Annotated in this window: 55 protein-coding genes (1 of these 55 only partly in view); 39 read left to right on the top strand and 16 right to left on the bottom strand. The window is 64.6% G+C overall.

Annotated features, from left to right (window positions below; all coding sequences use genetic code 11):
• The 6 genes from soxB to AAG813_RS07255 all read left to right on the top strand — a co-directional run.
• Positions 1-885 carry the 3' portion of a thiosulfohydrolase SoxB gene (gene soxB / locus AAG813_RS07280; RefSeq protein ID WP_341913378.1) on the top strand. The gene continues 831 nt to the left of window position 1, outside the view, so 885 of the gene's 1716 nt are visible here — the last part of the coding sequence; the start codon falls outside the window, past its left edge; the stop codon is at positions 883-885.
• Between the two features lie 263 nt (positions 886-1148).
• Positions 1149-4019 carry a 2-oxoglutarate dehydrogenase E1 component gene (locus AAG813_RS07275; protein ID WP_341913558.1) on the top strand — a complete coding sequence of 957 codons (2871 nt, stop codon included), beginning with the start codon at positions 1149-1151 and terminating at the stop codon, positions 4017-4019.
• A 54-nt stretch (positions 4020-4073) separates the two neighbouring features.
• Positions 4074-5357, top strand: a complete 1284-nt coding sequence (gene odhB / locus AAG813_RS07270) for a 2-oxoglutarate dehydrogenase complex dihydrolipoyllysine-residue succinyltransferase (protein WP_341913376.1) — start codon at positions 4074-4076, stop codon at positions 5355-5357.
• A 10-nt stretch (positions 5358-5367) separates the two neighbouring features.
• Entirely contained in the window at positions 5368-6795 is a 1428-nt protein-coding gene (gene lpdA, locus AAG813_RS07265; protein ID WP_341913373.1) for a dihydrolipoyl dehydrogenase, read from the top strand.
• A 23-nt stretch (positions 6796-6818) separates the two neighbouring features.
• Positions 6819-7916, top strand: a complete 1098-nt coding sequence (gene zapE / locus AAG813_RS07260) for a cell division protein ZapE (protein WP_341913371.1) — start codon at positions 6819-6821, stop codon at positions 7914-7916.
• Positions 7913-8557: a hypothetical protein gene (locus tag AAG813_RS07255; RefSeq protein ID WP_341913369.1), complete on the top strand. Its 645-nt coding sequence runs from the start codon at positions 7913-7915 to the stop codon at positions 8555-8557. Before zapE ends, AAG813_RS07255 begins: the two co-directional genes overlap by 4 nt.
• A 13-nt stretch (positions 8558-8570) precedes the next feature.
• Here AAG813_RS07255 and AAG813_RS07250 read toward each other — a convergent pair whose 3' ends face one another.
• Entirely contained in the window at positions 8571-9329 is a 759-nt protein-coding gene (locus AAG813_RS07250; protein WP_341913367.1) for a protein phosphatase 2C domain-containing protein, read from the bottom strand.
• Between the two features lie 84 nt (positions 9330-9413).
• On the opposite strand from AAG813_RS07250, the gene AAG813_RS07245 reads away from it, so the two are divergent.
• Together AAG813_RS07245 and AAG813_RS07240 are read left to right on the top strand one after the other, a co-directional pair.
• The gene (locus AAG813_RS07245; protein WP_341913365.1) at positions 9414-9617 is read left to right on the top strand and encodes a DUF465 domain-containing protein; all 204 of its coding nucleotides are present in this window, start codon (positions 9414-9416) and stop codon (positions 9615-9617) included.
• On the top strand, positions 9617-11623 hold the full coding sequence (locus AAG813_RS07240) for an ATP-dependent DNA helicase (RefSeq protein ID WP_341913362.1): 2007 nt from the start codon (positions 9617-9619) through the stop codon (positions 11621-11623). The genes AAG813_RS07245 and AAG813_RS07240 overlap by 1 nt, the downstream gene beginning before the upstream one ends.
• On the opposite strand, the gene AAG813_RS07235 is transcribed toward AAG813_RS07240, so the two are convergent.
• On the bottom strand, positions 11586-12407 hold the full coding sequence (locus AAG813_RS07235; RefSeq protein WP_341913360.1) for an outer membrane protein assembly factor BamD: 822 nt from the start codon (positions 12405-12407) through the stop codon (positions 11586-11588). The two genes, AAG813_RS07240 and AAG813_RS07235, sit on opposite strands and share 38 nt — an antisense overlap.
• A gap of 17 nt (positions 12408-12424) precedes the next feature.
• On the opposite strand from AAG813_RS07235, the gene AAG813_RS07230 reads away from it, so the two are divergent.
• From AAG813_RS07230 to AAG813_RS07135, 20 genes are all read left to right on the top strand, one after another.
• Entirely contained in the window at positions 12425-13459 is a 1035-nt protein-coding gene (locus AAG813_RS07230; RefSeq protein ID WP_341913358.1) for an RluA family pseudouridine synthase, read from the top strand.
• Positions 13460-13563: 104 nt separating this feature from the next.
• Positions 13564-14277 (top strand): SMC-Scp complex subunit ScpB, encoded by a 714-nt coding sequence (gene scpB, locus AAG813_RS07225; protein WP_341913356.1) that lies wholly within the window; start codon positions 13564-13566, stop codon positions 14275-14277.
• A gap of 10 nt (positions 14278-14287) precedes the next feature.
• The gene (locus AAG813_RS07220) at positions 14288-15988 is read left to right on the top strand and encodes a pseudouridine synthase (protein ID WP_341913354.1); all 1701 of its coding nucleotides are present in this window, start codon (positions 14288-14290) and stop codon (positions 15986-15988) included.
• A 112-nt stretch (positions 15989-16100) separates the two neighbouring features.
• The gene (gene ndk / locus AAG813_RS07215; RefSeq protein WP_096662563.1) at positions 16101-16526 is read left to right on the top strand and encodes a nucleoside-diphosphate kinase; all 426 of its coding nucleotides are present in this window, start codon (positions 16101-16103) and stop codon (positions 16524-16526) included.
• An 18-nt stretch (positions 16527-16544) separates the two neighbouring features.
• A complete protein-coding gene (rlmN, locus tag AAG813_RS07210; RefSeq protein ID WP_341913350.1) occupies positions 16545-17690 on the top strand; it encodes a 23S rRNA (adenine(2503)-C(2))-methyltransferase RlmN in 1146 nt (381 codons plus the stop codon).
• Positions 17687-18499 carry a type IV pilus biogenesis/stability protein PilW gene (pilW, locus tag AAG813_RS07205; RefSeq protein WP_341913348.1) on the top strand — a complete coding sequence of 271 codons (813 nt, stop codon included), beginning with the start codon at positions 17687-17689 and terminating at the stop codon, positions 18497-18499. Before rlmN ends, pilW begins: the two co-directional genes overlap by 4 nt.
• Positions 18492-19517 (top strand): RodZ domain-containing protein, encoded by a 1026-nt coding sequence (locus AAG813_RS07200; RefSeq protein ID WP_341913345.1) that lies wholly within the window; start codon positions 18492-18494, stop codon positions 19515-19517. Before pilW ends, AAG813_RS07200 begins: the two co-directional genes overlap by 8 nt.
• The gene (gene ispG, locus AAG813_RS07195; protein WP_341913342.1) at positions 19517-20791 is read left to right on the top strand and encodes a flavodoxin-dependent (E)-4-hydroxy-3-methylbut-2-enyl-diphosphate synthase; all 1275 of its coding nucleotides are present in this window, start codon (positions 19517-19519) and stop codon (positions 20789-20791) included. Before AAG813_RS07200 ends, ispG begins: the two co-directional genes overlap by 1 nt.
• A gap of 11 nt (positions 20792-20802) precedes the next feature.
• A complete protein-coding gene (hisS, locus tag AAG813_RS07190; protein ID WP_341913339.1) occupies positions 20803-22113 on the top strand; it encodes a histidine--tRNA ligase in 1311 nt (436 codons plus the stop codon).
• A 51-nt stretch (positions 22114-22164) separates the two neighbouring features.
• Positions 22165-22875, top strand: a complete 711-nt coding sequence (locus tag AAG813_RS07185; RefSeq protein ID WP_341913337.1) for a tetratricopeptide repeat protein — start codon at positions 22165-22167, stop codon at positions 22873-22875.
• Complete coding sequence (gene bamB, locus AAG813_RS07180; RefSeq protein ID WP_341913335.1) at positions 22872-24038, top strand: outer membrane protein assembly factor BamB; 1167 nt, start codon at positions 22872-22874, stop codon at positions 24036-24038. The genes AAG813_RS07185 and bamB overlap by 4 nt, the downstream gene beginning before the upstream one ends.
• A gap of 152 nt (positions 24039-24190) precedes the next feature.
• On the top strand, positions 24191-25534 hold the full coding sequence (gene der, locus AAG813_RS07175; protein WP_341913333.1) for a ribosome biogenesis GTPase Der: 1344 nt from the start codon (positions 24191-24193) through the stop codon (positions 25532-25534).
• Positions 25535-25584: 50 nt separating this feature from the next.
• Positions 25585-25854: an RNA chaperone Hfq gene (gene hfq / locus AAG813_RS07170; protein ID WP_300539994.1), complete on the top strand. Its 270-nt coding sequence runs from the start codon at positions 25585-25587 to the stop codon at positions 25852-25854.
• A 38-nt stretch (positions 25855-25892) separates the two neighbouring features.
• Positions 25893-27032 (top strand): GTPase HflX, encoded by a 1140-nt coding sequence (gene hflX / locus AAG813_RS07165; RefSeq protein ID WP_341913556.1) that lies wholly within the window; start codon positions 25893-25895, stop codon positions 27030-27032.
• Positions 27033-27075: 43 nt separating this feature from the next.
• Positions 27076-28506: an FtsH protease activity modulator HflK gene (hflK, locus tag AAG813_RS07160; protein WP_341913329.1), complete on the top strand. Its 1431-nt coding sequence runs from the start codon at positions 27076-27078 to the stop codon at positions 28504-28506.
• A 9-nt stretch (positions 28507-28515) separates the two neighbouring features.
• On the top strand, positions 28516-29418 hold the full coding sequence (gene hflC, locus AAG813_RS07155; protein WP_341913327.1) for a protease modulator HflC: 903 nt from the start codon (positions 28516-28518) through the stop codon (positions 29416-29418).
• 9 nt (positions 29419-29427) lie between these two features.
• Positions 29428-29616: a DUF2065 family protein gene (locus AAG813_RS07150; RefSeq protein WP_341913325.1), complete on the top strand. Its 189-nt coding sequence runs from the start codon at positions 29428-29430 to the stop codon at positions 29614-29616.
• 128 nt (positions 29617-29744) lie between these two features.
• Positions 29745-30959 (top strand): ATP phosphoribosyltransferase regulatory subunit, encoded by a 1215-nt coding sequence (locus AAG813_RS07145; protein WP_341913323.1) that lies wholly within the window; start codon positions 29745-29747, stop codon positions 30957-30959.
• Between the two features lie 58 nt (positions 30960-31017).
• Positions 31018-32346, top strand: coding sequence for an adenylosuccinate synthase (locus AAG813_RS07140; RefSeq protein ID WP_341913554.1), 1329 nt, complete (start codon positions 31018-31020; stop codon positions 32344-32346).
• Positions 32347-32431: 85 nt separating this feature from the next.
• A complete protein-coding gene (locus tag AAG813_RS07135) occupies positions 32432-32956 on the top strand; it encodes a phosphoribosyltransferase (RefSeq protein WP_096662533.1) in 525 nt (174 codons plus the stop codon).
• An 86-nt stretch (positions 32957-33042) separates the two neighbouring features.
• Here the strand turns inward: AAG813_RS07135 and AAG813_RS07130 are convergent, their stop codons facing one another.
• A complete protein-coding gene (locus AAG813_RS07130; RefSeq protein ID WP_341913318.1) occupies positions 33043-33942 on the bottom strand; it encodes a LysR family transcriptional regulator in 900 nt (299 codons plus the stop codon).
• A 132-nt stretch (positions 33943-34074) separates the two neighbouring features.
• Here AAG813_RS07130 and AAG813_RS07125 point away from each other — a divergent pair, with 132 nt between their 5' ends.
• The 3 genes from AAG813_RS07125 to AAG813_RS07115 all read left to right on the top strand — a co-directional run bounded on the left by AAG813_RS07125 (position 34075) and on the right by AAG813_RS07115 (position 35959).
• Complete coding sequence (locus AAG813_RS07125) at positions 34075-34482, top strand: nuclear transport factor 2 family protein (RefSeq protein WP_341913315.1); 408 nt, start codon at positions 34075-34077, stop codon at positions 34480-34482.
• Between the two features lie 90 nt (positions 34483-34572).
• Positions 34573-35760 (top strand): PLP-dependent transferase, encoded by a 1188-nt coding sequence (locus AAG813_RS07120; protein WP_341913313.1) that lies wholly within the window; start codon positions 34573-34575, stop codon positions 35758-35760.
• A gap of 25 nt (positions 35761-35785) precedes the next feature.
• Positions 35786-35959, top strand: coding sequence for a hypothetical protein (locus AAG813_RS07115; RefSeq protein ID WP_341913311.1), 174 nt, complete (start codon positions 35786-35788; stop codon positions 35957-35959).
• Between the two features lie 153 nt (positions 35960-36112).
• Here the strand turns inward: AAG813_RS07115 and mnmH are convergent, their stop codons facing one another.
• Together mnmH and AAG813_RS07105 are read right to left on the bottom strand one after the other, a co-directional pair.
• On the bottom strand, positions 36113-37168 hold the full coding sequence (gene mnmH / locus AAG813_RS07110) for a tRNA 2-selenouridine(34) synthase MnmH (RefSeq protein WP_341913309.1): 1056 nt from the start codon (positions 37166-37168) through the stop codon (positions 36113-36115).
• Positions 37165-37797, bottom strand: coding sequence for an arylesterase (locus AAG813_RS07105; RefSeq protein ID WP_341913551.1), 633 nt, complete (start codon positions 37795-37797; stop codon positions 37165-37167). The genes mnmH and AAG813_RS07105 overlap by 4 nt, the downstream gene beginning before the upstream one ends.
• 79 nt (positions 37798-37876) lie before the next feature.
• Here AAG813_RS07105 and AAG813_RS07100 point away from each other — a divergent pair, with 79 nt between their 5' ends.
• Positions 37877-38614, top strand: a complete 738-nt coding sequence (locus AAG813_RS07100) for an ABC transporter ATP-binding protein (RefSeq protein ID WP_341913307.1) — start codon at positions 37877-37879, stop codon at positions 38612-38614.
• A gap of 75 nt (positions 38615-38689) precedes the next feature.
• Here AAG813_RS07100 and AAG813_RS07095 read toward each other — a convergent pair whose 3' ends face one another.
• Together AAG813_RS07095 and AAG813_RS07090 are read right to left on the bottom strand one after the other, a co-directional pair.
• Positions 38690-40795: a protein kinase gene (locus tag AAG813_RS07095; protein WP_341913305.1), complete on the bottom strand. Its 2106-nt coding sequence runs from the start codon at positions 40793-40795 to the stop codon at positions 38690-38692.
• Positions 40796-40797: 2 nt separating this feature from the next.
• A complete protein-coding gene (locus AAG813_RS07090; RefSeq protein WP_341913303.1) occupies positions 40798-41676 on the bottom strand; it encodes a DUF3365 domain-containing protein in 879 nt (292 codons plus the stop codon).
• Between the two features lie 122 nt (positions 41677-41798).
• Between AAG813_RS07090 and rlmB the strand changes: the two genes are divergently transcribed.
• Complete coding sequence (rlmB, locus tag AAG813_RS07085; protein ID WP_341913300.1) at positions 41799-42551, top strand: 23S rRNA (guanosine(2251)-2'-O)-methyltransferase RlmB; 753 nt, start codon at positions 41799-41801, stop codon at positions 42549-42551.
• Between the two features lie 40 nt (positions 42552-42591).
• On the opposite strand, the gene AAG813_RS07080 is transcribed toward rlmB, so the two are convergent.
• The gene (locus AAG813_RS07080; RefSeq protein ID WP_341913298.1) at positions 42592-43590 is read right to left on the bottom strand and encodes a tripartite tricarboxylate transporter substrate binding protein; all 999 of its coding nucleotides are present in this window, start codon (positions 43588-43590) and stop codon (positions 42592-42594) included.
• 46 nt (positions 43591-43636) lie between these two features.
• Positions 43637-44116, bottom strand: a complete 480-nt coding sequence (locus AAG813_RS07075) for a DUF3237 domain-containing protein (protein WP_341913296.1) — start codon at positions 44114-44116, stop codon at positions 43637-43639.
• A 90-nt stretch (positions 44117-44206) separates the two neighbouring features.
• Here AAG813_RS07075 and AAG813_RS07070 point away from each other — a divergent pair, with 90 nt between their 5' ends.
• On the top strand, positions 44207-45019 hold the full coding sequence (locus tag AAG813_RS07070; protein WP_341913293.1) for a helix-turn-helix transcriptional regulator: 813 nt from the start codon (positions 44207-44209) through the stop codon (positions 45017-45019).
• 19 nt (positions 45020-45038) lie between these two features.
• On the opposite strand, the gene AAG813_RS07065 is transcribed toward AAG813_RS07070, so the two are convergent.
• From AAG813_RS07065 to AAG813_RS07045, 5 genes are all read right to left on the bottom strand, one after another.
• Complete coding sequence (locus AAG813_RS07065) at positions 45039-45611, bottom strand: chromate transporter (RefSeq protein WP_341913291.1); 573 nt, start codon at positions 45609-45611, stop codon at positions 45039-45041.
• The gene (locus AAG813_RS07060; RefSeq protein WP_341913289.1) at positions 45608-46192 is read right to left on the bottom strand and encodes a chromate transporter; all 585 of its coding nucleotides are present in this window, start codon (positions 46190-46192) and stop codon (positions 45608-45610) included. Before AAG813_RS07060 ends, AAG813_RS07065 begins: the two co-directional genes overlap by 4 nt.
• A gap of 7 nt (positions 46193-46199) precedes the next feature.
• A complete protein-coding gene (locus AAG813_RS07055; protein ID WP_341913287.1) occupies positions 46200-47117 on the bottom strand; it encodes a DMT family transporter in 918 nt (305 codons plus the stop codon).
• A gap of 16 nt (positions 47118-47133) precedes the next feature.
• On the bottom strand, positions 47134-48084 hold the full coding sequence (locus AAG813_RS07050) for a bifunctional helix-turn-helix transcriptional regulator/GNAT family N-acetyltransferase (protein WP_341913549.1): 951 nt from the start codon (positions 48082-48084) through the stop codon (positions 47134-47136).
• A gap of 63 nt (positions 48085-48147) precedes the next feature.
• A complete protein-coding gene (locus AAG813_RS07045) occupies positions 48148-48618 on the bottom strand; it encodes a MarR family transcriptional regulator (RefSeq protein WP_341913285.1) in 471 nt (156 codons plus the stop codon).
• A 74-nt stretch (positions 48619-48692) separates the two neighbouring features.
• Here AAG813_RS07045 and AAG813_RS07040 point away from each other — a divergent pair, with 74 nt between their 5' ends.
• The 5 genes from AAG813_RS07040 to AAG813_RS07020 are packed head-to-tail and all read left to right on the top strand — an operon-like array spanning position 48693 to position 53880.
• Complete coding sequence (locus tag AAG813_RS07040; RefSeq protein WP_341913283.1) at positions 48693-49226, top strand: flavin reductase family protein; 534 nt, start codon at positions 48693-48695, stop codon at positions 49224-49226.
• Positions 49227-49245: 19 nt separating this feature from the next.
• Positions 49246-50292: a peptidase M29 gene (locus tag AAG813_RS07035; RefSeq protein WP_341913281.1), complete on the top strand. Its 1047-nt coding sequence runs from the start codon at positions 49246-49248 to the stop codon at positions 50290-50292.
• A gap of 3 nt (positions 50293-50295) precedes the next feature.
• On the top strand, positions 50296-51078 hold the full coding sequence (locus tag AAG813_RS07030) for an alpha/beta fold hydrolase (protein ID WP_341913279.1): 783 nt from the start codon (positions 50296-50298) through the stop codon (positions 51076-51078).
• 21 nt (positions 51079-51099) lie between these two features.
• Positions 51100-52386, top strand: coding sequence for an acyl-CoA dehydrogenase family protein (locus tag AAG813_RS07025; RefSeq protein ID WP_341913276.1), 1287 nt, complete (start codon positions 51100-51102; stop codon positions 52384-52386).
• Positions 52387-52401: 15 nt separating this feature from the next.
• Positions 52402-53880, top strand: a complete 1479-nt coding sequence (locus tag AAG813_RS07020) for an AMP-binding protein (RefSeq protein WP_341913274.1) — start codon at positions 52402-52404, stop codon at positions 53878-53880.
• Positions 53881-53883: 3 nt separating this feature from the next.
• On the opposite strand, the gene AAG813_RS07015 is transcribed toward AAG813_RS07020, so the two are convergent.
• Positions 53884-56043 (bottom strand): 3-hydroxyacyl-CoA dehydrogenase NAD-binding domain-containing protein, encoded by a 2160-nt coding sequence (locus tag AAG813_RS07015; protein WP_341913272.1) that lies wholly within the window; start codon positions 56041-56043, stop codon positions 53884-53886.
• Positions 56043-56766, bottom strand: a 724-nt coding sequence (locus tag AAG813_RS07010; RefSeq protein ID WP_341913270.1) for an acetyl-CoA C-acyltransferase, incomplete at its 5' end; no start/stop codon positions are given. The genes AAG813_RS07010 and AAG813_RS07015, both read right to left, overlap by 1 nt.

Genomic DNA, 56766 nt, shown 5'->3' with positions numbered 1-56766 from the left:
GGCATGGACGTGGACCTGAAGCTGGCCTCGCGCGTGACCGGCATCGACGCGATCCTGGGCGGCCACACCCACGACGGCGTGCCGGTGCCCGTGATCGTCAAAAACCCGGGCGGCCAGACCATCGTCACCAACGCCGGCAGCAATGGCAAGTTCCTCGGCGTGCTCGACCTCGATGTCAGGGACAAAAAAGTCGTCGGCTTCAATTACCGCCTGTTGCCTGTGTTTTCAAACCTGTTGCCGGCGGATGAGGCCATGAGTGCACTGGTTTCAAAAGTTCGTGCACCTTATGAGACCAAGCTGTCCGAAAAGCTGGCGGTCACCGAAGGCACCTTGTACCGGCGCGGCAACTTCAACGGCACGTTTGACCAGCTGATCCTGGATGCCCTGATGGAGGTGCGTGGCGCCGAAATCGCCTTTTCGCCCGGTTTCCGCTGGGGCACCTCGCTGTTGCCGGGTCAGGCCATCACGCGGGAGCACCTGATGGACCAGACGGCCATCACCTACCCCTGGACCACGCTGACCGACATGCGCGGAGAAACCATCAAGACCATCCTGGAAGATGTCGGCGACAACCTCTTCAACCCCGACCCGTATTACCAGCAGGGCGGCGACATGGTGCGGGTGGGCGGCCTGAGCTACCGTTGTGAGCCGGGCGCCAAAATGGGCCAACGCATCCAGGACATGCGCCTGAACGGCAAGCCGGTCGAAGCCGGGAAAAACTACAAGGTGGCGGGCTGGGCGCCGGTCCAGGAGGCCAGCAAGAACGCCGGGCCGCCCGTCTGGGAGGTTGTCGAGACTTACCTCAAAGCGCACAAGGTTCTCAAACCGCCCAAACTCAATGTACCGAGCCTGGTCGGCATGGCGGGCAACCCCGGTCTGGCCTGAGGCGGCTGGCGCCGGGTCCAGCCGGTAGCGGCTGACGCTTCCTGACACTTCCTGACAAAACCCGGGCGCCTTGGTGGCGGCCCGGGTTTCGTCATTTCGGCATTCGGTGGCACAATTGACGCTGTTTCTGAAGGCCCTTCCTTGCCACAGTCGCATCCGCTAATCGGTCCAGCCGTGTTGCGGAAGGTTAATCAACCAGCCACATCCTGTTGTGGTCAGCTAATGTTTCCTCAAGGGAAACGGAGGTCAGCGTAATGAGTTCCATCCCGGCGGCATCGTCCGTCTATTCGGCCTATCAAGGCAACACCTATCTCTTCGGCGGCAACGCGCCCTATGTCGAAGAGATGTACGAAAACTACCTTGCCAACCCCGGCAGCGTGCCCGACAACTGGCGCGAGTATTTCGACGCCTTGCAAAATGTCCCCGCCGTTGACGGCAGCAACGCCAAAGACGTGCCGCACCTGCCGGTCGTCAACGCTTTTGCCGAACGTGCCAAGCAGGGTGTGACCCGTGTGGTGGGTGCATCCACCGCTGACTCCGAATGGGGGCGCAAACGCACCGCCGTCCAGCAGCTGATTGCGGCCTACCGCAACGTCGGCGCCCGCTGGGCCGACCTGGACCCCCTCAAACGCACCGAGCGCGACAACATTCCCGAGCTCGACCCGTCTTTCTACGGGTTCACCGATGCCGACCAGGAAGCGGTGTTCAACACCAGCAACACCTTCTTCGGCAAGGAAACCATGAGCCTGCGCGAGCTGCTCAATGCGCTGCGCGAGACCTACTGCGGCACCATCGGTGCCGAGTACATGTACATGACGGACCAGAACCAGAAGCGCTGGTGGCAGCAGAAACTCGAAACCATCCGCAGCAAGCCCCATTTCACGCCCGAGAAAAAACGCCACATCCTGGACCGCCTCTCGGCGGCGGAAGGCCTGGAGCGTTTCCTCCACACCAAATATGTCGGGCAGAAACGCTTCTCGCTCGAAGGTGGCGAGAGCTTCATCGCCAGCATGGACGAGCTGATCCAGCGCGGCGGCAGCATCGGCGTGCAGGAAATCGTGATCGGCATGGCCCACCGCGGCCGCCTGAACGTGCTGGTCAACTCGCTGGGCAAGGTGCCGGCCGACCTGTTTGCCGAGTTCGAGCACACCGCCCCCGAAGACCTACCCAGCGGCGACGTCAAATACCACCAGGGTTTCAGTTCCGACGTCACCACCCCCGGTGGGCCGGTGCACCTGAGCCTGGCGTTCAATCCCTCGCACCTCGAGATCGTCAACCCGGTGGTTGAAGGCTCGGTGCGCGCCCGCATGGACCGCCGCGCCGACCCCAAGGGCCTGCAGGTGTTGCCGGTGCTGGTGCACGGCGATGCGGCGTTCGCCGGGCAGGGCGTGGTCATGGAAACCCTGGCACTGGCCGAAACCCGCGGGTATTCCACCGGCGGCACGGTGCACATCGTGATCAACAACCAGATCGGTTTCACCACCAGCGACCCGCGCGACAGCCGTTCCACGCTGTACTGCACCGACGTCGTCAAGATGATCGAGGCGCCTGTGCTGCACGTCAACGGCGACGACCCGGAGGCGGTGGTGCTGGCAACCCAGCTCGCGCTCGAGTTCCGCATGGAGTTCCAGAAGGACGTCGTGGTGGACATCATCTGTTTCCGCAAGCTCGGCCACAACGAGCAGGACACGCCGGCACTCACGCAGCCGCTGATGTACAAGAAAATTGCGCAGCATCCCGGTACGCGCAAGCTGTACGCCGACAAGCTGGCGGCGCAGGGCATGGGCGACACGCTGGGTGACGACATGGTCAAGGCCGTGCGCGCCGCGCTGGACGCCGGCAAAAGCACCTTCGACCCGGTCATCACCAACTTCAAGAGCAAGTACGCGGTGGACTGGAGCCCTTACCTGGGCAAAAAATGGACCGACGCCGGCGACACCGCCATTCCGATGGCCGAGTGGAAACGCCTGTCCGAAAAAATCAGCACCATCCCGCCCACGGTCACAGCCCACCAGCTCGTCAAGAAGGTCTACGACGACCGTGCAGCCATGGGCCGCGGCGACATCCCGGTGGACTGGGGCATGGGCGAACACATGGCGCTGGCCTCGCTGGTAGCCAGCGGCTACCCGGTGCGCCTGTCCGGTGAGGACTGCGGACGCGGCACTTTCACCCACCGCCATTCGGTGATCCACGACCAGAGCCGCGAGAAGTGGGACACCGGCACCTACGTGCCGCTGCAGAACGTGGCCGACAACCAGGCCCCGTTTGTGGTCATCGACTCTATCCTGTCGGAAGAGGCGGTGCTGGCGTTCGAATACGGCTATGCCTCCAACGATCCCAACACGCTGGTGATCTGGGAAGCCCAGTTCGGCGACTTTGCCAATGGCGCGCAGGTCGTGATCGACCAGTTCATCGCTTCCGGCGAAGTCAAGTGGGGCCGCGTCAACGGCATCACGCTGATGCTGCCGCACGGTTACGAAGGCCAGGGGCCGGAGCACAGCTCGGCGCGCCTGGAGCGTTTCATGCAGCTGTCGGCCGACACCAACATGCAGGTGGTCCAGCCGACCACGGCCAGCCAGATCTTCCACGTGTTGCGCCGCCAGATGGTGCGCAACCTGCGCAAGCCGCTGGTCATCATGACGCCCAAGTCGCTGCTGCGCAACAAGGACGCCACCTCGCCGCTGTCCGAGTTCACCAAGGGCGGTTTCCAGACGGTGATTCCCGACAGCGGTGGGCTCAAGGCCGACAAGGTCAAGCGTGTGGTCGCCTGTTCGGGCAAGGTCTACTACGACCTGGCCAAGAAGCGCGAGGAAAAGGGCGTCGATGACGTCGCCATCCTGCGCGTGGAGCAGCTCTATCCCTTCCCGCACAAGGCCTTTGCGGCCGAGTTGAAGAAGTACCCGAATGCCACCGACATCGTCTGGTGTCAGGACGAGCCGCAAAACCAGGGCGCCTGGTTCTTCGTGCAGCACTACATCCATGAAAACATGGCCGAAGGCCAGAAGCTGGGTTACTCGGGCCGTGCGGCCTCGGCGTCCCCCGCCGTGGGGTATTCGCACCTGCACCAGGAACAGCAAAAAGCGCTGGTCGACGGCGCTTTCGGCAAGCTCAAGGGCTTTGTCCTGACCAAATAAGAGGGCTGCGCGGCCGGCGCACCCCATCGAACCCATAACCCGAAAGAAATTCACATGGCTATCGTAGAAGTCAAGGTCCCGCAGTTGTCCGAATCCGTGGCGGAAGCCACCATGCTGCAGTGGAAGAAAAAAGTCGGCGACGCCATCGCCATCGACGAGATCCTGATCGAGATCGAAACCGACAAGGTGGTGCTGGAAGTGCCCGCGCCTGCCGCCGGTGTCCTGTCCGAAATCCTGGTCGCCGACGGCGGCACGGTCACGGCCGAGCAACTGATTGCCCGAATTGACACCGAAGGCAAGGCAGCAGCCGTGGCGCCGGCCGCGGCAGCGGCAGCTGCATCACCTGCGGCCGCCGTTGCAGCGAGCCCGGCAGCCGCACCGGCCGCAGCCGCTGGCAGCATGGCGGGTGTGCCCATGCCCGCCGCTGCCAAACTGATGGCCGACAACCAGCTGGCTTCCGGCTCGGTGCCCGGTACCGGCAAGGACGGCCGTGTCACCAAGGGCGACGTGCTCGGTGCAGTGGCCGGTGGTGCGCCATCTGCTCCTAAATCAGTAGCTTCCAGTGCAATACCTACGGGCGTTCCGGCCACTTCCTTGCCTCAAGTGGCGGCGCCGGCCAGGGCCAGCGACCTGCGCGACCGTCCCGAGCAGCGCGTGCCCATGAGCCGCCTGCGCGCACGTATTGCCGAGCGTCTGTTGCAGTCGCAATCGACCAACGCGATCCTGACCACCTTCAACGAGGTCAACATGGCGCCCGTCATGGAGATGCGCAAGAAGTTCCAGGACCAGTTCACCAAGGAGCACGGCGTGAAGATCGGCTTCATGAGTTTCTTTGTGAAAGCCGCGGTGCATGCGCTGAAGAAATTCCCGGTGATCAATGCGTCGGTCGACGGCAATGACATCGTCTACCACGGCTATTTCGACATCGGCATCGCCGTCGGTTCGCCGCGCGGCCTGGTGGTGCCCATCCTGCGCAATGCCGACCAGATGAGTTTTGCCGACATCGAAAAGAAGATTGCCGAGTTTGGAAAAAAGGCACAGGACGGCAAGCTGGGCATTGAAGAAATGACCGGCGGCACATTCTCGATTTCCAACGGTGGCACGTTCGGCTCCATGTTGTCGACCCCCATCATCAATCCGCCCCAGTCGGCCATCCTGGGCGTGCATGCCACCAAGGACCGCGCCGTCGTCGAGAACGGCCAGATCGTGATCCGCCCGATGAACTACCTCGCGATGAGCTACGACCACCGCATCATCGACGGCCGCGAAGCCGTGCTCGGCCTGGTGGCGATGAAGGAAGCGCTGGAAGATCCGGCCCGCCTGTTGTTTGACATCTGAGGAGCCATACATGTCCAAACAATTCGACGTGATCGTCATCGGTGGCGGACCCGGCGGCTACATCGCCGCCATCCGCGCCGCCCAGCTGGGCTTCAACGTCGCCTGTATCGACGAGTGGAAAAACGCCAAGGGCGGACCGGCCCTGGGTGGCACCTGCACCAACATCGGCTGCATTCCGTCCAAGGCCTTGCTGCAATCGTCGGAACACTACGACCATGCCGCTCACCACTTTGCTGACCATGGCATCGAGGTCAAGGGTCTGGCCCTGGACGTTGCGAAGATGCTGGCGCGCAAGGACACGGTCGTCAAGCAGAACAACGACGGCATCGTCTACCTGTTCAAGAAGAACAAGGTCACCTTCTTCCATGGCCGGGGCTCTTTCGTCGCGGCGAAGGACGGTCTTTATGACATCAAGGTGGCGGGAGCCGCCGAGGAAGCCCTCTCCGGCAAACACGTCATCGTGGCCACGGGTTCGAATGCACGCGCCTTGCCCGGTGCGCCTTTTGATGAAGAAAACATCCTGTCCAACGACGGTGCGCTGCGTATCGGTGCGGTGCCGAAAAAGCTGGGCCTGATCGGTTCCGGCGTGATCGGCCTGGAAATGGGCTCGGTCTGGCGGCGCCTCGGTGCCGAGGTGACCATTCTGGAAGGCCTGCCGACTTTCCTCGGTGCCGTCGATCAGCAAATCGCCAAGGAAGCGCACAAGGCCTTTGTCAAGCAGGGCCTGAAGATCGAGCTCGGCGTCAAGGTCGGCGAGATCAAGTCCGGCAAAAAGGGCGTATCCGTCGCCTGGACCAATGCCAAGGGCGAGGCCCAGACGCTCGATGTTGACAAGCTGATTGTCTCGATCGGCCGGACCGCCAACACCATCGGCCTGGCACCGGAAACCGTCGGCCTGGCGCTGGACGAGCGTGGTGCCATCGTTGTCGATGAGGAATGCAAGACCAATTTGCCCAACGTCTGGGCCGTCGGTGATGTGGTGCGCGGCCCGATGCTGGCGCACAAGGCGGAAGAAGAGGGCGTGGCGGTGGCCGAGCGCATCGCCGGCCAGCACGGCCATGTCAACTTCAACACCATTCCCTGGGTGATTTACACCAACCCCGAGATCGCGTGGGTGGGCCAGACCGAAGAGCAGCTCAAGGCGGCGGGCCGGGCTTACAAGGCCGGCACCTTCCCCTTCATGGCCAACGGCCGTGCACGTGCCCTGGGCGATACCACCGGCATGGTGAAAATGCTGGCGGACGCCACCACCGACGAAATTCTCGGCGTGCACATCGTCGGTCCCTTCGCCAGCGAGCTGATCGCCGAATGTGTTGTGGCCATGGAGTTCCGTGCCAGCGCAGAGGACATTGCGAGAATCTGCCACGCCCACCCGTCACTCAGCGAGGCCACCAAGGAGGCGGCGCTGGCCGTCGACAAGCGCACGCTGAATTTCTGACTTCCGGCATCGAAACCTTGACGATGTCGGTGCGTTCGGATTACGAGTCTGAACTGAAGACCCGCGGTTACACCAGTGACCCTGCCCAGTTGCGCGCAGTGGACGCGCTGGAACGTTGCGCGACCGAGTGGGCGGCCTTCAAGGAGAAGCGCTCCAATGCGCTCAAGAAGCTGATCAACCGGCCCGACATTCCGCGCGGTGTCTACATGCACGGCGGGGTGGGGCGCGGCAAGAGTTTCCTGATGGACTGCTTTTACAACGCGGTTCCGCTCAAGCGCAAGACGCGCCTGCATTTTCACGAGTTCATGCGTGAAGTCCACCGTGAACTGCGCGACCTGCAGGGCACCGTCAATCCGCTCGATGAGCTGGGCAAACGGATTGCGAAACGTTACCGCCTCATCTGTTTTGACGAGTTTCATGTCGCCGACATCACCGATGCGATGATTCTGCACCGCCTGCTGGCGGCGCTGTTTGACAACGGCGTTGGTTTTGTCACCACCTCCAATTTTCATCCCGACGACCTGTACCCGAACGGCCTGCACCGCGACCGCATTTTCCCGGCGATAGCGCTGCTCAAGCAGAACCTGGAAGTCATCAGCGTGGACAACGGGAAGGACTACCGCCGCCGCACGCTCGAGCAGGTCAGGCTGTACCACACGCCGCTGGCACCGGAGGCGGACGCTGAGATGGAGGAAACTTTTCAGCGCTTGGCGGAGTCTCACGACGAATCGCCGGTGCTGCACATCGAGTCGCGGAAAATCCACGCCAGACGCAAGGCGGGCGGCGTTGTCTGGTTCGATTTCAAGACCCTGTGCGGCGGGCCGCGTTCACAAAATGACTACCTGGAAATCGCCACCCAGTTTCACACGGTGCTTCTCAGCAATGTGCCGCACATGCCCGTGCGCATGGCGTCCGAGGCGCGGCGCTTTACCTGGCTGGTTGATGTGCTCTACGACCGGCGTGTCAAACTCATCATGTCGGCGGAAGTCCCGCCTGAGGCGTTGTACACCGAAGGTCCCCTGGCACACGAGTTTCCCCGGACGGTGTCCAGGCTCAATGAAATGCAGTCTGCCGAGTTTCTGGCGCTGGAGCGCCGAAATGTGGATACCACCCTGACATGAAAAAACTGTTTCTTTTCCTGCTGCTCTCCACCCTGGGTTTCGCTTCAAGCGCTCAGACCCAGGATGAACTCATTTCTGCCGCCACCGATCGCGAGCGGCAACGCATCAACGCCGAACGCGCCACCCTGGAGGCGGCGTTTGATGCGGAAGAAGACGCCTGTTACAAAAAGTTCTTTGTCAACAGCTGCCTCAATGCCATCAAACCCAGACGGCGCGAGGCGATGGCCGATTTGAAGTTCCGGGAAGTTGCCCTCAACGAGCAGGAACGCCGGCAAAAGGCGGCCGAGCAGGTTCGCAAGACCGAGGAAAAATCGTCCCCCGAGGCCGAGCGCCAGGCTGCCGAACGCCGCGCCACGGCGCTGGAAGACAGCAAAGCCCGGGAGGAGCGGACGCGCCAGAAGGCCATCGACCGCAGTGATTTGAAGCAGAACGAAGCCGTCAATGCGGCCGAGGCTGCCGGCAAGGATCAGGGTTCCAAGGAGCGGGCGCGGGCGCGGGCGGAGAAGCAGGCCGCCAGCGCCAAAGAGACCCAGATTTACAAGGACAAACAGCTGGAAGCGCAGGAGAGAAAAGCCACCCGTGAGCAGAGGCTGCGCGAGCAGACCAAGCCGGCGGCCAAGCCCTTGCCCGCACCCGGCTGACGCTCGGTCAGATTCAGGCCAGCGCCTCGAGCTTGACGATCACCAGCGACAGGTTGTCGCCACCGCCATGGGCGCGCGAGCGGGCTTTCTGGATCAGGAATTCGGTGGCCTCACGCGGCGACAACATCGACAGGGCCGAGCCCATCTCGCTGGGACTGAAATAGTGCCAGACACCGTCGCTGCAGGCGATCAGTGAGTCGCCCGGACCCAGGTGGGGAATGTAATGCTGGCTCACCGGTGGCGCCTCCTCGGTGCCCAGGCAGCCCATCAGGATGTTGGACTGCGGATGCACGTTGGCTTCTTCCTCGGTGAGTTCGCCTTTGTCCACCAGTGTCTGGACATACGAGTGGTCGATGGTTCGCGTGACCAGCTTGGCCCCCCGAAAATGGTAGATGCGTGAGTCACCGGCGTGGACCCAGTGGCAGTCGCCGCCCGGGTTGATCAGAAACGCTGCCAGCGTGCTGTGCGGCTCCTGTTCGGCGGAAATAGCGGTGAGTTTGATCACAGTGTGGGCTTCTTCCACCAGCTGCTTGAGCACGGCCACCGCATCGTCGCTGTCGGGCGCATAACGCTCGAACAGCTGCTTGGCCGTCATCATGACCTGGTCGGATGCCTTGCGTCCGCCGCTTCGGCCGCCCATGCCATCTGCCACGATGCCGAGCATGCAGCCGGCGATGCGCGGATGGCTGAGCAGGGCCACCTGGTCCTGCTGGTAGTCGCGGTCTCCCTTGTGGATACCGGTAGACGCGGTGATTCGATAACCTTTGGACATATTGAAATGGCCGAGTCATGTGGACTCGATTTATCTCCGTAATCAACGTATTATCAGATGAAGCTGCCCCCCGGATCAAAAAACTTGGACTTCAACCTGCACTCCCCGGCGCGTCGCCTCATAGACCTCAAGATCGAACATGCGGATCTCAATGCCCTGGTGGACTTCACCGCACATGCCGTGCCGATCGACGAGTTGATGCTCAGGCGCCTGAAAAAACGCCGCCTGCTCCTGCGTGACCTGATCTCCCAGCTCGAGCTGGCCCTCGACCCTCCCGAACCCGCCTGATGAACCTGGAATCGCAAGTTCTGGAGGCTTTTGCCCCCGAAGGTGTGCTGGCGCGCGCAGCCGGGCATTTTGTCCCGCGCGGCGGACAGACCGACATGGCCTTGGCCGTGGCACGCGCCATCGAAGGCGCGTATCCGCTGGTGGTGGAGGCCAGCACCGGTGTCGGAAAAACCTTTTCTTACCTGGTGCCGGCCCTGCTCAGCGGCGAGCGGGTACTGCTGTCCACCGCCACCAAGGCCTTGCAGGACCAGCTGTTCGGACGTGACCTGCCGGCCCTGGTCAAGGCCCTGGGTGTGCCGGTCAGCACTGCCTTGCTCAAGGGGCGCGGCAGTTACCTCTGTCTGCACCGCATGGAGATGGCCCGCCATGACGCGAACTTTCCGGAGCGCAGCTCGCTTCGCGCGCTGGCCAAGGTGGAGGAGTGGGCACGTGGAACGGACACCGGCGATCTGGCTGAACTCCCCGGGCTTGACGAACGCTCACCGGTGATTCCCTGGGTGACCTCCACCCGCGAAAATTGCCTCGGTGCCCAGTGCCCGCGCTTTCGCGCCTGCCACGTCAACCATGCGCGCCGGGAAGCACTGGCGGCTGACGTGGTGGTGATCAACCACCACCTGTTTTTTGCGGATCTGGCGGTGCGCGAATCTGGCGTTGCCGAACTGCTGCCGACGGTGCGCATTGCGATTTTTGACGAGGCGCACCAGCTCAATGAGACCGGTGTGCAGTTTCTGGGAAAAAACCTGTCGACCGGGCAACTCCTCGATTTTGCGCGCGACATGCTGGGTACCGGGCTGCAGCTGGCGCGCGGCCTGCAGGACTGGCAGGCGCTGGCCGGGGCGACCGAACATGCGGCCCGTGACCTGCGCCTGTGTGTGGGCAAGGCCTATCCGGGCAGCAAGCTGCGCTGGACCGATGTTGCGCCCGAAGGCGTGACTCCTGCCGAATGGGCGCAGGCGCTGGCTGCTGTCAGCGCCGCGCTGGCTGGCGCCAGTGAGGCCCTGAACACCGTCAGTGACATTGCACCGGACTTCGTGCGCCTGCATGAGCGCGCGGCCGAACTGGAAGCGCGCGCCCGGGCTTTTGCTCTTGCGGCCGAGCCAGGCGGTGTTCGCTGGCTGGATGTGGGCACCCAGCTGCGGCTGGTGGAGTCCCCGCTGGATATCGCCCAAGCCATCCAGGCCAAGGTGTTCAGCGACGACAAGGCAGCGGCGAAAACCTGGATCTTCACCTCGGCCACCTTGGGCGACGATGCGCAATTGAGCTGGTTCACCCAGCCCTGCGGCTTGACCGGTGCCACGACGCTGCAGGTGGGCAGCCCTTTCGACTATGCGCGGCAGGCGGCGTTTTACATTCCGCGAAACTTCCCGAAGCCTGGCGACCCCACGCACACGGCTGCGGTGGCGGCCTCCGCAGCGGACTGGGCACGCCGGCTGGGTGGCCGCACCATGGTGCTGACAACGACCTTGCGCGCCTTGCGCGCCATCGGCGAGGCGCTGCAGGCGAGCTTTGAGAATTCGGGAGAAATCGAGGTGCTGGTACAGGGAGCGATGCCCAAGCGGACCCTGATTGAACGTTTCCGTCAGGCTGACAGCCATGGCGGACGCGGCTGCGTGCTGGTGGCGTCCGCCTCCTTCTGGGAAGGCATCGATGTGCCGGGTGAGGCGCTGCAGCTGGTGATCATCGACAAGCTGCCGTTTCCGCCGCCCAACGACCCGATGGTAGAGGCCAAGTCGCGGCTGCTGGAGTCAGAAGGCAAAAGCGCTTTCAACGACTATTTCCTGCCGGAAGCCGCCGTGGCGCTGAAGCAGGGTGCCGGGCGCCTGATACGCCGCGAAACCGATCAGGGCGTGCTGGTGGTCTGCGACAGCCGCCTGGCGTCCATGGGTTACGGCAAGCGGCTGCTGCGTGCGCTGCCGCCCATGCAGCGCCTGGCCTCGGAAGAGGAATTGAACGAGCGGCTGGATCTGCTTACCAGAACTTGTACCAGGGCCCATCCACCGACTTGAAGCCCTTGGACAGGTATTCGCTCTGGGGAAAGCTTCGTTCCATCACGCGCTTGGAGTCGTCGCGCAACTGGGTCATGTTCAGGGCGTCATAGGACTTGTACAGGATGAACAGGGCTTCTTCGAGCACCGGCACATCGCGGTAGTCTGCAATCGCGGTTTGCGCGCGGTTGATGGCCGAGATGTAGGCGCCGCGGGTGTAGTAGTAGCGGGCCACATGGACTTCATACTGGGCCAGGGAGTTGACGATGTAATTCATGCGCAGGCGCGCGTCGGCCGAATACTTGGACTCGGGAAAGCGGTTGACCAGTTCCTTGAAGGACTCGAAGGACTCCTTGGCGGCCTTCTGGTCCCGCTCGGACAGGTCCTGCTTGTACAGGAAGCTGAACAGGCCCAGGTTTTCATTGAAGTTGACCAGACCCTTGAGGTACAGGGCATAGTCGATGGCCGGACTGGCCGGGTGCAGCTTCATGAAGCGGTCCAGGGTGGCCAGTGCCTGTGCCTGCTCGCCGCTCTTGAACTGGGCATAGGCTTTTTCCAGCTGGGCCTGCTGCGCCAGCGGCGTGCCGGCCGCGCGGCCTTCGAGCTTTTCAAACAGCGGGACGGCCTTGTCGTAGGCGCCGGAATTCGCTTCATCCCTGGCTTCCGTGTAAATCTTGTTCGGGCTCCAGTTGGCCGTGGGGTCCTTCACGGTGGAGGAGCATGCCGAAAGGACGAATGCACAGACAAGCATGGCCGCTGCCACGGGGCGTGTAGCTGGAACAACCGATAATTTGGTGGAAAACATCGCAATTGATCCTGTTAATGACTGATTCTGTACAAAGCAAACTGATTATATCGAGCGCCACTGCGGCGGGCACTCTGGTCGAAGACATTCTGGGGGAGGGCGAGACGGCCGCCGATGCCGAGTTGCGCGAGGTCAGTGTTCCCGTGGAGAGTCACGGCGCGCGTCTGGACCGGGCACTGGCTGGCATTGTGCCCGAGTTCTCCCGCAGCTACCTGCAGCAACTGATAGCGTCGGCCGCCGTGCAGCTCAATGGCGTCACGGTGACCAAGGTCTCGGCCAAGGTCAAGGCCGGCGACGACCTCAAGATCGAACTCAAGCCCACGCCGCAAAGCCAGGCCTTCAAGCCGGAGGTGATGGCGCTGGAGCTTCTTTTTGAGGACGAGCATCTGCTGGTCATCAACAAGCCGGCGGGCCTGGTGGTGCATCCGGCGCCCGGCAACTGGAGCGGCACGCTGCTCAACGGGCTGCTGGCGCGCGATCCCCAGGCCAGCCTGCTGCCGCGCGCGGGCATTGTGCACCGGCTGGACAAGGACACCAGCGGCCTGATGGTGGTGGCGCGCAGGCGCCAGGTCATGGACCAGCTGGTGGCCATGATTGCCGAGCGAAGTGTCAGCCGCGAATACATCGCGCTGGCCCACGGCGCTTGGGAAGGGCCGAAGTCGCGTCAGGTCGAGACGCCGATTGGCCGCGATCCGCGCAATCGCCTCCGCATGGCGGTGGTGGACCTGGAGAAAACGGCCGGCAAGACCGCCTCGACCGGTTTTTACCTGCTGCAAAACGAAGGCCCGTTTTGCCTGGTGCGCTGCCGGCTGCAAACCGGCCGGACGCACCAGATCAGGGTGCACATGGCCTCCATCGGCCATCCGCTGGTGGCGGACGAGGTGTATGGCGGCAAGCCTGCCGCTGGCATGGTACGCCAGGCCCTGCATGCCTGCCGCCTGGCGTTCACCCACCCCGTGACCGGTGAGGCCCTCGAGTTCAGGGCGCCGCTGCCGGCGGATCTGGCCGCGGCGCTTGCCCAACTGGGGCTGGGATACAATCAAATGCAGTAGTTTTCTGCTACCCGCCGCATGGCGCGCCCAGATGTTGTGGTTGCGCATGAATGTGAACTGCGCCGCCAGGCGCCTTTATCTCGAATCATTTCGGAACCAAGACCATGAATACGACGGATGCCAAGCGCGTCCTCGAAACGGCACTTATTTGCGCGCAGCAGCCGCTGCCTTTGCGTGAAATGGGTGTTTTGTTCAACGGGGCACTGACCGCCGACACCCTCAAGCTGCTGCTGGAGGATCTGCAGAACGACTGGTCCGGCCGGGGGGTGGAGCTGGTGCATGTCGCGACCGGCTGGCGTTTCCAGAGCCGGCCGCAGATGCGCGAGTTCCTCGATCGCCTGCATCCCGAAAAACCGCCGCGCTACACCCGTGCTACGCTGGAGACGCTGGCCATCATTGCGTACCGCCAGCCGGTCACGCGTGGCGACATGGAAGACATCCGGGGCGTGACCATCAACAGCATGATTCTCAAGCAGCTTGAGGACCGGGGCTGGGTCGAGGTCATCGGCCACCGCGAAACCGTCGGGCGGCCGGGGCTGTATGCCACGACGCGGCAGTTTCTCGACGATCTGGGACTGGAGTCGCTGGACCAGTTGCCGGTCATGGACACCACGGCGGCGCAGGCGTCCATGCTCGATCAGATCGAGTTTGGCATGTCCGCGGCTGTTGCCGGCGACGAGGCGGCTAGCGGGCCGGCCGGCTTGCCGGACGATCCCGGGACCGGCTTGCCGGTCGCAGAACTTTCCGAGGCGGCGGATGCCGGCCATTCGCAGGACGCTCCGTTAACCAGCCTCACGGCCACCGATCCCAACGCCTGAACGCAAACGCATGAATCAAAAAGACAATCCGCCTCCGGCCACCGCTCCCACCCCCCAGGTGGATGAGCCCATTGTGCCGCCAGCCCCCGATACAGCTTCGCAGGCAGCTCCTGATTTGATAGCAATTGATGTTCCGCCTGCTGGTGATGCGACCCATGCGGTGTCGGGCAGGCCTGAGCGCGCGGCGCAGGTGACGCCGGCGCTGGCCCGTTTTGAAGACGTGGTGACCGGTCAGTTCGATGCCGACGAAGAAGAAGACGTGGCGCTTGAGCTTCCCAAGCGCGTGCTGCTGCCCCAGCCGGAAACGCCCAAGCTGCACAAGGTGCTGGCGCAGGCGGGCCTGGGCTCCCGGCTGGAAATGGAGCAGCTGATTCTGGAAGGCCGGATTTCCGTCAATGGCGAACCGGCTCACATTGGCCAGCGCATCCAGTTTGGCGACACGGTCAAGGTCAACGGCAAGCCGATCCGCGTGCGCATCGACCCGCCGCCGCCGCGGGTCATCGCCTACCACAAGCCTGCCGGCGAGGTGGTGTCGCATGACGACCCGCAAAACCGGCCGACCGTGTTTCGCCGACTGCCCAAGCTGTTCCAGGGCAAGTGGCAGTCGGTGGGCCGGCTCGACCTGAACACCGAGGGGCTGTTGCTGCTGACCAGTTCCGGCGAACTCGCCAACAAACTCATGCATCCCCGTTTTGGCCTGGAGCGCGAGTACGCGGTGCGTGTGCTCGGTGCGCTGAACAACGAAGAGAAAAAGCGCCTGCTCGATGGCGTGCAACTCGACGACGGTCTGGCCCAGTTCAGCACGATTGAAGCCGGCGGAGGCGAGGGCGCCAACTGCTGGTACCGCGTGACGATTTCTGAAGGCCGTAACCGCGAAGTACGCCGCATGTTCGAAGCGGTAGGCCACGCCGTCAGCCGACTGATCCGCATCCGTTACGGCGCGGTGGTGCTGCCGCGCGGCCTCAAGCGCGGCGCCTTTGTCGAACTCGACGAGCGCGACATCGACGCACTGACCAGCGCTGTTGGACGTTCGGAGGCGCGCGCCGATCCGCGTGGAGCCGGCAGAAGCGCCGGGGAAGCCGGAGATGCCGGGGAAGCCGGCGCTGGCGAGGGCCGTCCGGGGCGCGGACCGCGCCGCAACGACCGTTCACGCGGTGGACGGGCACGACCCGACAACGGCGCCCCCCGGGCACCGGATGCGCAGGCCATGCCGGAAAAGAGCCGGACGGCCGAGTCAGGCGACCATGGCGATGAGACCGGCCATGATCCGCTGGACCTCCAGCCACCCCTGAACCGCAACGAAGCGCCACGCGACGCCAACCGTCGCCGCGGCGCGAAGGGCGGCCGCGGCAACGGGGGCAACCCCGGCGCCGGGTCCCGATCCGGCCCACCCGGCAAGTTTGGCGGCAACACCGGTGGGCAGGGGCCGAAACGCCGTGATGACCGCGGCGGTGATCGTGGCGACCGCGGCGACAAAGGTCCCGGCGGGGCACAGCCCGACCCGATGAAGACTTCGTTTGGTTATATCGGCGCTGAAACCTTCACCCGCCAGCGGCAGGCCCCGGGCCAGGGCCAGCGTCGTGGGGGCAGTGGCACGGGCGGCGGCGGTGCATCAGGCCCGCGGCGAAGCGGTGGTGGTGGCGGCAGCGGCGGAGGTGGAAATCGCGGCGGAAACCGCAGCGGCGGCGGCAACCGCGGCGGAAACCGCTGACTCCACGGCGTATCCCCACGCTCATTTGCCCAAGGGCCATTGTCCGCGGGTTAAAATCAGAGGCTTTATTCGATTTGAATAAATCCCAGAAAATCAAGGTTAAGGAAATCTCATGGCGATCGAACGCACTCTCTCCATCATCAAACCCGATGCAGTGGCCAAAAATGTCATTGGTCAAATTTATGCACGCTTTGAGGCTGCCGGCCTGAAAGTGGTTGCTGCCCGGATGGCGCACCTGTCGCGCGGCGAAGCCGAAGCCTTTTATGCCGTGCATAAAGAGCGTCCTTTCTTCAAGGATCTGGTCGAGTTCATGATTTCCGGCCCGGTCATGATTTCCGCCCTGGAAGGCGAAAACGCGATCCTCAAACACCGCGACCTGATGGGTGCGACGGATCCGAAGAAAGCCGCCGCCGGTACCATTCGCGCCGATTTTGCCGACAGCATCGATGCCAATGCCGTGCATGGCTCCGACGCCGTTGAAACTGCCCAGGTGGAGATCAGCTTCTTCTTCGCGGGCATGAACATCTATTCGCGCTGAAGCGCGGATTTCCATGCAATGACGGCCAACCTGCTTGATTACGATCTGGAAGGTCTGGCCGCCTTTTGCGGGCAGCTCGGGGAAAAACGTTTCCGGGCTACCCAGCTTTTTCGCTGGATTCACCAGAAGGGTGCGACCGATTTCGACCAGATGACCGATCTGGCCAAGTCCCTGCGCGAAAAACTCGCCGGCGCGGCCCATATCCAGGGCCTCAAGCCGGTCTCCCGGCACGATTCAGCCGACGGCACCATCAAGTGGCTGTTCGACGTTGGTGTCGGCGATGTCATTGAAACCGTTTTTATCCCCGAAGCCGACCGCGGAACGCTTTGCATTTCGTCGCAAGCCGGCTGCGCTGTCGGCTGCCGTTTTTGTTCCACCGGGCACCAGGGCTTCAGTCGCAACCTGACCACGGCGGAGATCATCGGCCAGCTCTGGTATGCCGAACATTTTCTGCGCAAGCACCTTGGCAAAACCGAGCGCGTCATTTCCAACGTGGTGATGATGGGCATGGGCGAGCCGCTGCAAAATTACGGACAACTGCTGCCCGCCCTGCGCGTGATGCTCGACGACCATGCCTATGGGCTTTCGCGCCGGCGTGTGACGGTCTCGACCTCGGGCGTGGTTCCCATGATGGACCGCCTGGCGCAGGATTGTCCGGTCGCGCTGGCGGTGTCGCTGCATGCGCCGGAAGACGAGCTGCGCAGCAACCTGGTGCCGCTGAACAAAAAGTACCCGATCGCCGAACTGCTTGAAGCCTGCACACGTTACCAGGCTGCAGCACCCAGGGACTTCATCACTTTTGAATACTGCATGCTCGACGGCGTCAATGACCAGCCAGAACATGCGCGCATGCTGGTGGAGTTGATGCGCAGGCATTCGCTGCAAGGGCTGGCCTGCAAGTTCAACCTGATCCCTTTCAATCCGTTTCCGGCTTCCGGCTTGAAACGCTCCGACATGCCACAGGTGCTGGCTTTCGCCAGGATCCTGATGGATGCCGGCATCGTCACCACCGTGCGAAAAACCCGCGGCGACGACATCGACGCCGCCTGCGGCCAGCTCGCCGGCGATGTGCAGGACCGCACCGGTGTCCAGCAGCGCATGGCCACGCAGCGGCAGGGTATGCTCAAGGGCATCAAGATTGTCTCCAGAGAGGTCGGTGTATGAAGCGTGTCCGCAATGTCGTGTTGATGTCTGCTTGCTGGGCGGCTCTGCTGCTCGCGGGCTGTGCCGGCAAACCGGGTTCCGCGCCTGGCGCCGCGAGCGGGCGCGGGGAGATCATGACGGAGTCGGACGAGCCGGACGTGCGCAAACGCGCGCGCATCCGCCTGGAGCTGGCCGCCAACTATTTTCAGCAGGGGCAGACCAACGTCGCCCTCGACGAACTCAAGCAGGCGCTGGTGACCGATCCGACCTATGCCGATGCCTACAATCTGCGCGGCCTGGTCTACATGCGCATGAATGACAACGCGCTCGCCGAGGACAGTTTCCGGCGGGCCATGACGCTTAATCCGCGGGACGGCGACGTGCTGCACAACTACGGCTGGCTGCTGTGCCAGCAAAACCGCCACAGCGAATCGACCGCGCTGTTTGCACGCGCCATCGCCACGCCCCAGTACAGCGGCCAGGCCAAAACACTGATGGCGCAGGGGCTTTGTCAGGTGCGGGCTGGGCAGAAAGCGGAGGGCGAGCGCAGCCTGCTGCAATCGTACGAGCTGGACGCCGGCAACCCGGTCACCGGCTACAACCTGGCGAGCTTGCTGTTCCAGCGCGGGGACCTCGTGCGTTCGCAGTTCTACATTCGCCGTTTGAACAACAGCAACCTGGCCAATGCCGAGACGTTGTGGCTGGGCGTGAAGGTGGAGCGCAGCCTGGGCAACCGGGAAGCGATGCTGCAGCTGGCCGACCAGCTTAAAAAACGCTTCGGCCAGTCACGTGAGGCCGCAGCTTACGAAAGAGGAGCCTTCAATGACTGATGCCGACGTCCAGCTGCCGGGCAACGCTGCCATGGCGCAGCACGACTCGTCGCCTCACGTCCTGCAAGACCAGGCATATGCCGAGCCTGCGGTCAGTGCCGGTTCCCTGATCCGGCAGGCGCGCGAGGCCGCAGGCCTGCACATCGCGGCATTGGCTGTGGCCTTGAAGGTACCGGTCAAAAAGCTCGAGGCGCTGGAGGCCGACAGGCTGGACCTGTTGCCGGACGCCGTTTTTGTCCGGGCGCTGGCGGCAAGCGTTTGCCGCACCCTCAAGATCGATACGGCTGAAGTGCTGGCGCTGTTGCCGCAAACCGGCAAGCCCAATCTGGGGCAGCAAAGTGCGCCCATCAATGCCCCGTTTCGCTCCCCGGGTGACGGACCCGGTCCCTCCCTGCTGGCGCAGATCTCCCGGCCAGCCGTTCTGGCGGGCTTGTTGCTGGTGCTGGGGGCCCTGGTCCTGATCTTCCTGCCCGCTGCCCAGCAGTCTGGCATCGCCATCCAGCCGGCGGCCTCTTTGCCTGCCCTTGCCGACACACCTGCGGCCCCGTCGGGCGCGCTGTCCGGGGTGGCCATGGCCAAGACCGAATTGCTGGAAATGGACAAACCCCCCGTTGCCGACAGCGCGGCCCAACCGTCTGCGTCTGCGGGTGTGGCTCCATCCGCCCCTGTGCTGGCATCGCAGCTGTCCAGTGTCGCGTCGCCGCCCGCGCCCGTCGCCGTCTCGGTGGCCATGGCGGTGCCGGCCACGCCGGCTGTGGCAGTGCCTGTGCCGCCCGCAGCGGCCGGCATCATCGTGTTCAAGGCCAAAGGGGAGTCCTGGGTCGAAGTCACCGATGCCAGAGGCACGGTGGTATTGCGTCGTACCCTGGCTGCTGGGGAAGAGGCAGGGGCATCGGGTGTCCTGCCGCTGGCCGCTGTGGTGGGCCGGGTTGATGCGACGCAGGTCGAGGTGCGGGGCAAGGCCTTTGACCTGGGGACCGTGAGCAAAGACAACGTTGCACGTTTTGAGGTGAAGTAGTGGCAGCATGTTTTCCGGTGGAGTCGGCTGCGCCCAAGGCGCGTCTGTCGTCCCAGGCGCGAGTTGTCTGGGGCTCGCGTGTGGTCACGGTGGGCGGCGATGCGCCCGTGCGTGTGCAGTCCATGACCAACACCGACACGGTGGACGCGATCGGCACGGCCATTCAGGTCAAGGAACTGGCGATTGCCGGATCGGAAATGGTCCGCATCACCGTCAACACGCCGGAAGCTGCGGCGCAGGTGCCCTACATCCGCGAGCAACTCGACCGCATGGGCATCGACGTGCCGCTGATCGGCGACTTCCATTACAACGGCCACCGCTTGCTGACCGACTACCCGGCCTGTGCCGAGGCGCTGTCCAAGTACCGCATCAACCCCGGCAACGTCGGCAAGGGCGAAAAACACGACCGGCAGTTCGGGCAGATGATAGAAGCGGCGGTCCGCTGGAACAAGCCGGTGCGCATTGGCGTCAACTGGGGCAGCCTGGACCAGGAACTGCTGGCCAGCCTGATGGACGAGAACAGCCGGCGCGACCAGCCCTGGGACGCGAAACAGGTGATGTACGAGGCGCTGATCACCTCGGCCATTGGCTCGGCCGAACTGGCCGAGCAGATGGGCATGGACCGAAACCAGATCATCCTGTCCTGCAAGGTCAGCGGCGTGCAGGACCTGATTTCGGTTTACCGTGAACTTTCCAAGCGCTCGCGTTATGCGCTGCACCTCGGCCTGACCGAAGCCGGCATGGGCACCAAGGGCACGGTCGCGTCCGCCGCCGCGCTTTCTATCCTGCTGCAGGAAGGCATCGGCGACACCATCCGTGTCTCGCTCACGCCGCAGCCCGGTGAAGCGCGCACGCAGGAAGTGCTGATCGCCTCCGAAATCCTGCAGGCGCTCGGTCTGCGCAGCTTTGTGCCCAGCGTCACCGCCTGTCCCGGCTGCGGCCGCACGACCAGCACCACTTTCCAGGAACTGACCAAGGAAATCGACGACTTCCTGCGCGCCCAGATGCCGGTCTGGCGGGCCCGCTACCCCGGCGTGGAAAAACTCAAGGTCGCGGTGATGGGCTGCATCGTCAACGGGCCGGGTGAAAGCAAACATGCCGACATCGGCATCAGCCTGCCGGGCTCGGGCGAAGCACCGGCCGCACCGGTCTATATTGACGGCGAAAAGGCGGTGACGCTGCGCGGTGACCAGATCGCGCAGGAGTTCCGGGTCATTGTCGAAAACTACATTGAAAAGCGCTTTGGCACGCAAGCCGTCGCCCCGGTCGCTTAAACAAAGATTCCATGGCTGAAAAACTGACTGCCGTCAAAGGCATGAACGACATATTGCCGCCCGATTCGGCGCGCTGGGAATGGCTGGAGGACAAGGTGCGCGCGCTGATGGCGCGTTATGCCTACCGCAACATTCGCACGCCCATCGTCGAGCCCACGGCGCTGTTTGTGCGCGGGCTCGGCGAGGTGACCGACATTGTCGAAAAAGAGATGTACTCGTTCGAGGACAGGCTCAACGGCGAAGCCCTGACCCTGCGGCCCGAAAACACCGCCGGTGTGGTCCGGGCCGTGGCCGAGCACAGCATGCTGTACGACGGTGGCAAGCGCCTGTATTACATGGGACCGATGTTCCGGCACGAGCGCCCACAGCGGGGCCGCTACCGGCAGTTTCACCAGATCGGTGCCGAAGCGCTGGGTTTTCCCGGCGCCGAAGTCGATGCCGAGCTGATCCTGCTGGCCGACGCCTTGTGGAAAGAGCTGGGCCTGAAGGACGTGCGGCTGGAGCTCAACAGCCTGGGCCAGCCCGACGAACGCAAGTTGCACCGTGCCGCGTTGATCAGCTATTTCGAAACCAACGCCGACCAGCTCGACGACGAAGCCAAACGCCGGCTGCACAGCAATCCGCTGCGCATCCTTGACACCAAAAACCCGAAAATGCAGGCCCTGGTGGAGGCTGCGCCGCGGCTGATTGATTTCCTCGGGGAGGCATCGTTGGCGCATTTCAGCAGCGTCAAGGCCATTCTCGAGGCCAACGGTATCGCCTACAGCATCAACCCACGGCTGGTGCGCGGCATGGACTACTACAACCTCACGGTGTTCGAGTTCATCACCGACAGCCTGGGCTCGCAGGGCACTATCTGCGGCGGCGGCCGTTACGACTACCTGATCGAGCAGATCGGTGGCAAGGCCGCGCCTGCCGTGGGCTGGGCGCTGGGCGTGGAGCGGGTGCTCGAGCTGATCAGGGAGCAGGGCGGGGCCGCGGACCTGCCGGTACCGGACGCCTACGCGATTGTTCCCGAAGCCTCGGCTTTGCCCGTGGTCCTGAAAACCCTGCAGGCCTTGCGCACCCTCGGCGTCAGCGTGCAGATGCATGCGGCCTCCGGCGCCTCCGCAGACGGCATGGGCAGCATGAAGTCCCAATTCAAGAAGGCCGACGCCAGCGGCGCCCGCTTCGCCCTCATCTTTGGCGAGGCCGAACTGGCGCAGGGCAGTGTGGCCGTCAAGCCCCTGCGCGGCGAAAAGATCGAGGCCGCCCAGGCGCAAACCCTGCAGCCGCTGGAGACCGTGGCCCTGTGGGCACGCAGTCTGCAGGCCGGCGTCTGACAGCGACCCCTACAATCAACACAATTCAATTGGCGGAACCAGCAGAGCTCTATGGCAAAACATCTCGATTTGGAAGAACAGGAACAGCTTGACGAGCTGAAACACTTCTGGAAGCAGTACGGCGATCTGATTACCTGGGGCTTGATTGTCATTTTTGGCGCTTTTGCAGCCTGGAACGGCTACAACTACTGGCAGCGCGATCAGGCCGCCAAGGCAGCGATGATGTACGACGAGGTCGAGCGAGCCGCCCAGTCGGGAGACACCAGCCGGCTGGACCGCGCCATGACCGACATGAAGGAGCGTTTTGCCGGGACGGCTTTCGCCCAGCAGGCGGGCTTGCTGGCGGCCAGGACCTATTACGACAAGGGCAACCTCGATGCCGCCAAGGTTTCCCTGAGCTGGGTGGCCGGCAAAAGTGCCGATGAAGGTTACCAGGCGATTGCCAAGCTGCGTCTGGCGGGTTTGCTGCTGGAAGCCAAAGCCTACGACGAGGCCCTGCAGCAACTTTCCGGAACCTTCCCCAAGGACTTTGTCGCGCTGGCGGCGGATCGCCGCGGCGACATCCTCGCCGCTCAGGGCAAGAAAAGCGAAGCCCGGGCCGAATACGAAAAAGCCTGGAAAGGCATGGATGAGCGCACCGAGTACCGGCGCCTGGTCGAAGTCAAACTCAATGCGCTCGGGCTGAACCCGTCGGCGGCATTGGCCCCTGCTGCAGCCGCCGCTGCAGTTTCTCCCGCGTCCGCCCCGGAGGTCAAGCAGTGATTTTCAAGTCTTTTAAGCCCCTGGCCCAAGCTGGAAAAGCGCCAGCAGCTATCGTTTTGGTAGCAATCTTGTCCGGCTGCTCGACGTTCAGTGGTTTTTTCGGCAGTTCCGTCAAGAAGCCGCAGCCGGCCGAACTGCAGCCGGTGGTGGCGCTGGTGCCGGCCAAGCAGGTCTGGACTGCCCGTATCGGCGAGGTGTCTTTCCCGCTCCAGCTCAACGTCTCGGGTGACACCGTTTTGGCGGCAAGCACCAACGGCACCGTGGTGGCGCTGGACGCGCGCAGCGGCCGCGACTTCTGGCGCACCAATGTCGGCGCACCGATTGCGGCTGGCGTGGGCAGCGACGGCAAGGTGGCCGCTGTGGTCACGCGGGCCAACGAAGTGGTGGCCCTGTCCGGTGGCAAGGAAATCTGGCGCCAGAAACTGGCGGCCCAGGCCTTCACCGCTCCGTTTGTGGCCGGCGGCCGGGTGTTCGTGCTTGCAGCCGACCGCTCGGTCAATGCCTTTGACGGACAAACCGGGCGCAAGCTCTGGTCCCAGCAACGCCCCAGCGAGCCGCTGGTGCTGCGCCAGTCAGGCGTCATGCTCGCCGTCGGTGACACACTGGTGGTGGGCTTGGCCGGCCGCCTGAGCGGACTCAACCCGCTCAACGGCAGCATCCGCTGGGAGGCGCCGATCGCCTCGCCGCGCGGCATCAATGATGTGGAGCGTCTGGTGGACCTGGTCGGTACCGTGAGCCGCACCGGCAACACGGTCTGCGCCCGGGCGTTCCAGGCCAGCGTCGGCTGTGTCGATGCCCAGCGTGGCGCCCTGTTGTGGACCAAGCCCGCCAATGGCGCGCAGGGCATTGATGGTGACGACAACCTGGTGTTTGGCACCGAAGCTGACGGCAAGGTTCTGGCCTGGCGCCGCAGCGACGGCGAGAGCGCCTGGAGTTCGGACAGCCTGCGTTACCGCAGCCTGAGTGCACCGCTGGTGGTGGGCCGCTCCGTCGCCATCGGCGACTCCGCCGGGTTTGTGCACCTGTTGTCCCGCGCAGACGGCTCCTTGCTGAACCGCCTTGTGACCGACGGCTCGCCGGTGGCAGCGTCCCCGGTCTTGGCCGGCAATATCCTGATTGCGGTCACGCGTTCAGGCGCTGTTTTCGGCTTCGCGCCCGAGTAGATGTTGGCCCCCACGCTTGTCACTTCGTGTACTGCGCTGCCCCCCGAGGGGGCGCTGCGCCTGCGGCCCGGCGAAGCCCGCTCCGCGGCCCCGGCTGATAGAGACGCGGCTTCCACGCTTGTCACTTCGCTGCCTCTTTTGATCGCTATTTCGTGAAACCTGTAATTGCCCTGGTCGGTCGCCCCAATGTGGGCAAATCGACGATTTTCAACCGCCTGACCAAGTCGCGTGACGCGATCGTGGCCGACTATGCCGGCCTGACGCGGGATCGCCACTACGGCAATGGTCACCTGGGCGCACAGGAGTTCATCGTCATCGACACCGGCGGCTTCGAGCCCAAGGCGGTCGATGGCATTTACAAGGAAATGGCCAAGCAGACCCGGCAGGCGGTGGCGGAAGCCGACGTCGTGGTGTTTGTGGTCGATGCGCGTGCCGGGGTGAATGCCCAGGACCACGAGATCGCCAAATACCTGCGCAAGCTGGGCAAGCCGACGGTGTTGACCGCCAACAAGGCCGAGGGCATGACCGAGGGTGTGCAGCTGTCCGAGTTTTTTGAGCTCGGTCTCGGCGAGGTCCTGCCGGTGTCCGCCTCGCACGGACAGGGCATGCGTACGCTGGTCGAGATGGCGCTGCAGCCGCTGAACCTGCCCGATCCGGACGAGGAGGGCGAGCCCAGCGACCCGACGGTGATCAAGCTGGCGGTGGCGGGCCGGCCCAATGTCGGCAAATCGACGCTGATCAACACCTGGCTGGGCGAGGAGCGCCTGGTGGCGTTTGACCAGCCCGGCACCACACGCGACGCCATTTCCGTGCCCTTCGAGCGCGGCGGGCAGAAATTCGAGCTGATCGACACCGCCGGTCTGCGCCGCAAGGGCAAGGTGTTCGAGGCGATTGAAAAGTTCTCGGTGGTCAAAACCCTTCAGGCCATTGAAAGCGCCAATGTGGTGCTGTTGCTGCTGGACGCGACCCAGGGCGTGACCGACCAGGACGCCCACATTGCCGGCTACATCCTGGAGAGTGGGCGTGCGGTGGTACTGGCTGTGAACAAATGGGATGCGGTGGACGCCTACCAGAAGGAAATCCTGCAGCGGTCCATCGAAACCCGGCTGTCCTTCCTGAAGTTCGCCACCATCCACAATATTTCCGCCATCAAGCGCCAGGGCCTGGGCCCGGTCTGGAAATCGATTGTCCAGGCCCATGCCTCGGCGAACCGCAAGATGTCGACGCCGGTGCTGACCCGCCTGCTGCTCGAGGCGGTGCAGTTCCAGAGCCCGCAGCGGGCCGGCATGTTCCGTCCCAAGCTGCGTTATGCGCACCAGGGCGGCATGAACCCGCCCATCATCATCGTGCATGGCAATTCGCTGGAACACGTCACCGACGCCTACAAGCGCTTCCTGGAAGGGCGCTTCCGCAAGGAGTTCGACCTGGTGGGCACGCCGCTGCGCATCCAGATGAAATCGTCCAGCAACCCCTTTGCAGGCAAAGATTCCGCCTAGGACTACAGGCAGGGCCAACCGGCTGTGGTAAGGTGAAGTCCTATCAACTCTTGAACACGGAAAATATCGTGAGCAACAACAAAGGTCAGCTTTTGCAGGACCCTTTCCTCAATACTTTGCGCCGTGAGCATGTGCCGGTGTCGATTTACCTCGTCAACGGCATCAAGCTTCAGGGTCAGATCGAATCTTTCGATCAGTATGTGGTCCTGCTGCGCAACACCGTCACCCAGATGGTCTACAAACACGCCATTTCGACCATTGTTCCTGGTCGTGCAGTCAATTTCGCTGCACCTGAATCGCAAGAAAGCCCAGCCAGCTGAGTTCCCAGGACCTCTCCCCGGCGGCAGCGCCTCTGGCCATTTTGGTCGGGGTCGATCTGGGCCTCCCCAATTTTGATGCCGGCCTGGAAGAGCTGGGCCTGCTGGCCCAGACGGCCGGCCTGCAGCCGGTCGCCCGCGTGGTCTGCAAGCGCAGGGCGCCGGATGCCGCGCTGTTCATCGGTAGCGGCAAGGCCGACGAGATCAAGATGCTCGCCCTGGAGACAGGCGCCAGCGAAATCCTGTTCGACCAGTCCCTGAGCCCGGCCCAGCAACGCAATCTGGAGCGCGTGCTCGGCCTGCCGGTCAATGACCGCACCCTGCTAATCCTGGAGATTTTTGCCCAGCGCGCGCGCAGCCACGAAGGCAAGCTGCAGGTCGAACTCGCGCGCCTTCAGTACCTGTCGACGCGCCTGGTCAGGCGTTGGTCTCACCTGGAGCGGCAGACCGGCGGCGCCGGCGTTCGTGGTGGTCCGGGCGAGAAACAGATCGAGCTCGACAAACGCATGATCGGCGAGTCCATCAAGCGCACCAAGGAGCGCCTCACCAAGGTCAAGAAGCAGCGCCAGACCCAGCGGCGCCAGCGCGAGCGGCGCAACTCCTTCACGATTTCCCTGGTCGGCTACACCAATGCCGGCAAGACGACACTGTTCAATGCCCTGGTCAAGGCGCGCGCCTACGCGGCCGACCAGCTGTTTGCGACGCTGGACACCACGACCCGGCAGTTGTACCTTGGCGACGCTGCCCGGTCGGTGTCGTTGTCCGACACGGTGGGTTTCATTCGCGACCTGCCGCACGGGCTGGTCGATGCGTTTGCCGCCACCCTGCAGGAAGCCGCGGACGCAGACTTGCTGCTGCATGTGGTCGATGGTGCGAATCCGGACCATCTCGAGCAGATCGAGCAGGTGCAACGCGTGCTGGCTGAGATTGGCGCGGCCGACGTGCCGCAGATTCTGGTCTTCAACAAGCTCGACGCCCTTGAAAAAGCGCGCCGACCGCTGCAACTGAGTGACAGTTTCGAGGTCAAGGATGCCTTTTCGGACACGGGCCGGCGTGTGGACCGGGTTTTTGTCAGTGCACAGACCGGTGAGGGCCTGTCCCTGTTGCGCGAGCTGCTGGCCCGGCATGCGTTGCAGGCACCCGTCGAAGATAGCCCCCCAATCAATGAGGCCGTGGCCTGATTAGGCACAATGTGGGAATCATAAAAAAAGTGAGCTCGATTTCATGAACCTGAACCCTGTGTTACAGACGCTGACGACCCTGCCAGGAAGGCTGAGGCATCGCGCCCGAGGAATGTTCAATTTGAACGATCCGCGCTGGGGTCGCGACGATGACAACAAGACTCCGCCTGACGAGTCCAAGCCCGAGTCCGGCCGCGATGAGGTGCCGCCTGTGCGCCCGCCAGCGCCGAATCGGCCGCAGGGTCAGGGCCAAGGCCAGGGACCCAACCAGGGACCGCCCGATCTGGACGAATTGTGGCGTGACTTCAACCGCAAGCTGGGCGGTCTTTTCGGCGGCGCCAAAAATGCCGGGCAGCGCGGCCGTGGCATCGGCGGTCTGGGCGGCGGGGGCGGCAGCGGCGGCCCCGGCGGGTTCCAGCCTGACATGAAAAGTGCCGGTATCGGTATTGGCCTGATTGCCGGCGTGGCCGTGCTGATCTGGCTGGGCACCGGCTTCTTCATCGTGCAGGAGGGCCAGCAGGCCGTCATCACCCAGTTCGGCAAGTACAACTCGACCGTCGGTGCCGGTTTCAACTGGCGCCTGCCTTACCCCGTGCAGCGTCATGAAGTCGTCGTGGCGACCCAGATCCGCTCCGTTGACGTGGGCCGCGACACCATCATCAAGGCCACCGGCCTGCGTGAATCGGCCATGCTCACGGAAGACGAGAACATCGTCGAGATCAAGTTTGCGGTCCAGTACCGCCTGAACGACGCCCGCGCCTACCTTTTCGAGACCCGTGATCCCGCCGCCACCGTGGTGCAGGCGGCTGAAACCGCGGTGCGCGAAGTGGTTGGCAAGATGAAAATGGACTCCGCACTGGCCGAGGAGCGCGACCAGATCGGACCGCGCGTACGCACCCTGATGCAGACCATCCTGGACCGCTACAAGGTTGGTGTGGAAGTGGTCGGCATCAATTTGCAGCAAAGCGGTGTGCGTCCGCCTGAGCAGGTGCAGGCCTCGTTCGACGATGTGCTGAAGGCCGGGCAGGAGCGCGAACGCGCGAAAAACGAAGCCCAGGCCTATGCCAACGACGTGATTCCACGCGCGGTCGGTTCGGCATCGCGCCTCAAGGAAGAGTCGGAAGCCTACAAGGCCAGGGTGGTGGCACAGGCGCAGGGTGATTCCGAGCGCTTCCGCTCGGTGCTGACCGAGTACCAGAAGGCGCCCCAGGTGACGCGCGACCGCATGTACACCGACGCCATGCAACAGGTGTACAGCAATGTGACCAAGGTGCTGGTGGAGTCGCGCCAGGGGTCCAACCTGCTGTATCTGCCGCTCGACAAGTTGATGCAGGCAACCACGCAGGGCGGTGCAACCAAGGCCGCCGTGGAGCCGGCCGGATCGGCGGCCTTGCCCCCGGTCGCTCCACCCGCCTCGACCCTTGATACGCGGGCCCGTGACACCTCACGCACCCGCGACCGCGAAACACGCTAAGGAATTGCCGTGAATAGAGTTGGATTTATTGCTTCTTCGATGCTGGTGGCGCTGGCATTGCTCAGTTCCATGCTGTTTGTGGTTGACCAGCGGCAGTTCGGCGTGGTGTATGCCCTGGGCCAGATCAAGGAAGTCATCCTGGAGCCTGGCCTGAACTTCAAGTTGCCGCCGCCTTTCCAGAACGTGTCGTACATCGACAGGCGGCTGCTGACCCTGGACAGCACCGATGCGGAACCCATGCTGACTGCCGAGAAGCAGCGCGTGGTCATCGACTGGTATGTCAAGTGGCGCATCACCCAGCCCTCGGAGTACATCCGCAATGTCGGGCTGGATGAGCGTGCCGGTGCCAACCAGCTGAACCGGGTCGTTCGCAACGCCTTCCAGGAAGCCATCAACAAGCGCACCGTCAAGGACCTGCTGTCCCTCAAGCGCGAAGCCCTGATGGCCGACGTGAAGACCGAGGTGCTGGAAGTCGTGCGCGGCGCCAAGCCCTGGGGTATTGACGTGATCGACGTGCGCATCACGCGTGTCGACTATGTGGAAGCCATCACCGAATCGGTCTATCGCCGCATGGAGGCCGAGCGCAAGCGGGTCGCCAACGAGTTGCGTTCCACCGGTGCGGCCGAGGGCGAGAAGATCCGTGCTGATGCTGACCGCCAGCGCGAGGTCACCATCGCCAATGCCTACCGCGAAGCGCAGAAAATCAAGGGTGAGGGCGATGCACAGGCCGCCGCTGCCTACAGCGAAGCCTTTGGCCGTGATCCGCAGTTTGCCCAGTTTTACCGCAGCCTGGACGCCTACAAGGCCAGCTTCGACAAAAAGGGCGACGTGATGGTGATCGATCCTTCGTCCGACTTCTTCAAGGCCATGCGCAGCTCCGGCAGCGGGACGGCCCCGGCCAGCAAAAAATAACGGCCTGTCTTGGACAGCAGCACGCTCTGGCTGGCACTGGCCTTGATGCTGGTGATCGAGGGGCTGCTGCCGTTTTTCTCGCCGCGCGGCTGGCGCGGCATGTTCGAGAAGATCCTCCAACTCACGGACGGGCAGATCCGCTTTTTCGGGCTCGGCAGCATCGTGGCCGGCCTGGTGTGGATGGCCTTTCTGCTTTGACCGCGCGCCGCTGACGCGGCGGGTCTGGCGCCTGTATTTGCGTCCGCTGGTCATCTAGGTGCCGGCGCGGGCCGAAAACAGGCCGCAAGCCCGGTAAAATCCTGTTTTTAACAGCCCACGATAAATACATGCCCGCCTGGTCGTCATCATGGCAATTGCCGGATCAAATTGCCGATGTCCTGCCCTCCGAGGCGCGTCACATCGAAGAGCTGCGTCGACTGTTTCTCGACACGGCGCGCAGCTACGGCTACGAGCTGGTCATGCCGCCGCTGCTCGAACACCTCGAATCCCTGCTGACCGGCACCGGCGAAGCGCTGGACCTGCAGACCTTCAAGCTGGTCGACCAGCTCTCGGGCCGCACCTTGGGCCTGCGCGCCGACACCACGCCGCAGGTGGCCCGCATCGACGCCCACCTGCTCAACCGCCAGGGCGTGGCCCGCCTGTGTTACTGCGGCCCGGTGTTGCACACCCGCGCCGACCGCCCGCATGCCACGCGCGAGCCGCTGCAGTTCGGCGCCGAAATTTACGGTCATGCCGGCCTGGAGGCCGACCTCGAAGCCCAGTTGCTGGCGCTGGAAGGCCTGAGTGCCGCCGGCGTCACGAAGCTGTCGGTGGATATGGCCGATGTGCGCATCGTGAGCAGCCTGCTGGCAGGCGCGAAGGTCAGTGCCTCCATGCTGGCGCGCATTCATGCCGCCCTGGCGAGCAAGGACGCCAGTGAGCTGGCAAGCCTGACGACCAGCCTCAACGGTGAGCTGCCCGCCGCGGCACGCCAGGGACTGCTTGCCCTGTTGCAGTTCTATGGCGACGAGAAGGTACTGCTGGAGGCCGAAAAAGCGTTCAAGGCCTTGCCCGAAGCGCTCAAGGCGCTGCAGAACCTGAAGTGGCTGGCCACCCATGTCCGCAGCCTGGCGAACAATGTCAGCATCGGTTTTGACCTGGCCGACCTGCGTGGTTATGCCTACTACAGCGGCACCCGTTTTGCGATTTATGGCCGTGGCCAGCGTGACGGCGCCCAAGGCGCCGAGCTGGTGCGCGGTGGCCGGTATGACGAGGTCGGCGCCGTGTTCGGGCGCAACCGTCCGGCCGCCGGGTTCAGCCTGGACCTGAAAGAACTGGTCAGCGTGCTGACACCCAAACCCTTGCGTCCCGCCATCCGCGCCCCCTGGGGCGAAGAAGCCGGGTTGCGCAGCGCGATTGCCGCACTGCGCGCCGGCGGTGAAACCGTGGCCTGCGTCTTGCCCGGCCATGAACACGAAGTTGATGAATTTGACTGTGACCGCGAACTGGCCAGCGTGGCCGGCCAGTGGCAGGTCCAGCCGCTGGGCAACAAGCCGGCCTGAAGCCGTGCCGCCCGCCTAACCAAACCCTCCTGAAAGCAGACTGAAGATGACAAAGACAATCGCCGCAACCGCCGGCCGCAACGTGGTGGTCGTGGGTACCCAGTGGGGTGACGAGGGCAAAGGCAAGCTGGTCGACTGGCTGACCGAAAGCTCGCAGGGTGTGGTGCGTTTCCAGGGCGGCCACAATGCCGGGCACACGCTGGTCATCAACGGCATCAAGACGGCCCTGCACCTGATCCCCAGCGGCATCATGCGCCCCGGCGTCAAGTGTTACATCGGCAACGGCGTGGTGCTGTCGGCGGCCAAGCTGTTTGAAGAAATCGAAGGGCTGGAAAAAGCCGGTGTGGAGGTGCGTTCGCGCCTGCGCATCAGCGAAGCCTGCCCGCTGATCCTGCCGTTCCACGCGGCTCTCGACATTGCGCGCGAGACCCGCCGCGAAACCGGCGGCACAGTCAAGATCGGCACCACCGGCCGCGGCATCGGCCCGGCCTATGAAGACAAGATCGCCCGTCGCGCCCTGCGCGTGCAGGACCTCAAATACCCCGAGCGTTTTGCCGCCAAGCTGCGCGAGCTGCTGGACCTGCACAACTTCGTGCTGACCGGCTACCTGAACGCACCGGCCATCGAGTTTCAGCCGGTCTATGACGAAGCCATGCGCCATGCCGAACTGCTCAAGCCCATGATGGCCGACGTGTCGCGCGAACTCAACGACGCGCATGCCGAGGGCGCGAATCTGCTGTTCGAAGGCGCGCAGGGCACGCTGCTCGACGTGGACCACGGCACCTACCCGTTTGTCACCTCCAGCAACTGCGTGGCCGGCAACGCGGCCGCCGGCGCCGGTGTCGGCCCGGGCATGCTGCACTACATCCTGGGCATCACCAAGGCTTACTGCACCCGGGTGGGCGGCGGGCCGTTCCCGACCGAGCTCGATTGGGAAACACCTGGCACGCCGGGTTACCACATGAGCACCGTCGGTGCCGAAAAAGGCGTGACCACCGGGCGCAGCCGGCGCTGCGGCTGGTTTGACGCGGCCCTGCTCAAACGTTCGGCGCAGGTCAACGGCCTGTCCGGCCTGTGTATCACCAAGCTCGATGTACTCGACGGCATCGAGCAACTCGAGCTGTGCACCGGCTACGAGCTTGATGGCCACCTCACCGACATCCTGCCCATGGGCGCCGAAGAGATTGCCCGCTGCAAGCCGATTTACGAAACCCTGCCGGGCTGGACGCAAAGCACCGTCGGCGTGACCGACTACGACAAGCTGCCGGCCGCAGCCCAGCGCTACCTGCACCGCATTGAAGAGGTCACCGGCGTGCCCATCCACATGATCTCGACCAGCCCCGACCGCGACCACACGATCCTGTTGCGCCACCCCTTCGTGGCCTGAGTGCTTTTCCGCAGCGTTTTCAGTTAAATCGTGCGCCAGCCCAGTCGGGGCGGGCGCAACCAGCTATTGAATCAGGAGCATTTTCATGTTGACCGAAGACGGCAAGCACCTTTATGTCAGTTATGACGAGTACCACAACCTGATTGAAAAACTGGCGATCAAGATCCACCAGTCCGACTGGCAGTTCGACACCATCCTGTGCTTGGCGCGCGGCGGCATGCGGCCCGGCGACATCCTCTCGCGCATTTTCGACAAGCCGCTGGCCATCATGTCCACCAGCTCCTACCGCGCCGACTCCGGCACGGTGCAGGGCAACCTCGACATCGCGCGTTTCATCACCACGCCCAAGGGCGAGATCGCCGGCAAGGTGCTGCTGGTTGACGACCTGGCCGACACCGGCCACACCCTCAACGCCGTGATTCACCAGCTGCGCAACAACTACAAGCCGATCAGCGAGCTGCGCAGCGCTGTGATCTGGACCAAGGGTGTGTCCGCCTTCCAGCCGGACTACTCGGTCGAGTTCCTGCCGACCAATCCGTGGATTCACCAGCCCTTCGAAGGCTACGACGCGCTGCGCCCCGCGCAACTGATGGAGAAATGGAAGATTTAGACCCCCCACGTTCGCGCACTGCGTGTCGCTCTCTGCCCCCCGGAGGGGGCGTCAGGCCGTGATGTTGCATCTCCGGCCGCCGAGACTCACAGCGCGCTGAACAGCGTCGTGGCCCAGTCAACAAACACCCTGACCTTGGTGCTATAGCGCCGGCTTGGCGGGTACGCGGCATAAACCTGCACCGGATCGGGCCGCCAGCGCGAGAGGACAGGCACAAGCGCGCCCTGCTCAATCGCCGGCCGCACCATGAAATCGAGTGTGTGCACCAGGCCCAAACCGGCCAGACCGGTCGCCAGGTGGGCGCTGCTGTCGCTGACCAGCACGTCGTGGTTCACGCCCTCGAGCGTGATTTTCTCCCGGCCAAGCCGGAACCGCAGCGGCTGTGTCAAGCCGGTGCTTGCGGAGAAATAGCCCGCTACCGGCAGCTTCCGCTCGACGATGTCATTCGGGTGCAGGGGTGCGCCGTTCCGCGCCAGCCATGCCGGGCTTGCGCACGTCGTCCAGCCGAGAGTGCCAATCCGCCGGGAGATCAGGTCGGGATCGTCGGCAGTGTTGCGGATTGCGCAGTCGATGTTCCCAGCGATGAGATCGGCCGTGCGATCCGTGACACTGAGGCTTAGCTGGATGTCGGGATAGCGGGCCCGGAAACCGGGCAGTGCCGGAATGAGGATGCCGCTGGCTACCGCGGCCCCGGTGTCAATGCGTAGCGCGCCGCGTGGACTGGCGTGCGCGCGGCCGAGCGTCGCCTCGATGTCGTCGAGTTCGCTCACCAGGTGCCGGGTGCGCTCGTAGTAGGCCGCGCCATCGGTCGTCACGGTGACGCTGCGCGTGGTGCGCTCCAGCAGTTTCACGCCCAGGCGCGTCTCCAGTCCTCTGATCCACTTGCTCACCGTCGCGTTCGGTACATTGAGCGACTGGGAGGCCTGCGTAAAGCTCCCGGTTTCGACGACGCGGGCAAAAATGCGGATGGCTTGCAGATGATCCATGCGGGTTCCTGTGCCTGGATTATCTACCTATGTGGATAAAGTTCTTCATTTGACCGTCTTTATCTCCAAAAAGCTTGTCCGTAAACTTCAGGTATCGATCAACGATTCAGTACACCCTTCACTTGGAACATCATGACCTCACAAACCAATCTTCACCTCACAGAACAGTTCCTCCACAAGCTCGGTACCGGTGCCAGCGCCGAAGAGATCGCCGCGCTGTGCGTACCCGATCTCGACTGGAACATTCCGGGCGACAGTGGCGCGCTGCCCTGGATCGGCCACAAGACCGGCAGTTCGGCGATTGCCGACTTCGTCCGTGACACGCAGAACATGATCCAGCGCGAGAGCCTCGAGATCCATGAGGTGCTCGCGAGCGAGCAGCGCGCGATCATCCTCGGCCATCTTCGCAGCCGGATCACCGCGACGACCAGGCTGATCGACAGCCCCTTCGCCATCGTCCTCACGTTTTCGGGTGGCAGGATTGCGACCTTCCTGATGCTGGAAGACAGTTTCGCCACCTCGAACGCCGCGCGCCGCTGAACGGTATGGCGACTCCAGGGGAGATGTGTCCACGAGCGTCGCCATGCCCTGTTGCTCCCGGACGAAATCACCAGCCGTTAACATGGGCGCATGACCGACATGTCCACCCAGCTGATCCACCATTCCTACAAGCCGCCCGCCGGCTTCGAGGCTGTCAACCCGGCCATCCAGAAGGCCTCGACGGTCATCTTTCCGACGGTCGCGGCCTTGCGCCAGCGCGACTGGAAACACAAGACCGGCTACACCTATGGCCTGCACGGCACGCCGACCACCTTCACGCTCGAGGAACGCATCGCCACGCTGGAAGGCGGGCAGTTCTGCACCCTGGTGCCCAGCGGGCTGGCGGCGGTGGCGCTGGTCGACATGGCGCTGCTCAGGGCCGGCGACGAGGTGCTGATTCCCGACAACGCCTACGGACCCAACAAGACCTTTGCGCAGCATGAGCTCGCCGGCTGGGGCGTCCGTTTCCGTTATTACGATCCGATGCAGCCCGCCGACTTGGCCGCCAAACTGAGCGTCCAGACGCGCCTGGTCTGGCTCGAGGCGCCGGGCTCGATCACGCTGGAGTTTCCCGACCTGCCGGCGCTGGTGGCGGTGGTCAAGGCGCACGGCGACGTGCATCCGCAAGGCATCGTCACCGCACTGGACAACACCTGGGGTGCGGGCATCGCCTTCAATGCCTTCACGCTGGGCGCCGACATCTCCGTGCAGGCCCTGACCAAATACCCCAGCGGCGGCGCCGACGTGCTGATGGGCTCGGTCGTCACACGCAATGAGGCGCTGCACCACCTGGTGCATTTCTGCCATATGCGCGTCGGTTACGGCGTGGCCGGCAACGACGCCGAACTGGTGCTGCGCGGGCTGGGCAGCATGGCCCTGCGTTATGCCGCGCAGGACAGCGCCACGCGCACGCTGGCGGCCTGGCTGCAGCAGCAGCCGCAGATCGAGGCCGTGCTGCACCCGGCGCTGGCCGGCTCGCCCGGCCATGCGACCTGGCAACGCGACTGCAGCGCGGCGGCCTGCCTGCTGAGCATCGTGTTCAAGGCCGGCTACCCGCAAGCCGAGGTGGACCGCTTCTGCGACAGCCTGCAGCTGTTCAGGCTCGGCTACAGCTGGGCCGGCCCGATGAGCCTGTGCGCGCCTTATGACGTGCCGGCGATACGGACCACACCCTGGCCCTTCCAGGGCGGCCTGGTGCGGTTTTCGATCGGGCTGGAGGCAGTGGCCGACCTGCAGGCCGACCTGGCGAACGCGCTGGCGGCGATGCAGTACAGTTAGGACATATTCCTGAAGAAAGCACGCTGTGGCAACTCCCAATTATTCCTACGAAAAACGTCAGAAAGAGCTGGCCAAAAAGAAGAAGAAAGAAGAAAAGCTCAAACGCAAGGCCGAAGGCAAGCCGGACCTGCCCGATGACGACACGCCCGAAGGCGAAGACGGCGGCGGCACGCCCCCTCCGGCCAGTCCCGCCCCCTGAGCTAGCGGACACCGCTGAAAATTTGAATCAAATCGGGCACCAGCCCTTGATCCACCGGCGCAAACAGCTCTCTTTTTGATAGCTGATGCGGCCACCAGGCCCCGCAGGAACAGGCAGCTGTTCTTCCGGGGCCTGTTTGTTGGCGCCTGCGTTTCAGCCGGCCAGCATGCGGGCCGCGAGCTCGGCCATCGCCGCCGCCGTGTGGTCGCGAGGCGCGAGGACCCGGGCCGTTTCGTAGTGGCTGAAGTTGCGCCGCATCGACTGCAGGTACACCGGGTCGTAGTGCCGGACCAGCAGCTCGCGCACCACGGACGCCACGTCGCCGCTGCGCGCACGCGCCTGCCAGTCCTGCACAGTCTCCTTGCCGCGGGCCTCGGTCAGCGCGCCCAGGCGTTCGCAGAAAAACGCGATGTCCTTGACGAAAAAATCATAGTCCTCGAGCAGCAACGCGACGCGTTCGTCTTCGGCCAGGTCCAGCTGCAGGCAGAGGGCGGCGCGCATGGCGGCGATCAGGCCTTCGGGCACGGCCACATTACCGACCTTCTTGCTTTCGCTCTCGATGTAGACCGGGCGGGCCGGATCGAAGCTGCGCAGCGCGGCCCAGATCAGGCTGTCAAACGCCTTCTGGCTGGGCTGTGGCACGCCGGGGATCAGGCCCAGCACCGAGCTGCGGTGGTTGGCCAGCGCCTCCAGGTCCAGCACCTGCGCGCCCTGGGCCTGCAGGGCCTGCAGCAGCCGGGTCTTGCCGCTGCCGGTGGTGCCGCACACCACCTGAAAACTGTGGCGGGCGGCGAGTTGCGGCAGGTCGGCGACCAGCGCGGCCCGGAAGGCCTTGTAGCCGCCGTCCACCAGGGTCACCTTGAATCCGATCTGGTCCAGGATCAGCGCCAGCGAGCCGCTGCGCTTGCCGCCGCGCCAGCAGTAGATCAGTGGTTGCCATTCGCGCGGCTTGTCCAGCACCTCGCGCTGGATGTGGGTCGCAATGTTGTTGGCGACCAGCGCGGCGCCGAGCTTTTTGGCCTCGAACTGGCTGATCTGCTTGTAACGCGTGCCGACGATTTTTCGTTCCTCGTCGTTCAGGCTGGGCCAGTTGACGGCGCCGGGCAGGTGGTCTTCGGCGTATTCGCCTTCGCTGCGGGCGTCGATGATGGTCGAAAAGTCGGCAAGGCGGACCAGCGCCTCCTGCGCCGTGATGCGGTCGACGCTCACTTGAGGAGTTTTCTCAGTTCCGGCCAGACATTGGCCAGCATCAGCGGATGCGCCTGCTCATTGGGGTGAATGCGGTCGGCCTGGAACAGCCGGGTGGCATCGTCGGTGTCGCCCACACCCTTGAGCAGGAAAGGCACCAGCGCCGCCTTGCGGTCCTTCGCGACCTTGGCAAACAGGCCGGAAAATTTGGCCGCATAGTCGCTGCCGTAGTTGGGTGGCACCTGCATGCCCACGAGCAATACTTTGGCGCCGGCCTTTTGCGCCGCCTGCGTCATGGTGCGCAGGTTGCCTTCGGTCATGTCCAGCGGCAGGCCGCGCAGGGCGTCGTTGCCGCCCAGCTCGATGATGACCACGCCGGGCTTGTGCTGGCTCAGCAGGGCCGGCAGGCGCGAGCGCCCACCCGAGGTGGTGTCACCGCTGATGCTGGCGTTGACCACCCGGGCCGGGATTTTTTCGCTGGCCAGACGCTGCTCCATCAGCTTGACCCAGCCGCTGCCGCGTTTGAGGCCGTATTCGGCGCTCAGCGAATCGCCGACCACCAGAATCGTCGGGCCGGCGCCCGGAGCCGCCTGCGCCACGGCCTGGGCCCGCCCGTTCGGCGGCAATACCAGCATGAAAGTGCAGAGCATCAGGCCGAGCAGACCCGCGCGCCGCCCGGGCTTGGTAAAGTCAGGGCGATTGATTCCGAAAATATCCGACAAGGCTGGCATGTTTGAACCCGTTGTTTCAGTTTCTTCTGCGCCGTCCACCTTGGCGGCAGGGGCGGGAAACCGTTCCTCTTCAATTATTTCCGTCGAGCATGTTTTCAAGAGCGTGAGCGACTCGACGGGTACGCTGACCATTTTGCGCGATATTGATTTCGCACTTGCGGCCAGGGAGACTGCCGCCATTGTCGGTGCTTCCGGTTCCGGCAAAAGCACGCTGCTGTCCATCATCGCCGGGCTGGACACGCCCACCCAAGGCACGGTGCGGTTCGCCGGCCAGGACCTGTTTGCGCTCAGTGAAGACGACCGCGCGGCGCTGCGGGCCCAGAAGGTCGGTTTTGTGTTCCAGAGTTTCCAGCTGATGGGCAACCTCAACGCGCTGGAAAACGTCATGCTGCCGCTGGAACTGTCGGGCGCGAAGAATGCGCGAGCGCAGGCCACCGAGATGCTCAAACGTGTCGGCCTCGGTGAACGCCTGGGCCACTACCCCAAGGTGCTGTCGGGTGGCGAGCAGCAGCGCGTGGCGCTGGCCCGGGCCTTTGTGGTGCAACCGGCGGTGCTGCTGGCCGACGAGCCCACCGGCAGCCTGGACTTTGCCACTGGCGAAAAAGTCATGGCTCTGATGTTCGAACTCAACCAGGAACTGGGCACCACGCTGGTGCTCGTGACCCACGACCCCGCCATCGCTGCACGCTGCGAACGGCGCATCACGATCGAGGCCGGCCAGGTTGTTGCGACTTAGGGTGAAAACGGCCCGCAGCCTTTGTTTGACGTGCGTCAAGTGCTATAGATAAAGTAGCAGTTCAGGCGGGCGGATCTAGAGCTTTTGCATCGCCGCCAGAAAGCTGGCGCGGTCGGCCGGCCGGTCAATTTCGACCGCCAAGGCCTGCAACAGCGTCTCCAGCGCGGTATGCCGCGCCACTTCCTTCTTCACAATCATTTTCGCCAGCGGGCCGATGAACTGGCTCAATGCCCGCTCCAGTTGCGCGAGCTGCGCGTCGCTGAAGCAGGGGGAGGAGAGGGCCGATACCGGACCGCTGCGTGAACTCACGGGCAGACTGTGATCTGCGCGCGGCCGGCTGACGGGGTGGAGGGTGCCGGACCGGTCTGGCCGGCTGGCCGGATGGGGCACGGGCTGGGTCTTGTGGCTTTTGGGCTGTGTGAACAGCTGCCGCGCCGCTGGATCGGGAATCGACACCGCCAGCAGGTCGCGCAGGCCCTGGGCACTGACGGTGCGTGCCACGGCTTTGCTGACGAGGACTTTGGCCAGCGGCCCGATGCTTCTGGCGAGTTCGGCCTCGATCTCGGCCACTGCCTCGGGCGTCAGGGTGGCCAGCGCCGCGAACGAGGCGGTGTTTTCAAACCCGCTGCTCGCTGGCGCGACAGGCGCGGGCCGGGACGGCCGTTCCAGCACCGCATGGATCTCGTGTGAACGCAGGTGTTTGTCCAGGTGCGGACCCATGGCGCTGAACATGCCGGCAGCGTTGTCCATGATGCGCGAAATGACGTCGTGGTAGGCGCGCGAGACCACGATCTGGTTGGGCTGGGCAAAGTCCATGATGCGCTGGGCCACGTTGATGCCGTCGCCGACCACGCTGACACGCTGGTGGGCGTCCTGCACCATGCGCACCGGCCCCAGATGCAGCCCGATGCGTACCGCGAGCATCTGGCCGTACTTCTGCAGCAGCAGCCCGCGCAGCAGCAGCGCCGATTGCAGCGCCTCCTCGGGGTCGCCGAGAAAACAGATGGCGACGCCGTCGCCGGTGTCCATCACGATGCGCGAGGATTCGGCCACGCCCTTGAGCGCCTTGCCGACCAGTTCGTTGAAGCGCTCCCTGAGTGCCCTTTGCTGGTCCACCGGATGTTTCGGAGAGGCCACCAGATTCAGGAACATCACGGTGCCCAGCATGTTCCGGCGCAGCGCGCCGGCCGCCTGGGCTGGGGTCTGATGCTGCGGCCCCGCGCCGGGGACCGCGGGCGTGTGGCCGGCCGCGGGTGCCAGGCCGGCGGGTCGCGGGGCGACTTCGTCCAGCGCAGCCCGAAATTGCGCGACGTTCTGCGGCCGGCGGTCCTCCTGCGGGCTCAGCGCCCAGTCGATGGCGCGCAGCAGCGCTTCGCCGAACACCGCGGTATTGCCGATGTCCACCGCCCTGGGCATGGCGTCGTCCTGCACGCGTGCGGCGGACTCCACCGGTTTTTGCCCGGTGGTCATCCAGTACATCACCGCGCCCAGCGAATAGAGGTCGCTCCACGGCCCCTGGTTGCCCTGGCTGTGGTACTGCTCGAAGGGGGCAAAACCCGGGCTCACGATATTCGTCAGGTCGCGCCCGCCGGTGGTGCGGCGCGCGGCACCGAAGTCCAGCAGCACCGGCGTGCCGTCGGCGCGGATGTAGATGTTGTCGGGCTTGATGTCGCGGTGCAGGAAGTCCAGCTTGTGCACCGCCTCCAGGCCGTCCATCAGCGGATGGATCACCCGGAGCAGGCCAGCCTGGTCCAGCATCGGCTGGCACGCCAGCCAGCGTTTGAGCGGGTCGCCCGACTCGTACTCCATGACGATGTAGGCGGTGCCGTTTTCCCGGAAATAACGCAACACACGCGCGATGTTGGGGTGGCGAAAGGACGCCAGCGCGCGCGCCTCGTCGAGAAAACGCTCCAGCCCCCGGTGGAACTGCTGCTCGGCCTCGGGCACACGCACACATACCGAGAGGTCGGCTGCGCGGGAGGTCAGCTCGCCCGGAAAATACTCCTTGATGGCCACCGGCAGCTCGAGGTTGATGTCGCGCGCCAGGTAGGTGATGCCGAAGCCGCCGCCACCCAGCATTTTTTCGATGCGGTACTCGAAGACGGTGTGCCCCTCGGGCAGGGCGGCCGTGTCCGCGCCCGCCGCGTGGGGCGGGGTGACGGAGGCCGGCGCCAGGGCCATGTTCAGTGTCCCCGCTCTATCATCTGCATGGCTTTTTCGAGGCTGCGGCGCATGCGGTTGAAGGAGCTTCCGAGAACCGCGACTTCGTCGCGGCCCGCGTCGGAGAACTCCGGCACGTCGAAGTCCCCGGTGCTGACCTTGTCGGCCGCCAGCGACATGCGCCGGATGGGGCGCACGATCAGCCAGCTGAGCATCAGGTTGAGCGTGACAAACACCACGGCAAACACGGTGGCCAGGGCGGCCATGAAGGTCTTGAAGGTGCGGTCGGCCTTCAGGACCGGAATGTCCATCGGCACGGTCACCACCTGGGCGCCCACGATTTCATTGTGTTTCCAGCCAAAGCCATTGGCCTCGCCGTAGATCCTGAGCATGCTGGCGGGCGCCGCGGCCGGCACGCTGTGGCACTGCAGGCAGGCCGCGTTGGTGATCTGGATGGGCTTGGCGATGTACAGGAGGCGGCCGGTGCCGCCGGTGCGTTCCGACACCAGCTCCGTGGACTCGGCATTCTGGCGGAACTGCTGGACGATGTCGGCTTCCCAGTCGGTGGCGCGGTCGCGCGGGTTGGTCGGGTTCAGCGTGGCTTCCTTGTAGCCGTAATCGGGGTATTTTTTCTGGAGGTGGCCCAGGGTTTCGGTGGCGGCGTAGGCCGGCACGCTTTGCGGCAGGAACACGTCCTGGAGCTGCCTGTCCAGGTGCGGCTTGACCTGCTCGACGGTGTAGGCGCGCACGGACAGCGCCGTGTCCATCAGCAGGCGCGCATTGCGCAAGACCTCCTCACGTGCGTTGTCCTGCAGCAGCTGGCGCGAGACCAGGCCGGTGGCCGCAAAGCCGGCCAGAAAGACGATCACCAGTACCAGATTGAACTTGAGGCGTAAACCCATGAGGTCCCCAGTCGAAAAACATCCAAAAACATCTCGTTACCATTTTAGGCGGACCCTCCTGCCGCCCATCCCTTCAGCGACCCCTGCCGTCAGGACGCGGGTGGTGCAGCGATAATCCAGGGATGTCTTCTTCCCCCAAAGTTCTGTTCGGCTTCCATGCCGTCGGCGTGCGCATCAAAACCGCCCCGCAATCCGTGTTCGAGGTGTTTTTCGATGTGTCGCGACGCGACGCGCGCATGCGCCAGTTTGTCGATCGCGCCCGCGAGGCCGGCATCCGGCTGATCGAGTCGGACGGACTGCGGCTGGCCAAGATGTGCGGCAGCCACGGCCACCAGGGCGTGGTGGCGCGGGTCGATGCCGTACCGCAGGTCAAGTCGCTGGACGAACTGCTGGAACAGCTCGAGGCCGCCGGGGAAGAGTCGCCGCTGCTGCTGGTGCTCGACGGCGTGACCGACCCGCACAACCTCGGCGCCTGCCTGCGCGTGGCCGACGGGGCCGGCGCGCACGCGGTGATTGCACCCAAGGACCATGCGGCCGGCATCAGCGCCACGGTTGCCAAGGTGGCCAGCGGCGCCGCCGAAACCATGCCTTATTTCATGGTGACCAATCTGGCGCGCACCCTGGGGGAACTCAAGGAACGCAACATCTGGTGCATAGGCACCAGCGACGATGCGGAAAAAACCATTTACGACGTGGACCTGAAGGGCCCGGTGGCCCTGGTGCTGGGTGCCGAAGGCGAGGGCATGCGCCAGCTGACACGCAAGACCTGCGACGAGCTGGTCCGCATCCCGATGCGCGGCGCCGTCGAAAGCCTCAACGTGTCTGTGGCCAGCGGCGTCTGCCTGTACGAGGCCTTGCGCCAGCGCACGGCCTGAGACTGACCGCGGGTCCGGCCGGCACGTCCCCGCGCATGCCTCAGTCGGCCTTGAAGCCGGTGGCGGCGACGGCCTTGCCCCAGGTGACGGTGTCGGCGCGGATGATGCGCGCAAACTCGTCCCCGGTGGTGCCGGTGACGCGAAAGCCGGCATCTTCCATCTTCTGTTTGCCTTCGGGTGAACGAACCGCCTTCTGCACATCGGCGCTCAGGCGAGCCACGATGTCGGCCGGCGTTTTGGCCGGCGCCACGATGCCGAACCAGGACGTGAACTCCAGGGTGCTGAAACCCTGCTCCTTGATGGTGGGCACATCGGGCAGCAGGCCCGCGCGCGCCGGCCCGGTCGTGCCCAGCGCGGCCAGCTTGCCGGCCTTGACTTGGGGCGCGGCCAGTCCGACGCTGGCAAACACACCCTGCACATCTCCGCTGAAGAGACCGCCCAGGGCGTCGCCGGTGCTTTTGTAGTGAACCGGTTCCGGCTTGATGCCGATCGCCTCGCCGAACATGAAGGCGCCGAAATGCCCCGGCGTGCCGGCGCCGAAGGTGGCCATGAACAGGCCTTTCTGCTGTTTGGTCCAGTCCACAAACTCCTTGACGTTTTTGGCCGGCACTTTTTGCGGGTTCACCAGCAGCGCAAAGTCCGCGCTGACCACCTGGCTGACCGGAATGAAGTCCTTGACCGGGTCGTAGGGGAGCTTGTTGTAGCTGCTGGGCGCGATGCTGAGCTGGCCGGTCTCGCCCAGCATCAACGTGTAGCCGTCCGGTGTCGCACGCGCAGCCTCGGAGGCGGCAATCAGTCCGCCTGCGCCGGGCTTGTTGTCGACGATCACGCCCATGCCACCCCAGTTTTCCGACAGCTTCTGTGCCAGCAGGCGCGCCACGATGTCCGGTCCGGTGCCCGCCGGAAAGCCGACGATGATGCGAACCGGCCTGGACGGGAAGGCGGATTGCGCCTGAGCCGCTGCCCAAGGCAGCAGTCCGGCGGCGAGCAAACCGATGGCAAGAGCGCGGCGGGCTTTGGATGGGTTCGGGGTTGTCATGGTGTGTCTCCTGGTTGGAAAGATGAAAAGCAAAAAAGGCGTGGTCTCAGGCAAGCTCGTAGAACTGCATCACCACGCGGTCCGGGTGTCGGGCGCCACTGCCGACGAACATGCGTTCGGTGATCCAGGCCAGCGCGGGAGACGCGGTTTCAAAGCTGGGCGAGCAGCGGAAGTAGATCTGCGACGGATCGACCGGTTCGCCGCGCACCAGGCGCGCCATCAGGTCCGCGGGGCCGGAGCGCACGGCACGGTTCTGCACGTAAATCATGTCGCCGGCGTCGGTTTCCATCACGTAGCGCGCATCGAGTTCGGCAAGCCGGTCGCTGACCAGCAACTGGAAATCAGCACCGCCCGGCAGCACGCGGGCGGTCCAGCCATGGCCGGTGGCTTCGCCGCCCAGGATGGGAATCAGCCGGCGCAGGCCGCGCAGGGTCTGACCAACCTCCTGCGGCTGGCCGACCTGCACGGAGAGATTGGCAAAGTGAACAAGCTGTGGGACGAGCTGGGGCGCGGCGGATGAGTTCATGCGTTTAGCGTAATCCCCGAGAGCCGGGCGTGCTGTCATCCGCGAAGATGACAGCCTTCGCACGCCACCGGCGTGCCCTCAGGAAAAACAATGAGAAAGTGGAACCTCACCCAGGCGCCGGGTCCCGACACCGGCCAGGCCCTGGCCGGCATGATCACGCGGCTGGGCCTGCCGCATTTCGACAAGGAGCTGTTGGGCGGCCTGTATCCGCTGTTTCCCGCCGGCTCCTGGTCGGTGTACCGCACCGGCCCGCATTGCCGGCCGGCGATCTTCATGTCGGCCAGTCACGGCATTCCCGACACCACGCGCGACTGCTGGCGCGCCTACCTGTCCGGCCCTTACCTGAGCGACCGTTCGCTGGTGCGTGAGCAGGCCGGCCCGGCACGGGAGTCCACGCTGCTGTGCCACATCAGCGCGCAGGAAGTGGCGGCGGAGCACCGCGCCCGCGTGTACGAGGCGCATGGGGTGGCCGAGCGGGTGTCCATCGTGCGCCAGCAGACCGATGACACGGTGTTTGCGATCAATTTCTACCGGCATGTGCACCAGCGTGCCTTCAGTGACGGGCAGGTGGCAGCACTGGAGGGCCTGGCGCCGGCACTGCTGGCCCTGACCCAGAAACACCTGGCGATGGCGCAGTTGCCGGCGCCCGGGCTTTCAGGCGCCGCAGGCTCGGTGCCGTCGCTGGCGCAGCGGCTGAAACGGCTCAATGGCCAACTCACCGCGCGTGAACTCGATGTCTGCGCGCGCCTGCTGCAGGGCATGACGCAGGAAGGGGTGGCCGCAGACTTGGGCCTCGGCCTGCCGACGGTCAGGACCTACCGCAACCGTGCGTTTGCGCGGCTGGGCATCCATTTTCGCAACGAGCTGTTTGCGTTGGTGCTGCAGGCGCCGAACCTGCACTGAGTGTGGGTTCCGCCCGCGCTTAGATCCAGCCGAACCAGCCCAGCAGGGCGCCGGCCCCCAGCAGCCACAGCAAATGCATGCGGGTGCGCCAGACCACCAGCGCCGTCACCACGGTCAGCAGCGCCACCGGCCAGTCTTTCAGGCTGGCGACGTTGGCGCTGGCGAGGATCCAGCCGGTGGCGATCAGCAGCGCAATCACGATGGGCGCCATGCCCTGCTTGAAGGCGCGCACCCAGCGCAGGTTGCGGTTGCGGTGGCCCCAGCTGGCGGCCAGGTAGGTCAGCGTGGTGCTGGGCAGCATGATGCCCAGCATGGTGACCAGCACGCCGAACAGGCCCAGCAACGGGCCGCCCGCGTTCAGGCCCACCTGCCAGCCCATCAGCGCGACAAACAGCACGTTGGGGCCGGGCGCGGCCTGCGCAATTGCCACCGAGGCAGTGAACTGCGGGTCGGTCAGCCAGTGCTGCCGGTCCACCAGGTAGCGGTGCATGTCGGGCGCGGTGGTGATGGCGCCGCCTATCGACAGCAGCGACAGCGACAGGAAATGCACAAACATGCCGAGCCAGTCGGTCCATTGGAGGTTCAGGCTCATGGTGCGAGCTTGCGCCAGGTCAGGGTGCAGGCCAGCCCGCCGAGGCCGAGCAGCACATAGGCCAGCGGCAGGCGCAGCAGGGCGATGGCGGCAAAACACGCCACCGCCAAGGCAATGCAGACCGGCAGCCCGAGCGGGTGGGTTTTCAGCGCGCCCATGAGTTTGAGGCCGGTGGCCGCGATCAGCCCGGCGGCGACTGCGCCCATGCCGCGCAGCGCGCCGGCCACGCCGGGGTGGCCGGCGAACTGCGCATACACCAGCGCCAGCAGCAGCACCACCAGCAGCGGCACCGTCAGCATGCCGGCCAGGGCCACCATGGCGCCGCGCAGGCCGAAGTAGCGATGACCGATCATCAGCGAGAGGTTGACGACGTTGGGGCCTGGCATGATTTGCGCGACGGCCCATTCCTCGACAAACTCCTCGCGCGTCATCCAGCGCTTTTTCTCGACCAGCTCACGCTGCACGACGGCCAGCACACCGCCGAAACCCTGCAGCGCCAGCAGCGTGAAGGAGACAAACAGGTCGGTCAGGGACTGGGGCTGCGGGCGGGGGACTTCTTCTGGGCCGGGCGATGCATTCATGGCCTGATTATCGCCGGGCCGACGCCGCGCCGCGGGTTGCCAGCCACAAACCGAATGCTATCAAAAATATAGCTGCTAACGACCATGGGGAAAGCGCTTCGCCGAGAAAAAGCACGCCGAGCAGGGCTGCCGTCAGCGGGTTGAGCGCGAGAAACACGGTGACCCGCGTCGGCGATTCGTGTTTGAGGGCGTAGAGCCACCAGAAGTAGCCGATGCCGCTGGAGATGCCGATCAGGGCGACCACGATCCAGCTCTGCAGGCCGAGCGCCATGACCCGCGTTGGCCAGTTCTCGGCCAGCGCCAGCACGCCGAGAAACAGCACCGACACCAGCATCGCAAAACTGGACACCGCCAGCGTCGGGTAGCGCTGCAGGTAAGGGCGGTACAACACGCTGCACAGCGCGCCGACGCCGGCACTGGCCAGCACCGCCGCCTCACCCCACCAGTGGCCCGGATGCGGTGCCTGGAGTTTGGGCCAGAGCGACAGGGCCACGCCGGTGATGGACAGCTGTACACCGGCCAGCAGCGCGGCCGAAATGCGTTCGCGCCCGAGGGCGCTGGACAGCAGCAGGGTCAGCAGCGGGAACAGGCTGAAAATCAGCGCCGCCTGGGCGGCTCCGATGTGCTGCAGGCCGTAGTTGAGCAGCGCGATCAACACCGCAAACTGGCCGGTGCCGAGCGCGGCCATGGCCAGCCAGTCTGAAATTGCTATGTTTTTAAGAGCTGCTCGCGCTTGCCCATCAAGGGCTGGGGCCATGAAAGACTTCAAGAAGAAGGGCAGCAGGCAGGCAAAACCAATCGCGTAGCGCAGCAGCGCCAGGGTCAGCGGCGGCACCTCGGCCACGACAAAACGCGAGGCCACGATGGCGGCGCCGACCTGCACGCCGGTGGCGGCCGCGGCCAGCAGGGCCAGGTTGAGCTTCACCGGGGCGGCCGGCGGTTCACAGCCGCAGTTCCCAAGTCTCGCCGACCAGGTCTTTGCCGAAGCCGGTGTAGGGCTCGCTTTTGACCAGCTTGAAGCCGCGCCTGGCGTACAGGGCGCGCGCGCTGTCCAGGCAACTGTTGGTCCAGAGCACCATTTTTTTGTAGCCCTTGCTGCGCGCAAAGGCCAGGCACTCATCGGTCAGGCGTGCGCCCAGGCCCAGCCCGCGCGCCTGCGGCGTCAGGATCAGCAGGCGCAACTGCGCCACGGTTTTGGACTTGCGCACGACAAAGGCCGAACCGACACGTTCGCCATCAACCTCGGCGATCCAGCAGCGCTCCCAGTCAGGCTGGTGCTGGCGCACGTAGCCGGCGACGATCTCCGCCACCAGCGCTTCAAACGTGCTGTCCCAGCCGTATTCGCGGGCATAGACCTCGCCATGCTGCTGCACCACCCATCCCATGTCGCCGGCCTGCGGGTCGCGCAGCACGACGTTTTGTGGGGCGAGGGAAGCGTCCGGCGCCAGCAGGCGCTGCACGGTGGCCAGCGCCTGGGTCAGTTGCTGCTGCGCCGGCCTGGCCAGCGGCGCCAGCAGCGCGGCCGCCTCGTCGCGCGAGCGCTGCTGCAGCGGGGCAAACACCTGGTAGCCGGCCTCGGTGAGCTGCAGCAGGCTTTGCCGGGCATCGGCGGGCGAGGGCGTGCGGGCCATCCAGCCCTCACGTTCAAAGCGGCGCAGGATGCGGCTGAGGTAACCGGCGTCTAGGGACAGCTCACGGCCCAGTTCGGTGGCGGTGGGCTGGTCGCGGTGCGCCAGCTCGTAGAGAACGCGCACCTCGGTCAGTGAAAACGCGCTGCCCAGGTAAGGGTCGAGCACGCCGATGCGCTGCGTGTAGAAGCGATTGAAGCGGCGGACCGCCTTGATGTGGGCGGCGGAGACGGAAGTGGGTGTGGCAGCGGGACGCGGTGTCATAACCGCCATGATTTATCAATTACTTGACAAAGTCAAGTAATCGGCGCCGTGCGGTAGCCGACGTCAGACTGCGTCGCCGCGGCTGATCAGGGTGCGCAGGATCTTCTTCAGGGCGGTGACGTCACGTTCGCTGAAGTCCTGCAGCAGCGAGGTTTCGTGCGTCTTGGCCTGGGCCAGCAGCGCGGCCACGGTGGCGCGGCCCTGTTCGGTCTCGAACACCAGCGTGCGGCGTGCGTCGGCCGGGTCTTCGCCGCGCCGCACCCAGCCGGCTTTCTCCATGCGTTGCACGAGTTTGGTCAGCGTCGGTTGCTGGGCCAGGATCTCGCGCGCGAGCTCGCCAATCGTCAGGCCGTCACCATCCGACAAGGTGGCCAGCAGCCGCCATTCCAGCTGGCTCAAACCGGCGGCCTGGACCTGGGCGTGGAATTCGCTGTACACGGTGTGGCTGGCCCGCGCGAGCAGGTAGGACAGGTAGCCGTCGATGAAACGGCCCTCAGCCGCTGGCGCAGCTGCCGGTTTGCGGGAGCGGCTCATGGTGTGCCTCGCGAACGGGGAGGCCGGGTTGATGCGCTTGCGTATTGCATGAATATTCATATATTATGCGACGAATGACTATTGCCCTGCAAGCCACCCCGGGCCCCGATGCCCCTGTTCCCGCGGCGGCGCCGGACAGCCGGGCCCTGCGCAACGCGCTGGGTCAGTTCGCCACCGGCATCACGGTGGTGACCACCCGCGCCGGGAGCGGTGCCTTTGTCGGGCTCACGGTCAATTCGTTTTCGGCGCTGTCGCTGGAGCCGCCGCTGATCCTCTGGTCGCTGCGCTGCAGTTCACCCAGCCTGCCGGTCTTCGAGGCGGCGGATCGTTTTGTCGTCAACGTGCTGGCCGAAGCCCAGGTGGAGGTGTCGCGCCGTTTTGCCTCGCCGCAGGCCGACAAGTTCGAGGGGGTGGCGCATGCGGAAAACGCCTGGGGCCTGCCGCTCCTGCATGGCGCCAGTGCCTGGTTCGAATGCCGCACGGTGTCGCGGCAGGTGGCCGGCGACCATTGTTTGTTCATTGCCGAAGTCGAGCGCTTCACGCTGTCCGAGGCTGCGCCGCTGCTGTTTCATGCCGGCGGTTATTTCGCGCTCGGCTCACGCCTTTAGCCTTTAAGAAAGAGTTTTCATGCTGCAGGAACGAATTGAAGCCAAATGGATTGACTGCTTCGCCGAGACCTTTGCGTTGTGCGGCGTGAAGGCCGGCGACACGGCGGCCATTTTGTCCGAGACGCAGTCGCGCCCGGTCAATGTGCAGCTCGCCGAGCTGGCGCTGGCCAGGCTGGGTGCGCGGGCCTTTCACCTGGTGCTGAGCACGCCCCGGCTGGCCGCGCCGGTGCCGGTGCGCTCCACCGGCGCCTCGGATGCCATAGCCCAGCTCGCACCGGTGGTGCAGGCGCTGGCCGCCTGCACCTTTGTGGCCGACCTGACAGTGGAAGGCCTGCTGCATGCGGCCGAACTGCCCGATATTCTGAAGGGCGGCGCGCGCGTGCTGATGGTGTCCAACGAACATCCCGAAATTCTCGAGCGCTGCCTGCCCGATCCCGCGCTGGAGCCCAAGGTCAAGGCCGGCATCAAGCTGCTGCGCAGCGCCAAAGCCATGCGTGTGACTTCGCCCGCGGGCACCGACCTGGTCATCTCGCTGGTCGGCGCGCAGGCCGGCGGCGGCTGGGGTTACACGGCCCGGCCCGGCACCATCTCGCACTGGCCGGGCGGCTTGTGCCTGGCCTTTCCGGCCAAAGGGAGCGTGAACGGCACCCTGGTGCTGGCGCCCGGCGATGTCAACCTGACCTTCAAGCGTTACCTCGAACAAGCCGTGGTGCTGACGATAGAAAACGACTTCGTGACCGACATTGCCGGCCAGCATGTCGACGCCGACCTGATGCGCAGCTACTGGGCCGCCTGGGGCGACCGCGAAGCCTACGCCGTCTCGCATGTGGGCTGGGGCATGAACCCGAAGGCGCGCTGGGATGCGATGGCTCTGTACGACAAGAAGGACTTCAACGGCACCGAGCTGCGCGCCTTTGCCGGCAACTTCCTGTATTCGACCGGCGCCAACGAGGTGGCGGGGCGCCACACGCTGGGGCATTTCGATCTGCCGTTGCGGGGCTGCACTGTGGCGCTGGACGGTCAGGTGATCGTGGACGCCGGGCAACTGACCGGCGAGCTGGCCTGAGCCATGGGTATGCCGGCCTTTCTCGAACAAGGTGAAGGCGAGACCGCCGTGTTCCTGCTGCACGGCGTGGGTGGCGGCAAGGAGGCCTGGGCCCACAACCAGCCGGTGTTGGCCAGCCACGGCTTCCGGACGGTGGCCTGGGACATGCCGGGTTATGGCGCATCAGCGCCCCTGTCGCCCTGCACCAACGCGCGGCTGGCCGATGCCTTGAAAACCCTGATCGAGCATGTGGGCGCCAGGCGCAACGTGCTGCTCGGTCACAGCATGGGCGGCATGGTTGCGCAGGAGCTGGTGGCTCTGCATCCCGCGCTGGTGCATGGTTTGATTCTCTACAGCACCTCGCCGGCTTTCGGCAAGGCCGATGGTGACTGGCAGCAGCAGTTTTTGCAGAGCCGTTTTGCGCCGCTGGACCAGGGGCTGGGCATGGCAGGCCTCGCCAACCAGCTGGTGCCCACCATGTTCGCGCCCGACGCCGAGCCGGCGCGCATCGCCGAAGCCGCCGCGCTGATGGCCCGCGTCCCCGCAGAAAGTTACCGAGCCGCGCTGTCGGCCATCGTGTCCTTCAATCGGCTGGCTGCGCTGGGCAACATCGCCGTGCCCACCTTGTGCCTGGCCGGCGAACTCGATCTCAACGCGCCGCCCGCCGTGGTGGAAAAAATGGCCAGCCGCATTCCCGGCGCCGCTTATGTCTGCCTGCCGCAGGTGGGCCACATCGCCAACATCGAGCAGCCCGGGCTGTTCAACAACGCCGTCCTGACATTTCTGAAACAACACTTTTTGCCCTGACCCGACCCGAGGAACCGACCCATGTCTGCACTGCCTGTCTCCCCACCGCCTGCCGCCCGCTATCAGCCGCCTTCGATTGCCGGCGACTACACCGAACTCACGCCCAAGCAGACCGAACTGCTGGCCATTGCTGCCCGTCTCGGGCGCGAAAAATTCGCGCCGCGCGCGCAGCAGATCGACCGCGATGCGGTGTTTCCTTTCGAGAACTACGCCGACCTGCGCGAAGCCGGCCTGCTCAGCATCTGTGTGCCTGAAGAATACGGCGGCTGGGGAGCTGACTTCGCCACCTATGTGATGACCGCGGCAGAAATCGGCCGACATTGCGGCGCCACCGCGCTGACACTGAACATGCATGTGAGCTCCACCATGTGGACCGGCTTCATCGCCGATGACCTCGACATGACGCCCGAGCAGCGCGCCAACCACGAAGCCCACCGCAAGGTGCATTACGAACGTGTGGTGAAGCAGGGCAAGGTCTACTCGCAGCCGTTTTCCGAAGGCGGTGCCGCAGCCGCCGGCAAGGCGCCTTTCGGCACCCTGGCCCGAAAGGTCGAAGGGGGCTACATCGTCAATGGCAAGAAAATTTTCGCCTCGCTGGCCGGCGCGGCTGACTACTACGGCATTTTGTGCACGCTGGACAAGCCCGGTGCCACGCAGCGCGATTCGCTCTACCTGGCGGTTGACAAAAACTCGGACGGTGTCAGCGTGACCGGCGACTGGGACCCGTTGGGCATGCGCGGCACGGTGTCGCGCACGCTGGTGTTCCAGGACGTGTTTGTGCCTGAAGTGGAGCGCCTGATTCCCGAGGGCCTGTACGCCCAGGCGGCGCTGCGCTGGCCGCACATGTTTGCGACCCTGTCGCCGACCTACATGGGTATTTGCCAGGCGGCCTACGACTTCACGGTGCAGTATTTGCGTGGCGAGGTGCCCGGCACGCCGCCGGTCAAGCGCCGCATGTACCCGACCAAACAGATCGCGGTCGCGGAAATGAAAGTCCGGCTGGAGCAGACGCGCGCCATCTTTCTGCAGAATGCACGCGCTGCCCGCGTCGATCCTTCCAAGGAAATCCGACTCGGGCTGTACGCCGCACACTACACCATCATGGAAAACGCCAACGAAATCTGTCGGTTGGCAGTGCGCACCTGCGGTGGCCAGTCCATGCTCAAGACCCTGCCGCTGGAGCGCATGTACCGCGATTCGCGTTGTGGCTCGCTGATGCTGCCCTGGACCGCGGAGCTCTGTATCGACCGGCTCGGGCGCGAATGCCTGTACGAGGCCGGTGAACAGGACGAACAGGCTGTGCTGTAAGCCGCCGGGATCGGAATGAATCTCGCGCAGATCATCGAGCGGCACGCGCAGTTCTCGCCGCAGCAGGTGGCCATCCACGCGGCCGGGGAAGACATCAGTTATCCCGCCTTGTGGCAGCGCATCGAGTCTGCGACGCACGCGCTGCTGGCGGCCGGTGTGCGTCCGGGCGACCGGGTGGCCTGGCTGGGTTTCAACGATCCAGCCCTGCTGGTGCTGCTGTTTGCGCTTTCTCGTGTCGGGGCAATTCTGCTGCCACTCAATTACCGCTTGGCCGCACCCGAACAGGTGGCCATTCTTGGCCATGCGGGTGTGAGCCTGCTGGTCAGCGACAGCGCCCACGCCAGTGCGGCTGCCGCGCTGGCCGCGGCCCAGGGATGCCGCCTGCTGCCTGCCGCCGGGCTGGCCGCGGATGCTGTTGGCGGTAACGGCACTGGCGTCCTTGCAGGGGAGTACGCCTCGCCGGTGCTGCTGGTCTACACCTCGGGCACCACCGGCCGGCCCAAGGGCGCCTTGCATACGCAGTCCGGCCTGATCTGGAACTGCGTGATTTCCGCGCATGCACATGAGCTCCGGCAGGAAGACCATGTGCTGAGCGTGTTGCCGATGTTTCATGTCGGTGGCCTGTGCATCCAGACCCTGCCGGCCCTGCATGCCGGCGCCACCGTGACCCTGCATGCGCGTTTTGAAGCGGCAGCCTGGCTGGCCGATGTGGCCGGGCGACGGCCCACGCTGTCATTGATGGTGCCTGCCACCTTGCGCGCGGTGCTGGACCATGCCGATTTTGCTTCGACCGATCTTTCTTCCTTGAGGTTTTTAGCCGCGGGCTCTTCCACGATTCCGGCATCAATGATCGCGGCCATCCATGCACGCGGTGTGCCGGTCGGCCAGGTTTATGGCGCGACCGAAACCGGCCCCGTCTCCATCTATCTGCGCCGCGCCGATGCGATGCAACATGTCGGTGCAGCTGGCCAGGCCGGATTGCATGTGGACGTGAAACTCGTCAACACGCGGGGTAAGACCGTGGCCCCGGGCGAGGTCGGCGAAATCTGCGTGTCTGCACCCAATGTGATGTGTGCCTACTGGTCCGACGCCGGCAATCCGGCCTTTGCCGATGGCTGGTTTCATACCGGCGACCTGGCACGTTGTGATGAAGCCGGGTTTTATGAAGTGGTGGGCCGCTCGAAAGACATGATCATCTCGGGCGGCGAAAACGTCTACCCGGCAGAGATTGAAAACCTGCTGGCCGATTGTCCGGAGATTCTGGAGGCCGCGGTGGTGGGCCAGCCCGATGCGCGCTGGGGCGAGGTGGTGGTCGCCGTGGTGGTGAAAGCGCCTGGCGCGGTTATCGACGCTGCGCAGGTGCTGCAGCTGTTCGAGGGCCGGCTCGCCCGCTTCAAACACCCAAAGCGCATCGTGTTCTGCGAAGCCTTGCCCAAAACCGCCCTGGGCAAGGTGCAGAAAGCCGGCCTGCTGGCCGGCCTTTCCACACAATAAACCTCAATAAACCGGCTGGTGTTTTCTGATCGTGGCCTGGACCTCATCGCTGAGCACAAAGCCCGGGCCGAATTTCGCGGCCAGTTCGCCGGCGCGCTGCACAAACGCGTCCACGCCCATGCTGTAGATGAATTGCATCGCGCCGCCGGTCCAGGCGGGAAAGCCGATGCCGAAGATGGAGCCGATGTTGGCGTCGTGCACGCTGGTCAGCACGTTTTCGCTGAGGCAACGCGCGGTCTCCACGGCCTGGCGGTACAGCAGCCGATCTTTCAGGTCGGTGATGTCCCAAGCCACGCCGGGCTTTTCAAACAGGGGTTTGAGTTCGGGCCACAAGGTTTTCTTCGCGCCTTTTTCCTCGGGGTAGTCGTAAAAACCGGCGCCCGCGGCCCGGCCGTTACGGTCGAACTCCTTGACCATGCGCTCGACGATCAGCTCGCCCGGTGTGGCGATATAGGTCTTGCCTTCGGCCACATAGTCGGCGCGGGTCTGGTCCAGCACGTGCACGCTCAGTGACAGCGCGGTTTCGTCGAGCACCGCGAGCGGGCCCACCGGCATGCCGCACTGGATGCCGGCGTTTTCAATCGCCGCTGCCGGAATGCCTTCGCCGAGCATGGCTGCACCTTCCATCACAAAGGTGCCAAAGGTGCGGCTGGTGTAAAAACCGCGCGAGTCGTTGACCACGATCGGAATCTTGCCCAAGGCCTGCACATAGTCAAAGGCACGCGCCACGGTTTCATCGTCGGTCTGCTTGCCGCGGATGATCTCGACCAGCTTCATCTTGTCGACCGGGCTGAAGAAGTGGATGCCGATGAACTTGTCCGGGTGCGCACTCGCCGTGGCCAGCCCGCTGATCGGCAGGGTGGAGGTGTTGGACGCAAAAAAGCCGCCAGGTGCGAGCAAAGGCTCGGCTTCCTGCGTGACCTTGGCTTTGAGGTCGCGGCGCTCAAACACGGCTTCAATGATGAGTTCGCTGCCGGCCAGGTCGGCCACCTTGTCGGTGGCGCTGATGCGCGCGAGCAGGGCGGCCTGCTCGGGCGCGCTCATACGGCCCTTGTCCACGCGTGCCTGCGTCAGTTTGGTGCTGTAGGCCTTGCCGGCATCGGCCTTGTCCTGGCTCACATCCCTGAGCACGGTAGCGATGCCGCGGCTGGCCTGGACGTAGGCAATGCCTGCGCCCATCATGCCGGCGCCGAGCAGGCCGACCTTCTGCGGCTTGTAACGCGGGACATCTTTCGGACGCGAGCGGCCCGACTTGATCGCGTTCATGTTGAAGAAGAAGGTGTTGATCATGTTCTTGGCCACCGGACTGACGATCAGCCTGGCTAGGTAACGCGATTCGATGCGCAGCGCGGTGTCGAAATCGACCTGCGCGCCCTCGACGATGGCGGCCAGCGCATATTCAGGCGCCGGGTACAGGCCGCGGGTTTTCTGCTTGAGCACGGCCGGCGCCACGGCCAGCATGCCGGCGATCTTGGGGTTGGCCGGCGTGCCGCCAGGCATCTTGTAGTTTTTGTCGTCCCAGGGGTGGTGCGCCGGAGCGGCGGCGCCATCATGCGTCGCGATCCAGGCCAGGGCCGCAGGGCGCAGCGCGGCGGCATCCGGCACCAGCTCATGCACCAAGCCCAGCTCCAGCGCTTCATGCGGGTTGAACAGCTTGCTTTCCAGAATATAGGGCTGCGCGCCCATCAGGCCCAGCAGCCGCGTCATCTTGGTGATGCCGCTGGCGCCGGGGATCAGTCCCAGCGTGATTTCGGGCAGGCCGAACTGGATCTTCCTGTCATCGACCGCGATGCGGTAGTGGCCGACCAGCGCCACTTCCCAGCCACCGCCGAGCGCCGTGCCGTTGAGGCAGCTGACCACCGGTTTGCCCAGGGTTTCCAGCGTGCGGAAGTTCTTCTTGGTCTGCTCAATCTCCTTGAACACCTGGGGCGCGTCCGCGGCCTGCAGCCGCATCGTGGCCTTGAGGTCTGCACCGGCAAAAAAAGTACTTTTGTTCGACGCCAGCACGATGCCGCGAATCGCTTCCTTGTCTTTCACGACCTGCGCGGTGGCTTCGGTCAGGTCTTTCTGCCACTGGGCGCACATGGTGTTGACCGGTGAGCCTTCCTCGTCGAAGGTGAGGGTGGCAATGCCGTCGGCCAGTTCGTATTGGATGGTTTTCATCAGATTCTTTCCACAATCGTTGCAATGCCCATGCCGCCGCCCACACACAGCGTGGCCAGGCCGTAACGCAGCTTGCGCCGGTGCAGCTCGTCAATCAGGGTGCCCAGAATCATCGCGCCAGTGGCGCCCAGCGGGTGGCCCATGGCGATCGCGCCGCCATTGACGTTGACCTTGTCGTGCGGCACCTTCATCTCTTTCATGAAACGCATCACCACCGCAGCAAAAGCCTCATTGACCTCGAACAGGTCGATCTGGTCGATGGTCAAGCCCGCCTTGGCCAGCGCCTTGCGTGCCGCGGGCATGGGACCGGTCAGCATGATGGTCGGGTCGGCACCGCTGAGCGCGGCCGCGACGATGCGGGCGCGTGGCGTCAGGCCATGGATTTTTCCGGCGGCTTCGGAGCCGACCAGCACCGCGGCCGCGCCATCGACGATGCCCGAGGAGTTGCCGGCATGATGCACATGGTGGATGCGCTCGACCTGCGGGTAACGCGTCAGGGCGACCTGGTCAAAACCCATGCCGCCCATCTGTTCAAACGCGGGCCGCAGCGAGGCCAAGCCTTCCAGCGTGGTGTGCGGCTTGATGAACTCGTCCTGCGCGAGGATGGTCTGGTCCAGGAAGTCTTTCACCGGCACGACCGAGCGGTCGAAATGGCCCGCCGCGCGGGCCTGGGTTGCGCGTTTCTGGCTTTCCAGTGCAAAAGCGTCGACATCGGCGCGGCTG

This window comes from Polaromonas sp. YR568 (assembly GCF_943371715.1).
GTDB lineage: Bacteria > Pseudomonadota > Gammaproteobacteria > Burkholderiales > Burkholderiaceae_C > Polaromonas.
Note: the sequence above shows the minus strand (reverse complement) of the source record. Positions and strands in the feature narration are given on the sequence as shown.

What these genes read in the sequence shown, in the direction of transcription:
- zapE (WP_341913371.1), top strand. Translation starts at nt 6,819, where the DNA reads ATGTCGGTGCGTTCGGATTACGAGTCTGAACTGAAGACCCGCGGTTAC.
- AAG813_RS07075 (WP_341913296.1), bottom strand. Translation starts at nt 44,116, where the DNA reads ATGAACTCATCCGCCGCGCCCCAGCTCGTCCCACAGCTTGTTCACTTT.
- AAG813_RS07080 (WP_341913298.1), bottom strand. Translation starts at nt 43,590, where the DNA reads ATGACAACCCCGAACCCATCCAAAGCCCGCCGCGCTCTTGCCATCGGT.
- AAG813_RS07250 (WP_341913367.1), bottom strand. Translation starts at nt 9,329, where the DNA reads ATGTCCAAAGGTTATCGAATCACCGCGTCTACCGGTATCCACAAGGGA.
- lpdA (WP_341913373.1), top strand. Translation starts at nt 5,368, where the DNA reads ATGTCCAAACAATTCGACGTGATCGTCATCGGTGGCGGACCCGGCGGC.
- AAG813_RS07070 (WP_341913293.1), top strand. Translation starts at nt 44,207, where the DNA reads ATGAGAAAGTGGAACCTCACCCAGGCGCCGGGTCCCGACACCGGCCAG.
- AAG813_RS07045 (WP_341913285.1), bottom strand. Translation starts at nt 48,618, where the DNA reads ATGAGCCGCTCCCGCAAACCGGCAGCTGCGCCAGCGGCTGAGGGCCGT.
- rlmN (WP_341913350.1), top strand. Translation starts at nt 16,545, where the DNA reads ATGACGGCCAACCTGCTTGATTACGATCTGGAAGGTCTGGCCGCCTTT.
- AAG813_RS07040 (WP_341913283.1), top strand. Translation starts at nt 48,693, where the DNA reads ATGACTATTGCCCTGCAAGCCACCCCGGGCCCCGATGCCCCTGTTCCC.
- AAG813_RS07185 (WP_341913337.1), top strand. Translation starts at nt 22,165, where the DNA reads ATGGCAAAACATCTCGATTTGGAAGAACAGGAACAGCTTGACGAGCTG.
- AAG813_RS07035 (WP_341913281.1), top strand. Translation starts at nt 49,246, where the DNA reads ATGCTGCAGGAACGAATTGAAGCCAAATGGATTGACTGCTTCGCCGAG.
- AAG813_RS07030 (WP_341913279.1), top strand. Translation starts at nt 50,296, where the DNA reads ATGGGTATGCCGGCCTTTCTCGAACAAGGTGAAGGCGAGACCGCCGTG.
- AAG813_RS07235 (WP_341913360.1), bottom strand. Translation starts at nt 12,407, where the DNA reads ATGTTTTCCACCAAATTATCGGTTGTTCCAGCTACACGCCCCGTGGCA.
- AAG813_RS07095 (WP_341913305.1), bottom strand. Translation starts at nt 40,795, where the DNA reads ATGGCCCTGGCGCCGGCCTCCGTCACCCCGCCCCACGCGGCGGGCGCG.
- AAG813_RS07015 (WP_341913272.1), bottom strand. Translation starts at nt 56,043, where the DNA reads ATGAAAACCATCCAATACGAACTGGCCGACGGCATTGCCACCCTCACC.
- AAG813_RS07130 (WP_341913318.1), bottom strand. Translation starts at nt 33,942, where the DNA reads ATGGATCATCTGCAAGCCATCCGCATTTTTGCCCGCGTCGTCGAAACC.
- AAG813_RS07220 (WP_341913354.1), top strand. Translation starts at nt 14,288, where the DNA reads ATGAATCAAAAAGACAATCCGCCTCCGGCCACCGCTCCCACCCCCCAG.
- AAG813_RS07105 (WP_341913551.1), bottom strand. Translation starts at nt 37,797, where the DNA reads ATGCTCTGCACTTTCATGCTGGTATTGCCGCCGAACGGGCGGGCCCAG.
- AAG813_RS07255 (WP_341913369.1), top strand. Translation starts at nt 7,913, where the DNA reads ATGAAAAAACTGTTTCTTTTCCTGCTGCTCTCCACCCTGGGTTTCGCT.
- AAG813_RS07090 (WP_341913303.1), bottom strand. Translation starts at nt 41,676, where the DNA reads ATGGGTTTACGCCTCAAGTTCAATCTGGTACTGGTGATCGTCTTTCTG.
- ndk (WP_096662563.1), top strand. Translation starts at nt 16,101, where the DNA reads ATGGCGATCGAACGCACTCTCTCCATCATCAAACCCGATGCAGTGGCC.
- AAG813_RS07125 (WP_341913315.1), top strand. Translation starts at nt 34,075, where the DNA reads ATGACCTCACAAACCAATCTTCACCTCACAGAACAGTTCCTCCACAAG.
- AAG813_RS07120 (WP_341913313.1), top strand. Translation starts at nt 34,573, where the DNA reads ATGACCGACATGTCCACCCAGCTGATCCACCATTCCTACAAGCCGCCC.
- rlmB (WP_341913300.1), top strand. Translation starts at nt 41,799, where the DNA reads ATGTCTTCTTCCCCCAAAGTTCTGTTCGGCTTCCATGCCGTCGGCGTG.
- scpB (WP_341913356.1), top strand. Translation starts at nt 13,564, where the DNA reads ATGAATACGACGGATGCCAAGCGCGTCCTCGAAACGGCACTTATTTGC.
- AAG813_RS07050 (WP_341913549.1), bottom strand. Translation starts at nt 48,084, where the DNA reads ATGACACCGCGTCCCGCTGCCACACCCACTTCCGTCTCCGCCGCCCAC.
- AAG813_RS07020 (WP_341913274.1), top strand. Translation starts at nt 52,402, where the DNA reads ATGAATCTCGCGCAGATCATCGAGCGGCACGCGCAGTTCTCGCCGCAG.
- AAG813_RS07065 (WP_341913291.1), bottom strand. Translation starts at nt 45,611, where the DNA reads ATGAGCCTGAACCTCCAATGGACCGACTGGCTCGGCATGTTTGTGCAT.
- odhB (WP_341913376.1), top strand. Translation starts at nt 4,074, where the DNA reads ATGGCTATCGTAGAAGTCAAGGTCCCGCAGTTGTCCGAATCCGTGGCG.
- AAG813_RS07135 (WP_096662533.1), top strand. Translation starts at nt 32,432, where the DNA reads ATGTTGACCGAAGACGGCAAGCACCTTTATGTCAGTTATGACGAGTAC.
- pilW (WP_341913348.1), top strand. Translation starts at nt 17,687, where the DNA reads ATGAAGCGTGTCCGCAATGTCGTGTTGATGTCTGCTTGCTGGGCGGCT.
- AAG813_RS07100 (WP_341913307.1), top strand. Translation starts at nt 37,877, where the DNA reads ATGTTTGAACCCGTTGTTTCAGTTTCTTCTGCGCCGTCCACCTTGGCG.
- AAG813_RS07060 (WP_341913289.1), bottom strand. Translation starts at nt 46,192, where the DNA reads ATGAATGCATCGCCCGGCCCAGAAGAAGTCCCCCGCCCGCAGCCCCAG.
- AAG813_RS07025 (WP_341913276.1), top strand. Translation starts at nt 51,100, where the DNA reads ATGTCTGCACTGCCTGTCTCCCCACCGCCTGCCGCCCGCTATCAGCCG.
- hflK (WP_341913329.1), top strand. Translation starts at nt 27,076, where the DNA reads ATGAACCTGAACCCTGTGTTACAGACGCTGACGACCCTGCCAGGAAGG.
- AAG813_RS07145 (WP_341913323.1), top strand. Translation starts at nt 29,745, where the DNA reads ATGCCCGCCTGGTCGTCATCATGGCAATTGCCGGATCAAATTGCCGAT.
- AAG813_RS07230 (WP_341913358.1), top strand. Translation starts at nt 12,425, where the DNA reads ATGACTGATTCTGTACAAAGCAAACTGATTATATCGAGCGCCACTGCG.
- hisS (WP_341913339.1), top strand. Translation starts at nt 20,803, where the DNA reads ATGGCTGAAAAACTGACTGCCGTCAAAGGCATGAACGACATATTGCCG.
- AAG813_RS07240 (WP_341913362.1), top strand. Translation starts at nt 9,617, where the DNA reads ATGAACCTGGAATCGCAAGTTCTGGAGGCTTTTGCCCCCGAAGGTGTG.
- AAG813_RS07200 (WP_341913345.1), top strand. Translation starts at nt 18,492, where the DNA reads ATGACTGATGCCGACGTCCAGCTGCCGGGCAACGCTGCCATGGCGCAG.